The organism is Paenibacillus massiliensis 2301065 = DSM 16942, assembly GCF_000377505.1.
Taxonomy (GTDB): Bacteria; Bacillota; Bacilli; order Paenibacillales; family Paenibacillaceae; genus Paenibacillus; species Paenibacillus massiliensis.
This window is the reverse complement of the sequence record NZ_KB898187.1, coordinates 288,358-346,028: the sequence shown is the minus strand read 5'-3', so window position 1 is coordinate 346,028 and position 57,671 is coordinate 288,358. Positions and strand designations below refer to the sequence as shown.

At 46.6% G+C, this 57,671-nt stretch carries 53 protein-coding genes, 3 pseudogenes and 1 riboswitch (2 of these 57 only partly in view); of the genes and pseudogenes, 40 read left to right on the top strand and 16 right to left on the bottom strand.

Features of this window, described 5'->3' with window-relative positions:
- The 3 genes in view from D328_RS0108080 to D328_RS0108070 are tightly spaced (at most 44 nt apart) and all read left to right on the top strand, a layout consistent with a single transcriptional unit that may run on beyond the window.
- Positions 1-1,413: the 3' portion of a beta-glucoside-specific PTS transporter subunit IIABC gene (locus tag D328_RS0108080; RefSeq protein ID WP_018884477.1), read on the top strand. It extends 465 nt beyond the left edge of the window; only the last 1,413 of its 1,878 coding nucleotides appear in the window; its start codon lies beyond the left edge, outside the window; it ends in the stop codon at positions 1,411-1,413.
- Between the two features lie 19 nt (positions 1,414-1,432).
- Positions 1,433-2,866: a 6-phospho-beta-glucosidase gene (locus tag D328_RS0108075; RefSeq protein ID WP_018884476.1), complete on the top strand. Its 1,434-nt coding sequence runs from the start codon at positions 1,433-1,435 to the stop codon at positions 2,864-2,866.
- A gap of 44 nt (positions 2,867-2,910) precedes the next feature.
- Complete coding sequence (locus D328_RS0108070; RefSeq protein ID WP_205622118.1) at positions 2,911-4,062, top strand: MFS transporter; 1,152 nt, start codon at positions 2,911-2,913, stop codon at positions 4,060-4,062.
- Between the two features lie 47 nt (positions 4,063-4,109).
- Here the strand turns inward: D328_RS0108070 and D328_RS0108065 are convergent, their stop codons facing one another.
- Positions 4,110-4,655: a TetR/AcrR family transcriptional regulator gene (locus D328_RS0108065; protein ID WP_018884474.1), complete on the bottom strand. Its 546-nt coding sequence runs from the start codon at positions 4,653-4,655 to the stop codon at positions 4,110-4,112.
- A gap of 256 nt (positions 4,656-4,911) precedes the next feature.
- On the opposite strand from D328_RS0108065, the gene D328_RS0108060 reads away from it, so the two are divergent.
- From D328_RS0108060 to D328_RS0108035, 6 genes are all read left to right on the top strand, one after another.
- Positions 4,912-5,460 carry an NAD(P)H-dependent oxidoreductase gene (locus tag D328_RS0108060; protein WP_018884473.1) on the top strand — a complete coding sequence of 183 codons (549 nt, stop codon included), beginning with the start codon at positions 4,912-4,914 and terminating at the stop codon, positions 5,458-5,460.
- 94 nt (positions 5,461-5,554) lie between these two features.
- Positions 5,555-6,589 (top strand): zinc-binding dehydrogenase, encoded by a 1,035-nt coding sequence (locus D328_RS0108055; protein WP_018884472.1) that lies wholly within the window; start codon positions 5,555-5,557, stop codon positions 6,587-6,589.
- A gap of 225 nt (positions 6,590-6,814) precedes the next feature.
- Positions 6,815-7,663: a DUF3737 family protein gene (locus D328_RS0108050; RefSeq protein WP_233426166.1), complete on the top strand. Its 849-nt coding sequence runs from the start codon at positions 6,815-6,817 to the stop codon at positions 7,661-7,663.
- The gene (locus D328_RS0108045) at positions 7,660-8,847 is read left to right on the top strand and encodes a MalY/PatB family protein (protein ID WP_026281066.1); all 1,188 of its coding nucleotides are present in this window, start codon (positions 7,660-7,662) and stop codon (positions 8,845-8,847) included. The genes D328_RS0108050 and D328_RS0108045 overlap by 4 nt, the downstream gene beginning before the upstream one ends.
- A gap of 56 nt (positions 8,848-8,903) precedes the next feature.
- Entirely contained in the window at positions 8,904-9,113 is a 210-nt protein-coding gene (locus D328_RS28600) for a DMT family transporter (RefSeq protein WP_018884469.1), read from the top strand.
- A gap of 207 nt (positions 9,114-9,320) precedes the next feature.
- A complete protein-coding gene (locus D328_RS0108035) occupies positions 9,321-10,667 on the top strand; it encodes an FAD-binding oxidoreductase (protein WP_018884468.1) in 1,347 nt (448 codons plus the stop codon).
- Between the two features lie 87 nt (positions 10,668-10,754).
- On the opposite strand, the gene D328_RS0108030 is transcribed toward D328_RS0108035, so the two are convergent.
- Complete coding sequence (locus D328_RS0108030) at positions 10,755-11,798, bottom strand: pectate lyase family protein (RefSeq protein ID WP_018884467.1); 1,044 nt, start codon at positions 11,796-11,798, stop codon at positions 10,755-10,757.
- Between the two features lie 205 nt (positions 11,799-12,003).
- Between D328_RS0108030 and D328_RS28595 the strand changes: the two genes are divergently transcribed.
- Positions 12,004-13,164, top strand: coding sequence for an alpha/beta fold hydrolase (locus D328_RS28595; protein WP_018884466.1), 1,161 nt, complete (start codon positions 12,004-12,006; stop codon positions 13,162-13,164).
- Between the two features lie 63 nt (positions 13,165-13,227).
- Here the strand turns inward: D328_RS28595 and D328_RS0108020 are convergent, their stop codons facing one another.
- Positions 13,228-14,412, bottom strand: coding sequence for an MFS transporter (locus D328_RS0108020; protein ID WP_018884465.1), 1,185 nt, complete (start codon positions 14,410-14,412; stop codon positions 13,228-13,230).
- A gap of 271 nt (positions 14,413-14,683) precedes the next feature.
- On the opposite strand from D328_RS0108020, the gene D328_RS28590 reads away from it, so the two are divergent.
- A complete protein-coding gene (locus D328_RS28590; protein WP_018884464.1) occupies positions 14,684-15,703 on the top strand; it encodes a hypothetical protein in 1,020 nt (339 codons plus the stop codon).
- Between the two features lie 293 nt (positions 15,704-15,996).
- Here D328_RS28590 and D328_RS28585 read toward each other — a convergent pair whose 3' ends face one another.
- Entirely contained in the window at positions 15,997-16,914 is a 918-nt protein-coding gene (locus D328_RS28585; RefSeq protein ID WP_018884463.1) for a DMT family transporter, read from the bottom strand.
- Between the two features lie 347 nt (positions 16,915-17,261).
- On the opposite strand from D328_RS28585, the gene D328_RS0108005 reads away from it, so the two are divergent.
- From D328_RS0108005 to hydG, 11 genes are all read left to right on the top strand, one after another.
- The gene (locus D328_RS0108005) at positions 17,262-18,743 is read left to right on the top strand and encodes a DUF5060 domain-containing protein (protein WP_018884462.1); all 1,482 of its coding nucleotides are present in this window, start codon (positions 17,262-17,264) and stop codon (positions 18,741-18,743) included.
- A 547-nt stretch (positions 18,744-19,290) separates the two neighbouring features.
- A complete protein-coding gene (locus tag D328_RS0108000) occupies positions 19,291-19,641 on the top strand; it encodes a Na-translocating system protein MpsC family protein (RefSeq protein ID WP_018884461.1) in 351 nt (116 codons plus the stop codon).
- A 203-nt stretch (positions 19,642-19,844) separates the two neighbouring features.
- Positions 19,845-21,989: a formate dehydrogenase subunit alpha gene (gene fdhF, locus D328_RS0107995; RefSeq protein WP_018884460.1), complete on the top strand. Its 2,145-nt coding sequence runs from the start codon at positions 19,845-19,847 to the stop codon at positions 21,987-21,989.
- Positions 21,986-22,669: a 4Fe-4S dicluster domain-containing protein gene (locus tag D328_RS30200; protein WP_018884459.1), complete on the top strand. Its 684-nt coding sequence runs from the start codon at positions 21,986-21,988 to the stop codon at positions 22,667-22,669. The genes fdhF and D328_RS30200 overlap by 4 nt, the downstream gene beginning before the upstream one ends.
- 86 nt (positions 22,670-22,755) lie before the next feature.
- Positions 22,756-24,183 (top strand): [FeFe] hydrogenase, group A, encoded by a 1,428-nt coding sequence (locus D328_RS0107985; RefSeq protein WP_018884458.1) that lies wholly within the window; start codon positions 22,756-22,758, stop codon positions 24,181-24,183.
- Positions 24,180-24,761 carry a 4Fe-4S dicluster domain-containing protein gene (locus D328_RS0107980; RefSeq protein ID WP_018884457.1) on the top strand — a complete coding sequence of 194 codons (582 nt, stop codon included), beginning with the start codon at positions 24,180-24,182 and terminating at the stop codon, positions 24,759-24,761. Before D328_RS0107985 ends, D328_RS0107980 begins: the two co-directional genes overlap by 4 nt.
- Positions 24,762-24,796: 35 nt before the next feature.
- A complete protein-coding gene (gene moaA, locus D328_RS28575; protein ID WP_018884456.1) occupies positions 24,797-26,020 on the top strand; it encodes a GTP 3',8-cyclase MoaA in 1,224 nt (407 codons plus the stop codon).
- Positions 26,021-26,041: 21 nt separating this feature from the next.
- Positions 26,042-27,547, top strand: coding sequence for an aspartate ammonia-lyase (locus D328_RS0107970; RefSeq protein WP_018884455.1), 1,506 nt, complete (start codon positions 26,042-26,044; stop codon positions 27,545-27,547).
- A gap of 5 nt (positions 27,548-27,552) precedes the next feature.
- Entirely contained in the window at positions 27,553-28,827 is a 1,275-nt protein-coding gene (gene hydF / locus D328_RS0107965) for a [FeFe] hydrogenase H-cluster maturation GTPase HydF (protein ID WP_026281063.1), read from the top strand.
- A 223-nt stretch (positions 28,828-29,050) separates the two neighbouring features.
- Positions 29,051-30,115, top strand: coding sequence for a [FeFe] hydrogenase H-cluster radical SAM maturase HydE (hydE, locus tag D328_RS0107960; protein WP_051091108.1), 1,065 nt, complete (start codon positions 29,051-29,053; stop codon positions 30,113-30,115).
- 125 nt (positions 30,116-30,240) lie between these two features.
- Positions 30,241-31,656 (top strand): [FeFe] hydrogenase H-cluster radical SAM maturase HydG, encoded by a 1,416-nt coding sequence (gene hydG / locus D328_RS0107955; protein WP_018884452.1) that lies wholly within the window; start codon positions 30,241-30,243, stop codon positions 31,654-31,656.
- A gap of 89 nt (positions 31,657-31,745) precedes the next feature.
- Here hydG and fdhD read toward each other — a convergent pair whose 3' ends face one another.
- Positions 31,746-32,543: a formate dehydrogenase accessory sulfurtransferase FdhD gene (fdhD, locus tag D328_RS0107950; RefSeq protein WP_018884451.1), complete on the bottom strand. Its 798-nt coding sequence runs from the start codon at positions 32,541-32,543 to the stop codon at positions 31,746-31,748.
- A 200-nt stretch (positions 32,544-32,743) separates the two neighbouring features.
- The gene (locus D328_RS0107945) at positions 32,744-34,075 is read right to left on the bottom strand and encodes an APC family permease (protein WP_018884450.1); all 1,332 of its coding nucleotides are present in this window, start codon (positions 34,073-34,075) and stop codon (positions 32,744-32,746) included.
- Between the two features lie 259 nt (positions 34,076-34,334).
- A riboswitch (guanidine-I (ykkC/yxkD leader) is annotated at positions 34,335-34,440 on the top strand.
- 68 nt (positions 34,441-34,508) lie between these two features.
- On the opposite strand from D328_RS0107945, the gene D328_RS0107940 reads away from it, so the two are divergent.
- The 5 genes from D328_RS0107940 to D328_RS0107920 all read left to right on the top strand — a co-directional run bounded on the left by D328_RS0107940 (position 34,509) and on the right by D328_RS0107920 (position 42,019).
- The gene (locus D328_RS0107940) at positions 34,509-35,231 is read left to right on the top strand and encodes an urea amidolyase associated protein UAAP1 (RefSeq protein WP_018884449.1); all 723 of its coding nucleotides are present in this window, start codon (positions 34,509-34,511) and stop codon (positions 35,229-35,231) included.
- A 1-nt stretch (position 35,232) separates the two neighbouring features.
- Positions 35,233-35,901: an urea amidolyase associated protein UAAP2 gene (locus D328_RS0107935; RefSeq protein ID WP_018884448.1), complete on the top strand. Its 669-nt coding sequence runs from the start codon at positions 35,233-35,235 to the stop codon at positions 35,899-35,901.
- On the top strand, positions 35,894-39,517 hold the full coding sequence (uca, locus tag D328_RS0107930; RefSeq protein WP_018884447.1) for an urea carboxylase: 3,624 nt from the start codon (positions 35,894-35,896) through the stop codon (positions 39,515-39,517). The genes D328_RS0107935 and uca overlap by 8 nt, the downstream gene beginning before the upstream one ends.
- Positions 39,514-41,244 carry an allophanate hydrolase gene (locus D328_RS0107925; RefSeq protein ID WP_018884446.1) on the top strand — a complete coding sequence of 577 codons (1,731 nt, stop codon included), beginning with the start codon at positions 39,514-39,516 and terminating at the stop codon, positions 41,242-41,244. The genes uca and D328_RS0107925 overlap by 4 nt, the downstream gene beginning before the upstream one ends.
- A 184-nt stretch (positions 41,245-41,428) precedes the next feature.
- Positions 41,429-42,019, top strand: a complete 591-nt coding sequence (locus tag D328_RS0107920) for a GNAT family N-acetyltransferase (RefSeq protein ID WP_018884445.1) — start codon at positions 41,429-41,431, stop codon at positions 42,017-42,019.
- Between the two features lie 90 nt (positions 42,020-42,109).
- On the opposite strand, the gene D328_RS0107915 is transcribed toward D328_RS0107920, so the two are convergent.
- Positions 42,110-42,727, bottom strand: a complete 618-nt coding sequence (locus tag D328_RS0107915) for a GNAT family N-acetyltransferase (protein ID WP_018884444.1) — start codon at positions 42,725-42,727, stop codon at positions 42,110-42,112.
- 167 nt (positions 42,728-42,894) lie between these two features.
- Between D328_RS0107915 and D328_RS0107910 the strand changes: the two genes are divergently transcribed.
- Positions 42,895-44,199, top strand: a complete 1,305-nt coding sequence (locus D328_RS0107910; RefSeq protein WP_018884443.1) for a helix-turn-helix transcriptional regulator — start codon at positions 42,895-42,897, stop codon at positions 44,197-44,199.
- A gap of 180 nt (positions 44,200-44,379) precedes the next feature.
- On the opposite strand, the gene D328_RS0107905 is transcribed toward D328_RS0107910, so the two are convergent.
- Positions 44,380-44,931 carry a TetR/AcrR family transcriptional regulator gene (locus D328_RS0107905; protein ID WP_025677267.1) on the bottom strand — a complete coding sequence of 184 codons (552 nt, stop codon included), beginning with the start codon at positions 44,929-44,931 and terminating at the stop codon, positions 44,380-44,382.
- Positions 44,932-45,095: 164 nt separating this feature from the next.
- On the opposite strand from D328_RS0107905, the gene D328_RS0107900 reads away from it, so the two are divergent.
- Both D328_RS0107900 and D328_RS0107895 read left to right on the top strand, forming a co-directional pair.
- A complete protein-coding gene (locus D328_RS0107900; RefSeq protein ID WP_018884441.1) occupies positions 45,096-46,049 on the top strand; it encodes a ketopantoate reductase family protein in 954 nt (317 codons plus the stop codon).
- 85 nt (positions 46,050-46,134) lie between these two features.
- Positions 46,135-47,013 (top strand): PhzF family phenazine biosynthesis protein, encoded by an 879-nt coding sequence (locus D328_RS0107895; protein ID WP_018884440.1) that lies wholly within the window; start codon positions 46,135-46,137, stop codon positions 47,011-47,013.
- Between the two features lie 111 nt (positions 47,014-47,124).
- Here the strand turns inward: D328_RS0107895 and D328_RS31495 are convergent.
- Positions 47,125-47,229: pseudogene (locus D328_RS31495) on the bottom strand (GNAT family N-acetyltransferase); the annotation flags it as partial.
- A 26-nt stretch (positions 47,230-47,255) separates the two neighbouring features.
- Entirely contained in the window at positions 47,256-48,038 is a 783-nt protein-coding gene (locus tag D328_RS0107890) for an SDR family NAD(P)-dependent oxidoreductase (protein WP_018884439.1), read from the bottom strand.
- Positions 48,039-48,325: 287 nt separating this feature from the next.
- Between D328_RS0107890 and D328_RS0107885 the strand changes: the two genes are divergently transcribed.
- Entirely contained in the window at positions 48,326-48,655 is a 330-nt protein-coding gene (locus D328_RS0107885; RefSeq protein ID WP_018884438.1) for a hypothetical protein, read from the top strand.
- Positions 48,656-48,825: 170 nt separating this feature from the next.
- On the opposite strand, the gene D328_RS28570 is transcribed toward D328_RS0107885, so the two are convergent.
- On the bottom strand, positions 48,826-49,227 hold the full coding sequence (locus D328_RS28570; RefSeq protein ID WP_051091107.1) for a winged helix-turn-helix transcriptional regulator: 402 nt from the start codon (positions 49,225-49,227) through the stop codon (positions 48,826-48,828).
- A 183-nt stretch (positions 49,228-49,410) separates the two neighbouring features.
- On the opposite strand from D328_RS28570, the gene D328_RS0107875 reads away from it, so the two are divergent.
- Positions 49,411-49,692 carry a hypothetical protein gene (locus tag D328_RS0107875; RefSeq protein WP_018884437.1) on the top strand — a complete coding sequence of 94 codons (282 nt, stop codon included), beginning with the start codon at positions 49,411-49,413 and terminating at the stop codon, positions 49,690-49,692.
- Positions 49,693-49,918: 226 nt separating this feature from the next.
- On the opposite strand, the gene D328_RS0107870 is transcribed toward D328_RS0107875, so the two are convergent.
- From D328_RS0107870 to D328_RS31880, 3 genes are all read right to left on the bottom strand, one after another.
- Positions 49,919-50,449: a TetR/AcrR family transcriptional regulator gene (locus tag D328_RS0107870; RefSeq protein ID WP_267879784.1), complete on the bottom strand. Its 531-nt coding sequence runs from the start codon at positions 50,447-50,449 to the stop codon at positions 49,919-49,921.
- Between the two features lie 35 nt (positions 50,450-50,484).
- Complete coding sequence (locus D328_RS0107865) at positions 50,485-50,703, bottom strand: DUF1348 family protein (protein ID WP_018884435.1); 219 nt, start codon at positions 50,701-50,703, stop codon at positions 50,485-50,487.
- 114 nt (positions 50,704-50,817) lie between these two features.
- Positions 50,818-50,964, bottom strand: coding sequence for a helix-turn-helix domain-containing protein (locus D328_RS31880; RefSeq protein WP_169445789.1), 147 nt, complete (start codon positions 50,962-50,964; stop codon positions 50,818-50,820).
- 18 nt (positions 50,965-50,982) lie between these two features.
- Here D328_RS31880 and D328_RS31875 point away from each other — a divergent pair.
- The 5 genes and pseudogenes from D328_RS31875 to D328_RS0107845 form a co-directional block, all read left to right on the top strand.
- Positions 50,983-51,192 (top strand): annotated as a pseudogene (locus tag D328_RS31875) (heme-binding protein); the annotation flags it as partial.
- A 54-nt stretch (positions 51,193-51,246) separates the two neighbouring features.
- On the top strand, positions 51,247-51,552 hold the full coding sequence (locus D328_RS31490; RefSeq protein ID WP_026281059.1) for a Dabb family protein: 306 nt from the start codon (positions 51,247-51,249) through the stop codon (positions 51,550-51,552).
- 123 nt (positions 51,553-51,675) lie between these two features.
- Positions 51,676-52,557, top strand: coding sequence for a nucleoside hydrolase (locus D328_RS0107855; RefSeq protein ID WP_018884433.1), 882 nt, complete (start codon positions 51,676-51,678; stop codon positions 52,555-52,557).
- 314 nt (positions 52,558-52,871) lie between these two features.
- Positions 52,872-53,573: an SDR family NAD(P)-dependent oxidoreductase gene (locus tag D328_RS0107850; RefSeq protein WP_018884432.1), complete on the top strand. Its 702-nt coding sequence runs from the start codon at positions 52,872-52,874 to the stop codon at positions 53,571-53,573.
- A gap of 197 nt (positions 53,574-53,770) precedes the next feature.
- Positions 53,771-54,217, top strand: coding sequence for a MarR family winged helix-turn-helix transcriptional regulator (locus tag D328_RS0107845; protein WP_407667783.1), 447 nt, complete (start codon positions 53,771-53,773; stop codon positions 54,215-54,217).
- A gap of 148 nt (positions 54,218-54,365) precedes the next feature.
- Here D328_RS0107845 and D328_RS0107840 read toward each other — a convergent pair whose 3' ends face one another.
- Both D328_RS0107840 and D328_RS0107835 read right to left on the bottom strand, forming a co-directional pair.
- Complete coding sequence (locus tag D328_RS0107840; RefSeq protein WP_018884430.1) at positions 54,366-54,647, bottom strand: GNAT family N-acetyltransferase; 282 nt, start codon at positions 54,645-54,647, stop codon at positions 54,366-54,368.
- A 3-nt stretch (positions 54,648-54,650) separates the two neighbouring features.
- Positions 54,651-54,893 carry a (4Fe-4S)-binding protein gene (locus D328_RS0107835; RefSeq protein ID WP_026281056.1) on the bottom strand — a complete coding sequence of 81 codons (243 nt, stop codon included), beginning with the start codon at positions 54,891-54,893 and terminating at the stop codon, positions 54,651-54,653.
- Between the two features lie 177 nt (positions 54,894-55,070).
- Between D328_RS0107835 and D328_RS31485 the strand changes: the two are divergent.
- The 3 genes and pseudogenes from D328_RS31485 to D328_RS0107820 all read left to right on the top strand — a co-directional run.
- A pseudogene (locus D328_RS31485) lies at positions 55,071-55,187 on the top strand (tyrosine recombinase XerS); the annotation flags it as partial.
- Positions 55,188-56,538: 1,351 nt separating this feature from the next.
- Positions 56,539-57,390, top strand: a complete 852-nt coding sequence (locus tag D328_RS0107825) for a hypothetical protein (RefSeq protein ID WP_018884427.1) — start codon at positions 56,539-56,541, stop codon at positions 57,388-57,390.
- A 37-nt stretch (positions 57,391-57,427) separates the two neighbouring features.
- A protein-coding gene (locus D328_RS0107820) for a hypothetical protein (RefSeq protein WP_018884426.1) crosses the window boundary here: on the top strand, positions 57,428-57,671 show its 5' portion. Its footprint extends 3,020 nt past the window's final position; the window shows 244 of its 3,264 coding nt (coding positions 1-244); it begins with the start codon at positions 57,428-57,430; its stop codon lies off the right edge, out of view.

Genomic DNA, 57,671 nt, shown 5'->3' with positions numbered 1-57,671 from the left:
TTTTACTTCTTACCATTTTTGTTAGCCTACTCTGCTGCAAACAAACTAAAGTGTAGCCCTGTATTGGCAATTGTCCTGGCGGGAATCTTCTTGCATCCCAGTTTGATTCAATTAAAGACAGAGGGCAATGATGTCAACGTATTTGGTATCCCCCTGACGCTTGTTACTTATAGTTCATCTGTGGTTCCAATCCTTCTAACGGTATGGGCGCAATCGTATATTGAGCCTTTCTTCAAGCGAATAATACATGATTCCATAAAAATAATTTTTGTGCCGATGTTAACTATCTTGGTTGTTGGAACGATTGGCCTTACCGTACTTGGTCCGTTAGGATCATTTGTCGGAACGTATTTAGCAATGGGCTTTGATTTCTTAGGTTCGCATGGTTCTTGGCTGGTTATATTCATCATCGCGACTTTCTGGCCAATCCTTGTCATGTTTGGACTACATCATAACATTGTGCCTCTTTCATTAACGCAAATCACCACCTTAGGTTATGAAAATATTATAGGTCCGGGTGCTCTGGTATCTAATATAACGCAAGGTGTGGCTGCTTTGGTGGTAGGTTCGAGAACTAAAGATCCATCCATGAAGCAAATCTCGACAACTAGTGGTATTACCGGATTAATGGGTATTACAGAGGCAGCTCTTTATGGAGTAAACTTGCCGAAGAAATATCCGCTAATCGCAGCAATGATTGGTGCTGCTTGTGGCGGACTATATGCAGGTCTAACAGGGGTATCTCGCTATGCAACCGGAGCATCCGGTATACCTGCCATTCCGCTGTATTTAGGTGCTAACTTGGCTAATTTCTATAATATCTTAATTGCATTGCTTATTGCAGCACTTGTAACCGCAGTTCTTACGTACTTGCTTAGCTTTAGATTTGAAAAATCAGCAGTCGTGAGCACGGAAGAAGTAAAAGTAGCGGTAGAGACTGTTCCAATTACAGCAGCAGCATTAACTATAGCAAGTCCATTGAGTGGAAGCACCATTGCACTTAAAGATATACAAGATGTGGCCTTTGCTTCCGGAGCTATGGGTAAAGGAATAGCAGTAGAGCCTAGCGAAGGAAAGGTTATTTCACCCTTTGACGGCACGATCGTATCTCTATTTCCCAAAAAGCATGCGATGGGTCTCCTGTCAGATACAGGTGCTGAGGTTCTTATTCATGTAGGTCTGAACACGGTTAAGCTCAATGGTAAGTATTTTGAATCGCATGTTGTCGAGGGGCAAAGAATTACGAAGGGACAATTGTTGCTTACCTTTGATTTGGAGAAAATCAAAGCAGAAGGCTATGTTACCCAAACTCCAATTATTATTACTAATTCAGATAGCTACAAAGAGTTCACAGAGACAACGCAAACAGTCGTGTCTTTCGAGGATTCATTATTTGAATTGAAAGTCAATTAAAGATAGGGGCGTATGAGATATGGTTCTAAGAAAGGACTTCCTGTGGGGAGGAGCAACCGCTGCGAATCAATGTGAGGGTGGTTATTTGGAAGGGAACAAAGGGCTATCCAATGTCGATGTAATACCATGGGGCGAAGACCGGGTTCCTATTATGCGAGGTAAAAAAGAAGCACTTGAGTGCGACAGCTCACACTACTATCCGAGCCATGAAGCCATTGATTTCTACCACCGGTATAAAGAGGATATTGCTTTGTTCGCAGAAATGGGCTTCAAAACACTACGTTTATCCATAGCCTGGACAAGGATCTTTCCCAATGGGGATGATGAAATACCTAATGAAGCTGGACTGAAATTTTACGACAATGTATTTGATGAATGCTTGAAATATGGCATTGAGCCCTTGGTAACCATTACTCATTTTGATGTACCCATGCATCTGGTAAGAACGATTGGCTCCTGGAGAAGCCGCACAATGGTAGATCATTACACGCGGCTTTGTGAGACCCTTTTTAGTAGATATAAAGACAAAGTGAAATATTGGCTCACGATTAATGAGATCAATATGATCCTGCATCTTCCCTTTGGCAGCGCAGGTCTAGTATTCAAGGAAGGTGAAAATGAAGAAGCGATCAAATATCAAGCTGCTCATCACCAATTACTTGCGAGTGCAAAGGCTACCGAAATTGCACGCAAAATCAATCCAGAAATCCAAATTGGCTGTATGCTAGCTGGGGCGAGCACGTATTCTTATACTCCAGCTCCCGAAGACGTATGGAAAGCCATGACACGAGACAGGGAGCATTATTTCTTCGTTGATGTTCAATCCCGTGGGGAATATCCTAATTATGCTAAAAAGATGTTTGAGCGAATGGGGATTGAGCTGCAATTTGAGCAGGGGGATGAAGAGCTATTAAAGAATAATACAGTTGATTTTGTCTCATTTAGCTATTATGGTTCACGATTGACCAGTGCGGATCCCGAAGTAAATACACAGACCGCGGCTAATTTGTTTCCGACTTTAAAAAATAAATACTTGAAAACAAGCGAGTGGGGGTGGCAAATCGACTCATTGGGTCTCAGAATTACGCTAAATGCACTCTATGATCGCTATCAAAAACCGCTGTTCATTGTAGAAAATGGACTAGGGGCCCACGATACCATTAACGAAATGGGCCACATTGAGGATGATTACAGAATTGAGTACATCCGTGAACATATTCAAGCATTCAAAGCAGCCGTGGAGGAAGATGGTGTAGAGCTTCTCGGATATACGACATGGGGATGCATTGATTTGGTAAGCTCCAGTAGTGGACAGATGAGTAAGCGCTATGGCTTTATCTATGTTGATAAAGATGACAGCGATAATGGCACATTGGAACGCAAAAAAAAGAAATCATTTGACTGGTATAAAAAAGTGATTGAAAGCAATGGAGAAGAACTGTTCTTGTCATAGTGCAAGTATGACTTCCTGAGAGGGGGGAATGAACGATGAACACAATAAATCGTTTATGGACCACGCCATTTGCTCTAATGACTGCTGCAAATCTGGCACTGTTTACTGCATTTTATATGCTCTATCCCACGATGCCAGCATTTATTAAGGAATTGGGTGGCGACGAGTCTCAGGTTGGCATGGTAGTGGGCGCTTTTGCGCTCTCTGCTGTGTTCTTCAGACCGCTTGTAGGTGGGCTGCTAGATCGTTATAGTAGACGTTTGTTTATTACGCTGGGACTCATAGTCTTCGCTGTAACCATGTATATGTATAACTGGGTTGGAGGCATTCTGATGCTTATAGCACTCAGAATCCTTCATGGGCTCAGTTGGGCGTTTTCAACTACCGCAATGATTACTTCTGTGACAGATACAGTATCTCCAGCAAGAAGAGGCGAGGGGTTAGGGTGGTTCAGCACGTCAATGACGCTAGCTATGGCAGTAGGTCCGCTATTCGGGATCTGGATTATCCAAATGCACTCTTACAGCCTATTGTTTCTGTTAGGTCTGGTCCTTTCTTCGGTTGCCTTGATCTTGACCATGGGTGCAAAGATCCCCTTCAACTCACAACCGAGCAAAGGGAAACTACAATTGTACGAAAAGTCAGTGTTACCCATCGCGGTATCGGTCTTCTTTCTCTTCATCGCTTATGGTGGTGTTACCACTTTCCTTCCTTTATTCGCTGATTCACTTCAGGTCAATTCCGGAGTATTCTTTCTAACGTTCGCTGCAGCGCTGGCATTGAGCCGCCCCATTACCGGGAAGCTTTCGGATCGATACGGGGAGCTATTCATACTTGCTCCTTCACTAGTAGTTACGATCAGTGCTTTAATTGTGTTATTTGCTTCCAAAGGAACGGTGGGTATTGTGGTATCTGCGGTCCTATTTGGTATTGGCTTTGGGTCGGCTCAGCCGGCATTCCAATCTGCAACATTACTGGTTGCACGTGCCGACCGTAAGGGAGTCGCCAACGCCACAATTACAACTGCTAACGATCTCGGGATCGGTCTCGGCTCGATTATATTGGGCATGATTTCTCACTATGCCAGTTATCAGGCTTTATTTGCAGTCTGTGCATTGTCCGTGGGGCTATCCTTGATTCTTTATCTAGTATTTGTGAGGCCTATTTTAAGAACTAAGAAATATGCGGAAAAATGATTGTCAGATTAAGTAGGTTACGATATGGAGCAGCTTCTTAGGAACATTCAAAAATTCCTGTCCAAGATTTGTCCGGTTTGTTCGGCGATTACACGAGGGGGCACAGGCATGCCATTCTTGAACCACCATTCTACAGCTCCAACGACAGCAGCTCCAAAAAATTGAAGAATAATCTCTTCATTCAAGCCTTGATTGACTCCCTCGGAGGTATCGACCTCAACGCCATATTCCTGAACGACCAGATCAAGGAAGCGACTGCGGAAGTAGGCTGCGCTCTTCGTATTGAGCATGATCGAAAAGAATAGGTGATTGTTAGCAAAGTAATCAAACCAGACGTAATTTCCTTCTTTAAAAGTCATGTCAGCAGCAGAGTGGCATAGTTCACGGAGATTACTAATATGTTCTTCCACAATCTTATCGAGTAAATCATATTTATCCATGTAGTGAAGATAGATGGTTCCTCGGTTCAGATTGGCTCTGTCAGATATATCTCTTATTGTTATTTCTTCAAAGTTCTTCTCAACCATTAGCTCAAGAATGGCCTTCTTGATCGCCTCTTGAGACTTAACAATTCGTCTGTCTATTTTTGTCATTGATAAGTCAGCTCCTCCGTTAAATAATCGGCAATTCCTTAGAATATGTTCATTAATCCACACATTGAGCGGATTTGATTATTGAAAGGATAGCATTTCTGTTTAGAATTATAAACATAAGTTGATTAAACAATCAATGTTCATTTTTGAGAGCTTAAGAAATGCAACATTCGATAAAAAGGAGACATCGAGATGAGCAAAATTCGCCAGAGTAGTGAACGGCCTCAACACAAAAATGAATTGGAGAGAAGCTGAAATGAAAACACTTGTCCTTGCATTTCACCCTAATTTGGCGGCATCCCGTGTGAATCGGCGTTTGACCGAAGAACTGGAGCAGCAAGGTACAGTTACAGTGCACCGGGTCTATGAAGCTTACCCGGATGAGAACATTGATGTAGCTGCTGAGCAAAAATTACTTGAGCAGCATGACCGTGTCGTTCTTCAATTTCCGTTCTACTGGTATAGTACACCTTCATTATTGAAGAAATGGGAGGACGCAGTCCTCACTTACGGCTGGGCGTATGGAAGTACAGGGAATAAGCTGCATGGCAAAGATTTGTTAATTGCAGTCTCCATAGGCGCTGCCAAAGAAAACTATTCAGCAGATGGCAACTTTAAATACACGATTCATGAACTGCTGAGACCTCTTCAGACCACAAGTAAGATGATCGGCATGCGCTATCTGACTCCATACATTTTGTACGGTGTCATGCAGCACCTGTCGGATGAAGCACTTGAGCAAAGTGCCAAGGACTATGCCACCTATATACAGAACACTGGGGTTGCACAGCTATCCGTCAGATAACAATGAGTTACCAATATATAATACTTTGCTCAGATTGCATGAGCGGACAAACATGAACTGCAATCCATATTAATGTAAAGGTGGAATTTCCATTATGAAAGCCAATATTATGTATGCTGCTGGGGATGTACGTGTAGAAGAAATAGCCGTACCCCAATTGAAGTTTCCTACGGATGCCATCTTGAAGGTGGTTGCTGCGTGTATTTGCGGCAGTGATCTCCATCCATATCACAACATGCATGCCCATGAGCATGGTGAAGGTGAAGCTATGGGCCATGAGGTGATTGGAAGAATCGAAGAGATGGGTGAACAGGTCTCCGACTTCAAGAAGGGCGATCTGGTCATCGTGCCCTTTGCAGTAGGGGACAACACTTGTCCATTCTGCGAGGAAGGCTTAATGACTTCTTGTGTGCACGGGAGCTTCATGACAGGCTGTCAGGCGGAGTATGTTCGAGTGCCTCAGGCACAAGGAAGCATGTTCAAGCTACCTGATCATATTGATGAGAATTCTCCGTTGTTGCCGTCGCTGCTAACTTTGTCTGATGTGTATGGTACAGGCTATCATGCTGCTGTCATGGGCGGAGTCAATGAAAGTACAACAGTAACTGTGATCGGTGATGGAGCTGTCGGTCTGCTTGCCGTTCTCTCTGCGAAGAAGCTTGGCGCGAAGAAAATCATTCTCATGGGTCGTCATAAGAAGCGGACAGATCTTGGCATTGAATTCGGAGCCACGAATGTCATTCCTGAACGTGGAGAAGAAGGCGTCGCGAAAGTCAAGGAACTGACGAACGGTGAAGGAACGCATGTCGTACTGGAATGTGTTGGGCTGATGTCTGCCTATGAAATGAGTCTTGGAGCCGTTCGTGCTGGTGGGGTTATCAGTCGTGTAGGAGTACCTCAATACGAGGATGCTCCGGTTGGTTTTACAAGTCTGTTCGGACGTAATATTACCCTTACAGGTGGTCCAGCGCCGACTCGTGCGTACATGGAAGTATTGTTGCCAGATATTCTGGATGGAAGCCTTGAACCTGGTCGCGTCTTTGACGTAACCGTTGACCTTGACGGCGTTCCTGAGGGATACCGTGCGATGGATAATCGCGAGGCTCTCAAAGTATTGATCAGACCTTAAGTGGCGAAAGGCCACTTGATTGAAGGGCCTGCGTATGCAGGCTCTTTTTATTGACGGGAAGTGAACACCATCGGATCGTATACTGCTACTCATGCTACTCATGTGTCTTATCGCTCAAGGGATTGCTGTCTGGAATACCTACAGCACTAGGCCTTGCTAGAAGGAATGCATTCGGGTGTAAGTCTGTAAGTAATGACCATAGCGAAACGGGGGATTAGATTGTCATTGATTGACCAACAAATATTGACCGGAGAACGTGCCCTATTCAAAAGTAAGGATTTAACCATAACGAATTCCGTATTCACTGACGGTGAGTCCCCATTGAAGGAAAGTAGTAACATCATTCTTGAGCACAGTATTTTCAAGTGGAAGTATCCGCTCTGGTACTGTAATCACGTTACACTAACGAACAGTACGCTGCTGGAGATGGCACGATCGGGTATATGGTATACACATCATATTTCGATCAGTGATAGTGTCATTGAGGCACCGAAGAGCTTTCGGCGTGCAAGTCACATTCGTCTAACTAATGTAGATTTGTCCAATGCTCAGGAGACCCTCTGGCAATGTAAAGATATCTATCTGAACCATGTGACTGCCCGTGGGGATTACTTTGGTATGAACAGCGAGAACATCTTCATTGATGATTTTACGCTAGTGGGAAATTATGCGTTTGATGGCGCAAAGAATGTTGAGCTTCGGAACGCAAGACTCATCTCCAAAGACGCCTTCTGGAACTGTGAGAATGTCACCGTGTATGATTCCGTGATCATAGGAGAATATCTCGGCTGGAACTCCCGACATATCAAGTTTGTCAATTGCAGAATTGAGAGTAACCAGGGCATGTGCTACATGGACCAGTTAACGATTGAGAACGGAACGATTATCAATACAGACCTGGCATTTGAATATTCAGCCATTCAGGTAGAAGCTACAACAGAACTCTTAAGTGTGAAGAATCCATTAGCCGGAAGCATTAAGGCAAAGAATATACGAGAGCTCATTCTCGATGATCCCGAGATTATAGCAGACTCGACACAATATGAACTTACAGATCGGGTGAAGGCTACATGATGTTTGACTTTGATACAATGATAGAGCGATCCGGAACCAACTCCTATAAATGGGATATTGCATCCGGTGAATTACCCATGTGGGTAGCAGACATGGATTTTGAGACATCACCGGACGTGATCGCAGCGATGCAAACAAGATTAGATCATCACATCTTCGGCTATACTTCTGTGCCAGATAGCTATGATGAGGCAGTAGCGCAATGGTGGGCCAATAGACATCAATTCCAGGTACAAAAAGATTGGATCCTGTTCTGTACGGGGGTTGTACCCGCGATCTCCTCCATTGTACGCAAAATGACGAAGATGAACGAAAAAATACTGGTCATGGCTCCTGTATATAATATTTTCTATAATTCCATCCTAAATAACCAACGTGAGCCGATCGTAAGCAATCTACTCTACCAGAATGGTGAGTATGCCATTGACTGGGAGGATCTTGAAGTGAAGCTGTATGACCCTGATACAACACTAATGATCTTCTGTAATCCTCACAATCCGATCGGGAAGGTATGGGACCGAGCAATCTTAGAACGGATCGGGCAGTTATGCATCAAGCACCATGTTCTGATTGTTTCGGATGAGATTCATTGCGACTTAACACATCCTGGCTTCAAGTATGTGCCTTTTGCTGCGGTCTCTGAAGAGATCGCGAACCATTCTATTACCTGCGTCGCTCCAACCAAGACCTTTAATCTGGCTGGAATTCAGACTTCAAGCATCATTATACCGAATCCTGAAATACGGGCTCTGGTTCGGCGGGGAATCAATACGGACGAGGTTGCAGAGCCTAACGTATTTGCCGTGGAAGCGGCCATAGCGGCCTTTACAAAAGGAGAACCTTGGCTTGAAGCGTTATTAAGTTATCTGATGAGCAACAAGCAGCTGCTTGAACAGTTTATCCAACGCGAAATACCGGAACTTCAGGTGATTTCCTCGGAAGCTACGTATTTGGCTTGGATTGATTGTAGCTCCATTACACAGGACACCGAGGATCTATGCGAGTTTATTCGAACAAAAACCGGCTTATATGTGTCAAAGGGTAGTATATTTGGTGGCAATGGTGATCATTTTATACGCGTAAATTATGCTTGTCCTGCCGCAAGGCTGGAAGAAGGGCTGAAGAGGTTGAAGAGAGGAATCCACGCATACCAGGTCAATAAACAGAGGCTATTACGTCCATAAATATGGTTTCCAAAGCAACGAATACGACTAATCAGGTAAGTCAATGGATATGGCGCATGGTGGCCATTATCAACGTATTTCTTGTCAATCAACTGGGTACAGATCTGACCGTGATTCTTGCTTTATTAGGGCAAATTATCGGCAGCCTATTCGTGGAGCAATTCGGTCTGCTGCGGTCTGTAAAAAATCGAATACAACCCATACAGATTGTTGGAATCCTTGTTATGCTGGCTGGTGCAGTACTGATAAGGGGTCAGTTACTGTAAAACTATTAGCTTCAATGTAGGTCTATGTACGCGATTTGCGTGCATAGGCCTTTTTGGGATGTTTGTCTACTCATGTAATTACGTCTAAGACATCTCAGCACCAGCCTATACACATCGCGAGCCTATTACATAGGCTATATGGAGTCAGCCCAGATTGTTCACGAGCAGACATGGATAGTTACTTAATCTAAGGAGCTGAGTAGATCGGTGAGTTCACAAAAGAAGCTAACGGGGCGAGTTATTTTCAAGGGGGACCCTGGATACGAAAGGGCGCGTAAGAACTGGGACCCACATACAGACAGATTCCCCAAAGTATTTGTGTTCGCTCAGGAGACAAAGGATGTAGCGAACGCCATAAGCTGGGCACGTCATAACAATGTTCCGATTCGTCCAAGAAGCGGGAGACACGCATTAGAGACTAATCTTTCACAGGTTAACGGTGGGATCGTCATTGATGTTAGCGAAATGAAGAAAATAAAGCTAAATAAAAAAAGCGGAACGGTTGTTGTGGAAACGGGTAATCGGGTAGGAAGAATCGTAGATGCGCTTGCGAAGCAAGGATTCATGGCCCCATTCGGTGATAGCCCAACGGTCGGCATCGGAGGAATTACGCCTGGCGGAGGCATCGGCCCGCTGCAACGAACCATCGGCCTGATCTGCGATAACCTGCTGGAACTTGAAATGGTTGATGCCAAGGGGCGGGTTATTCGTGCGAACAAAAAACAAAATTCGGATCTTCTGTGGGCTACACGTGGCGGCGGAGGCGGTAACTTCGGTGTGTATACCAAATATAAGTTCAAGGTGCGACGCGCTCCAGCTAAGGCGACTGTATTCCAGATTACCTGGCCATGGGCACAATTCGAGAAGGTCGTGAAGAAATGGCAGGTATGGGCCCCGAACACCAGTACCAAGCTAGGGAGTGAACTAAGCGTTGGTCCCAAAAAAGGCGGAAACGTCAGCATGCTGGGGCTGTATCTCGGATCAAAAAGTGAGGCTCTTCGGCAGTTGGCACCCATTCTTAATGTAGGGACACCAACTCAGAAAACTATTGAGTACCTTCCATACACGCAAGTCACAAAGTTCATGCTGGCTCCGGACCCTGTACTCACACAAAGGTTCAGCAATCAGTTCTCAAGCGGCTTTGGCCGACGTCCATTCCCTGAAAAAGCCTTCAAAGCCATGCGCGAATTCCTCGAAAAGGCGGAGGGAGGTACGCCAGCAGGCTTCTACTTCTTGAATTGGGGTGGAGCTGTCAGCCGGATTGCACCTCAAGCCACGGCATTCTACTGGAGAAAGGCCGATTACTATGTTGAGTGGAACAGCTCGTGGGTGAAGCCATCCCATGCAGCCAAAAATATTGCTTTGACCCGAAGCACGAGAAAGAAACTTGAGCCTTATATTGTAGGTTCTTATATCAACGTACCAGACCAAGGTATTACATGCTCCGGACCAGTCTATTACGGAAAGAACTATGCCAGACTCAGAAAAGTAAAAGCGAAGTACGATCCGCAAAATGTATTCAACAACCCGCAAAGCATTCCGCCAGTCAAATAAAGCTTGATGTTGTGGATGTTGCAGTCCCATAACCATCCACAACATCATTTAGACACCATTTTCAACAGGTCTAATTCTTTTAAATGATTATTTGCCAAAAACAAGTGTTGTATTGGATGAGCCGGCGTATTTGGTCACGAACTCACGCGCATAGCTCGCATCACGCACTTCATAGCTGTAGTTACTGCTAGGTCTCCAATTTGTTTTTGGGGACTTTGGAGCAGTTAGAGCCGGTGTGCTGCCAGTATCCGTGAATTCACCGTTAGCCTTGTCATCGAGTATACCGCCTTTTTCCGCACCAGCTCCGAAATAGTTGTTCTCCGAGTAAATGCGAGCTTTCTCACCAATCGTAATCGCCTGGTTGAAGTTGTTAGCATAGTTGTTTTTGATATGGAAGTATCCGTATCTCATGAGCCCTGGACCACGAACGTACAGGTTCTCAAAATAGTTATTAGACATGGTCACATGAGGCACACCGTTGTAGCTACTGTTGCCGTCATTGGGATGTCCCAGAATAATTCCGTATCTATGATTGGCAAATTTGGAATTGCTGATCGTAATATAGTCAGCTCTATCGCCAATATACAGGAGCTTGTCCAGATCTCCACCGCCAGAGCTGTAATTGTGACCTGAGAACGTCACATGATCAATCCAGTAGTTAGAGCCAGAGGTAATGTACAACTGAATATCATCGTTCGCGTTGATGCTGGCAGAATGCTCGAATTTCAGGTTCTGAAAAATAACATTGCTGGAGGAGGAAGTGGAGCGGAAGTGAATATTCGTAAGCGTATGGTTGTCATATGAGCCGACGATTGTCTTATTTGCGCCAAAATTAACTTTCTGGAGTGAGGACGACGAGATGTTGCGCTCGATGACCAGAATTTTAGGAGTCGTGTCCGCAATGTGCGTTCGCAGATCATTCAGATTATTGATGTAGATGATTTGTCCGTTTTTGCCGCCTGTGACTGCAGATTTGGAGACACCATTTTCATTTTTGGCATTCCCCGCGAATCCGGTGAGCCCCGTCGTGCCCGTGTTCGGAAAGTTGGCTGCACCATAAGTAGGTGAGATGGAAGAGAAGGTTAAGATCAGGAGAGCAGCAGCGACCATCCATTTTGTAAGCCCTTTCATAAATATTCACCATCCTTTGTCATTTATCCTTATTTTTACATAATGATTGTATCGTTCAAATATTGTAGTGTCAACATAAATTATGTAACTAAACCATTATTTATAATATTTAGTGTAGATAATTGTCTATATTTAGAAAACAGAAATAAACATATATATGTTTTGATGTAAGCGTATTATGATCAAAGAGGGAGGGATGGAGCGAATGAATAATGCGATTAGTGAGCGTGATTTTAGTTGCATACGAGATGGGTTAACCATTCGTGGAAGAGAATACTTGCCACAGGGAGATCATCTTCCGGCCGTCATTGTCAGTCATGGATTCGGTGGGAATTCCATGAATCTAGTGGACTATTGCATGGCACTTGCATCATGGGGCTATGCCGCGTTTTGCTTTGACTTTTGTGGGGGCTCTGCCAATGGGGAGGGGAGAAGTGACGGAGAAACGACGGACATGACGATCTTGACAGAATGCGAGGATCTCAAAGTTGTTATGCATGATATTGTAAAGCTGCCTTATATAGATGCCAAGCGATTGACTCTCATGGGCTTCAGCCAGGGTGGATTCGTCTCGGCTCTCGTAGCTGCACAATGCCCGGACGAAGTAGAGTCGCTAATCCTCATCTATCCTGCACTCTGTATTCCGGATCATGCACGCAGCGGTACCCTCGCCAACTCTTCATATCATGTCCATGATGTTCCAGAGCTTATTGATTGTGGGCAGATGCTAATCAGTAAGAAGTTCCATGATGCCGTGGTAGATATGGATCCGTTCGACGAAATTAGGCCCTATCATGGCCCCGTGCTGCTGCTACATGGCACAGCGGATGAAATCGTACATTACAATTACTCCATTAAGGCGAAGGAATGCTATGAACCAGGGCAGTGTCACCTGCAACTGATAAAAAATGCTGGACATCAATTTACGGAAAAGCAGACCTCTGGCGCAATCGTATCCATCCAACAATTTTTACTTGGCAAAAAAGAAGTGCTAACGATCGACATACAGATTACAGGCAGGGAGCTTCGGAGGGAAGAAGGTACTTATAGACAGATCGCAATATTTTTCACAGGCAGCTGTGAAGGCCCATACTTCACAGGTCACATTTTACCCGGAGCTGAGGATGTACAAGAGTACTTTGGGAATGGAGTTGTCAAGCTTCGAGCTGAATATATACTGGAGGGCACGGACTATCCGGGTGAGAAGTGCCGATTACATATTGTGAACCAACGGATAGATGAGGAATGGAAGCCGAAGGTGACTACAGACAGTAAGGCACTCGCATTTCTAAATTATTCCGATTTGACAGCAGTCCTAGAGGGATATTCAGGGGGATTAACGGTACGTATTTTTTCAGCGCTGTAAGGGTGTAGTTGTGCAGATAGTCCGCCTCATTTCAACGCAAACGTCTAATGAGGCGGGTTTCTTTTAGGCTGAATATTGCTTAGCCTTGTGTGTGACCGATCTGTGAGATGAGTGTCTGAGCAAGATCGTTACCAGACCTAATATCACAGAAAGAACGCCCACCCATACAACATATTTCACACCCAGGCCTGATATAAATAAGCCGCCAAACGCAGCCCCAACAGTGGTTCCAATGTTGCACGCGGATATAAACAAACCATTGGCAAAATCGGGAGCTTCAGGTGCCGCAGACGAGATCAAGTATTGATTCATATTGGCCATAATGCCTCCGGCGAGTACTCCCCACACTATAGTAATGAATGCTACAGGTACGGGAAAGCTTCCAATGAGAAATAAAACGGTATAGACTACACCCAGGAGTAGGGGAGAAATAATGATGAAATAGCCAGCATGGCGAGCAAGCAGCCTTCCAGCAACCAGGTTGCCGACCATATTGGCTCCGCCAAATAGGAGTAACGTCAAGCTGATCTCACGTGGAGACATATTCGTCACCATGTTCAGGTACTCTGTCACATAACTGTAGACGCCGAAGACAGACGAATTCATCAACACAACCGCGATGATGGAGATCCACACAATCGGCTTTTTTAACACCGCGAATTGATCACCGTAGGAAAGTCTTTCTTTTACTGGCATGGAAGGCACAAACAACAGCGTTGCCACAAAAACGAAAATATTCACAATAGCGAAAAACGCCATAGCCATCTCATAGGATACTGCACTATCTATGAAGCTTGCGATCGGTACCCCGGCTACCATACCGGCAGAGACACCGACGAATACCTTGGCAACTGCTTTGGGTGCTTCTTCTTTACTCACGGAGGAGGCAGCTGCGGTAAAGGCCAAAGAACAGTAGACAGGGTGCAGAAGGGCCGGGATGATACGGGCAACCAACAACACTGTGAAGCTGGTCGTGAGCATAGCCACCACATTTCCTGCCACAAAGACACCCAACACAAGTAACATGACCTTCCGACGATCGACACCTGACAGGATTAACGGCAGGATCGGGCCAGAGACGGCGATACCCAGAGCAAATACACTTACCAGTAATCCCGCTTGTGTGACGCTCACATTAAAGTGCTCGGCAAGGGAAGGTAATATACCAATAACACCCATCTCGGTATTCAAAATGCCGAATACACCTACAGTCAGTATGAAAATCAACATTCGATTATGCCTTACCAAAAAAACAACCCCTATCATCTTATATACGGCTACAAGTGATGTTTTAACAACATCTGTCCATAATTGTATAGAAGCAGGGATAGAATACAAGGCTTATAAATCGTTCATTTCAGCGATTCTATTGTGTATACAACAGACTCAGGGAAATTGTCGTATATCTTGAAACTTTCATACAAAAAAAACAGGCTAACATGGAGGGAGTTGGTAATTATTGTAGAAGTATTTACCTTACAGAGTGCAAGTCAATTTAAAACCCGTGGGAGGTATGAGCATGGCTTCAATTATCCTGCCATTCTATGAGCCGACATTTTACACATACAATATCTATGGAAGTGTCACTTCTATGCTCTCGAACAACGATCATTACTTGCCCTGGCTGTACAACAATTTCATACAGATTCGCTATGTGGAGGACTGGGATTCCTACTTTTTCGATAACCATCATATCTTGCTGGATAATATTCCATGGATTAATCATCATATAATCCCCCGTGATATTCTGAAGCGAAAATGGGAGAGCCTGACGGATTTTATCATAGAATCTCTTTATGCTGATTATTACCTTTACTTCTACGTAGACCGCTCCTACATATCTGTTTCTAAGCAATATAAGCAAGTAAGTCATTGGCACGAAATATTGGTGTATGGCTATGATGAACAGAAACGAACCTTTCTGATGGCAGATAATTTGGCTGATGGCAAATATATAAAGACGGAGTGTCCAATCGAAGAGATCGAGCAAGGGTATTACAGTATAGTTAGCGATAACGAATTTTTCAAGAATGTCCATCTTCTCAGTATTCGTGAAGAACGGGATCATTCGCTGCAGATTGATCAGATCGCTGAGTCGATTCGCCGCTACCTGAATTCAACGATCACAGTAGATCTAAGCTTCAAGGAGAAGACGCTGTTCGGCATGAAGGCGGTGGAACATTCGATTGAGAAAGTAAAGGACAAGCTTCATTCAACATCATTTGTTCAAATCGATCGCAGAGCCTTTCACTTGTTCTGGGAGCACAAAATAATAATGCTACAACGCTTGCGATATTTGATGGAGCTGTCGATTCTGAAGCCAGACGATGATGTGATCGAACGCTATACCCTGATTGTGCAGCAGCACGAGTCACTAAGAAATCTGGTTTTGAAATTTAATTTTAAAAACGATAGAATGCTGTTCAGCCGGATCGAACAAAAACTGCATACTTACCTTCAGCTTGAGCGCACACTGCTCCATGGCGTGATGAAGGAGCTGGATGATTATGCTGTATCCGCACAGCAAAGAACCTATTGATTCGATAATCATGCTCAAATTGCTGCACATCAGCACCAAAAAGGACTACAGGAACTAATATGAACAAAAGAAATAAAAAATCAAAAGGAATAAAAAAAGCCGCTCTGTGGGTATTAGCGGCTTTTTACACATTAGTCCATACAATATGAAAAAAATCTCGGGGCATATATAATGAATTAGACACATTTATCCATATGCATGATTTCAATTTAACCAGGAATTTATTGTTGATCTAGCCAAGCATTTGTGTGTAATTCACCTTGCTTGTCGCTGACTCGCGAAGTCAGGGCACATCACGTAGGGTGCTTGTCCCCCCTTCCCGAAGGAGAGAGGGCGTATGCGTACCGATGACCTTGCTTTTTCCGCTGCTCCATCCATTGAGAGATAAGTATTCCGCTCACTACTAGTATAGCTCCCGCATATCCCTGTAAGGTTAATCGTTCCCCCACGAAAATAAAGGCAACGACAGCAGCGAATATAGGCTCCAAAGCATACATTAATCCCAACTGCACAGGTGCGATATACTTTAGAGATATCGACTGGGCAATGAAGCAAAAAGCGCTGCAGACCAGGCTGAGAGCCAAAATAGCCAACCAGCCATTGAACGTGACAGGAAAGACCGGTGACTCAAAAAAGAAAGAGAGAATGAGTGCGAAAACGGCTGTGAAGCCCAAGGACAACACGCCTACCGCAATTGAATCGCATTTTTTCACCGCTGCACCAGTGACCAGAATATACAGCGCATTACAAATTCCCCCCGCAATACAAAGTATATCGCCCGGGTGCATGCTTAGCTCGCTATTCAAGGTCAGCATACCGATCCCGGCGATAGCCAGCAGAGCACCAATCAGATGACTTTCCTCCATCCTTTTACGGAAAAGGATTACATTTAGCAAAGGAACAAAAATAACTGTGAGCCCGACTAGAAAGCCGGCATTCGAGGTGCTGGTGGTCTTCAGACCAAACAGGATAAAAGCGCATACCCCAAGTAAAATTCCTCCGAGCAGCGCTCCGTAACCAATGGTTGTTTTGTCGATAACACGCAGGCGCTTGTAAAAAATAGCAGCTGTTACAATAAAGGCAATTCCGAACCGAAGCGCAAGCAGGTTAAATTCTTCGATGGACTCCAACCCTAATTTCATGAACAGGTAGGAAAATCCCCATCCAAGAGTAACGAGCAAAACAAGCAAATTGGCCTTATGTCTATTCAATTTGACACGCATCCTTTAGACAGTGTAGTGAGTGTGAAAATGCCAGCGTGAAAGTTACACTGCCGAATTTCCTAGATCATTATACTCCCATTTTTAATCCGTGCAAATTAAAATTTCAATCAGCCAAACTTGAGAAAATGGAAGGGATATTTGCTTCCAATTTCGACAATAAAAAGGGGATTTTCCGGAAGGATTTTCGAACCACGGCTCGTATTGTAATAGTTGTTGAATGTTCCATTTTGTATTGAAATATACATGTACTAAGTTAACTTAACGGCATATGCGATGCATGTAACAGAGACATTCTCTGGCTTGGATGATCACGATGAGAAAGGTGAGGATTTATCATGGGAAATGCAATGTGTCAGGAAACGGTCGCCCAATGGGAAAGGTTCGAACTTCGGTTGCTAGGCCCAGACAAAGGCAATCCCTACGTGGATGTAGAATGGAGTGTCATTTTTCGCCATGAAGAAAAGGAAATCATGATTACTGGCTTTTATGCGGGAGGTGGTCTGTATATCACCAGGTTCATGCCCGAAGTCATCGGAAAGTGGACATACGTAACGCATAGCAATACGCCTGAGTTGAATGGGGTACACGGGAGCTTCACTTGTGTCACTGCAGCACATATGGTTCATGGTCCAGTCAGGGTGAAGGGTGAGAATCATTTTGCCTATGCGGATGGCACTCCATACTTCCCGTTCGGTACGACAGCGTACGCTTGGATCCATCAGACAGAAGCCATCCGTACGCTAACGCTGCAGACACTTGCGGAGGGCCCTTTTAATAAAATACGAATGTGCTTATTTCCCAAAAATTACTCATTTAATGTCCAGGAGCCGGCGTCATTTCCTTTTGTGGGCTCGCCAGCCATGGGCTTTGATAAAGCACGCTTTAACCCAGTATTCTGGGAGCATGTCGAGCGCTGCATCGAATCATTGCTTGAGCTTCATATCGAAGCGGATGTCATCTTGTTTCATCCGTATGACAAAGGACGGTGGGGCTTCGACCGCATGTCTGCGGAGGAGGATGAACGATATCTCCGTTATGCCATCGCACGACTTGGGGCTTATCGGAACATCTGGTGGTCCATGGCGAATGAATATGATTTCATGAGGGACAAATCAATGCCGGACTGGGAGCGTCTGGTAAGCATTGCATCAGAGGCAGATGCTCACCATCATCTATTGTCCATTCATAACGGGACAGCGATGTACATTCCTGAAAGCGTTGTAATGTATGATCATACTCGCTCTGAGATTACCCACTGCAGCATTCAACACTGGGACGTCACATTGGTCACGGCATGGCGAGAGCGCTATCAGAAGCCAGTTATTGTTGATGAATGTGGTTATGAAGGGAATTTGCAGCAACGGTGGGGCAACCTGAGTGCCGAGGAAATGACGCATCGTGTCTGGGAAAGCTTCACCCGCGGTGGCTATGCGAGTCACGGCGAGACATACCTTCACCCCGATGATGAAATCTGGTGGTCCAAAGGCGGGAGGTTATATGGACGAAGTCAGGAGCAGATACGCTTTCTACGCAACATTGCCGAGGAAATGCCTCTTGATACGCAGCCGATCCCGCTTCGTGACGTGCCTGCACTCGGAGTGGAGGGTTCATATTACTTGCATTACTATGGCCAACATCAGCCGGGCTACCGTGAGCTTGAGCTCCCGGAGGACGTAGATTTTTCGGCTGAATGGATCGACACGCAAGGCTTAAGTATCACAAAGTTACCTTTGAGCTATCGTGGGAAATGCCGCATCCCTTTGCCAAGTAAGCCTTATTATGCGCTTCGCATTCGTGCTGAGGAGAATGAACGTTAAACAAACAAAGATGCTGATTTATCAAGTGAAATCGTTATAAATATGCTAATATAAGGAAGGTTAAAAATAGAGGTGATTCTATGTTCAATCCGAAGATCTTCTTCTATTAGTTGTGCTTAGGGCCGTGGCTTTAAGTGCCAAAATCTAACCCGGCACAATGGGATGAAGATGTTTCCACCGGCAGAAATTCAATCTTGTAAAGAAAATAAGCAGCTTACTCTAAATGTCCAGCGTAAGCTCAAAGATCCAAGAAAAGAGAAGCTTAAAGACTTGCGCAAAGGAATCAAAAGTGTTATTAGCGTAGGCGTTACTTAGCTCTTCAAGGACAACAGGCTGACAGACCGTGTCCGCCCAAGAGGGAGCACTTTTGACTGTGCAATGATGCGAATCGCAGCATGGGTGCGAAGAGGGGATGATTTCTGCTTATGAACGCTAATTTCGGGCCAAATCCGTCCTATTTTGTGAATTGACATTATTTTGCACGGAGCTTAACATATGAATCAGCGATGAAATTCCAAAAAAAGGAATGATTGGATCGTGATTTGGTATGGCTGAAGCTGCTTATGAATATCAGGAACGTATTCGCAGACTGGCTGTCAAAATCGTGAAGCATTATCGGGGCAAAGGACCTGAGCTGGTGAAGGTCAAGCTGGACAGTGAGTCACAGATTACGATAGAGATTAAGGGGATGCTATCGAGTCTATCTGAAATATTACTGAGGGAAGGCGCGGCAGATCTCGTCACAGAATATTGGAAGGTGCTGAGACCTTATCTGGAGCGCGGATTTATGGATGAGGTAATGGTGACGATTGGAAGTGCATTCTCGTATTCCTGGCAGCTACCTGATCTAGAGCAGGAGAGCAGTACAGTCATTATTCAGCTTCATAAGACGGTTTGATTAAAGAGAAAGGGACCAAGCCCTTCGCTTTTTAATAAGCCATTACAGAGGTGCGGCGGAGAGCTGTATCCTTTGTATTGGCTTTTTTTATTGCAATTTTGTCTTATTGCGGCTTATGCAGACAGTAGATTAGTAATTGATTTCTAGCTGTAACCTACGTTTATTGCATGTTATGTGCATAAATTCACAAGGAGGCCAATTTCATGGAAGAAAAGGTTCGCACAATATGTCCTTATTGCGGGAGTGGCTGTCAAATGTATCTACGCGTCAAGGATGGACAGATTGTCGGAGCAGAAGCGGCGGATGGCCGTACAAATGAAGGGAACCTGTGTCTGAAGGGGCATTATGGCTGGGATTTCCTCCACGACCCGCAGCTGCTAACCTCGCGTCTACGTCACCCTATGATACGCAAGGAAGGGAAGCTGACCGAGGTGGGTTGGGAGGAAGCTATTCAGTATACTGCAGCCAGACTGCTAGAGATTAAAGAGAAATACGGCGCGGACTCTATCATGGGGACAGGCTCCGCCAGAGGGCCTGGCAATGAAGCGAACTATGTAATGCAGAAATTCATGAGAGCGGTCATTGGCACGAACAATATTGATCATTGTGCGCGGGTATGTCACGGTCCGTCGGTCGCAGGTCTGACTTATTCTCTCGGGGATGGCGCGATGTCCAATTCGATTCCGGAGATTGAAGATGCGGATATGCTGCTGATCTTCGGCTATAATGCCCCGGCCACTCATCCCATCGTAGCCCGTCGGATCGTGAAGGCAAAGCAGAAAGGAGCCATGCTCGTAGTAGGTGACCCGCGTAAGACCGAATCCGCGCGCATTGCCGATCTCTGGCTTCCGCTCAAGGGCGGCACGAACCTGGCATTGGTTAATGCTTTCGGACATGTGCTTATTGAGGAGAAGCTTTATGATGCAGATTTTGTAGCCCGTTATGTGGATGGGTTCGATGCATATCGCTCTAATGTAGAGAAGTATACGCCGGAGTATGCAGAGGCAATCACCGGGGTACGTGCAGCGGATATTCGTCAGGCGATGCGCAGCTATGCGCGGACAGACAAGGCGATGATTCTATATGGCATGGGCGTATGCCAGTTCGCGCAGGCGGTAGACGTGGTCAAGGGCCTGGCCTCACTTGCACTGCTCACGGGACATTTTGGAAGACCCTCTGTAGGTATTGGACCTGTACGGGGTCAAAATAACGTACAAGGCTCTTGCGATATGGGCGCATTGCCGAATGTATATCCGGGCTATCAGGCAGTCACGGATGAGCAGGTACGACGTAAATTCGAGGAGGCGTGGGGAGTCGACTTGCCGGATAGACCAGGGTATCGGCTGACCGAGGTACCGCATCTCATTTTGAAGGAGCAGAAGCTCAAGGCCTATTACATTTTTGGCGAGGATCCTGTACAAAGCGATCCGAATGCTGCCGAACTGCGAGAAGCATTGGATCAGCTCGAACTAGTCATTGTGCAGGATATATTTATGAACAAGACGGCCCTGCATGCGGATGTAATCCTGCCAGCGACCTCGTGGGGAGAGCATGATGGAGTCTATTCCTCAGCCGACCGAGGCTTCCAGCGCATCCGCAAGGCGATTGAGCCTCCTGCCTCAGTCAAGCCAGATTGGCAGATTATTAGCGAGTTGGCCACGGCGATGGGATACCCGATGAGCTACGGCAGCACCGAGGAGATCTGGGATGAAATGAGGGGGTTATGCCCAAGCTTTGCCGGAGCAAGCTACGCCAAGCTCGACGGACTTGCAGGTGTGCAGTGGCCTTGTCCGTCAGAGGAGCATCCTGGCACTCCTTATCTTTATAAGGGTCATAAGTTCACTACTCCGAACGGCAAAGGTCAGCTATTCGCATGTGAGTGGAGACCGCCGCTCGAGCAACCGGATCAGGAATATCCGCTTGTACTGTCGACGGTGCGCGAGGTAGGCCATTATTCAGTTCGGACGATGACAGGCAATTGCCGCGCGCTTAGTCTGCTGTCCGATGAGCCTGGTCGGGTGCAGATGAGCCGCGAGGATGCCGCTTCACTTGGCATTGAGGATGGTCAGCTGGTACGTATCATCTCACGTCGGGGACAGGTCGTATCCAGGGCCCTGGTAACGGATCGTGTAGCCAAAGGAGCGACGTACATGACGTATCATTTCTGGATTGGGGCATGCAACGAGCTGACCGTAGATGAGCTGGACCCGGTATCCAAGACACCCGAGTTCAAATACTGCGCGGTTCGGATTGAAGCAATCGCGGATCAGTATCAGGCCGAGGAGCAGGTACGCCGTCAATATCAGCTACTCCGTGAGCAGATGCTGGTAGGGGAGAGCAGGGGATGAGTGCTGTAGAGCCCAATGCGCTGGTCATTGCCGAAGCGGATAGATGCATTGGCTGCAAGGCCTGTGAGCTGGCCTGCTTTGCAGTACATCACCGCCATAACGGGGTGCAGGCTGCAGTAGGAACGGTCACCATACCTGTTCTTCCCCGGCTGTATGTCATTCGTGAAGACAGCATCACCATGCCAGTCCAGTGTCGTCATTGTGAGAATGCACCTTGTGCCGAGGTATGCCCGGTGCAAGCCATCCGTCAGACAGAAGGGATCATCGACATTTCAGCTGATGCATGTATTGGCTGTAAAGCCTGCTCACTCGCTTGTCCATTCGGTGCGATCAGTCTGTACAAGGCGTACAGTGCAGGTGTGGAGGTCAGGCAGGAAAAGCTGCGACAGCAAGAGGTGTATGAGCGACAGGAAAAGGGGGATGGGGGCAAGAGTATTTGCACTAAGTCTAAAATGGTTGCCTATAAATGTGACCTGTGCCGGGAAGCTGATCTGAGCAGCTTCGAAGGGCATGAAGAGAAGGAGGAACTGAATGCACCCCCGAATGCGGTTCGCGATCGTGTGCCGGCTTGTGTCGCTGTCTGTCCGGTGAACGCCCTGAAGCTGATCAAGCCAGGGGCATTGCCTTCACACCAGGCAGCTCCTGTACCTGTCTATGGTCGAACGAATCCGAGGCACTAAGAGCTCGTAAGGTATGGGCTTAATAAGCCTATAAGCTTGAGCAAGACGTATATTCCATCAAAAAGAACCTTAAAGGGATGACTGCCATGTCAAATAGTGAGCTTTTCGTTCAAATTGATGCAGAGCTGTGTACAGGCTGCCGACGCTGCGCAACGGTCTGTCCGGTAAATGCCATTGTGGGGGAGTATGGTCAACCACAGGCGATTGATACAGACAGCTGCGTCCTTTGCGGTCAATGTGTGCAGATTTGTACCTCCTATGCAGCTGAAGGCAACGAGGAAAGCAAGTACCTCACTGCCCTGAGGAAACGACGTGGACAACTGCCATCTGTACGTGAGCCGCTCTTCGCAGCCTACTCGACCGGACAGGTACTGAAGGTGAAGCAGGCGCTCAGAAGCGGGCAGCTGCACACGGTCGTGCAGTGCGCTCCGGCAATACGTGTATCGCTTGCGGAAGAATTCGGCTTGCCCTTCGGTACGCTTACTCCCGGGAAGATGGCAGCCGCACTGCGACGTCTGGGGTTTGACCGCATCTATGATACGAATTTTGGTGCAGATGTGACCATTATGGAGGAAGGAACGGAGCTGATCGGACGTGTGATGGCAGGGGAGCGGCTGCCGATGTTCACAACCTGCTGCCCTGCCTGGGTTAAGCATGCGGAGACGGCGGCTCCTGATCTCCTGAAGCATTTGTCCAGCTGCAAGTCTCCGATGCAGATGGTAGGCGCATTAATTAAGACTTTCGGAGCGCAGCTGGATGGAATTGACCCGTCACACATTTATAGTGTCGCGGTAATGCCATGCACATGCAAGTCGTTCGAGTGCAGCCGTGAGGAGATGGAGGTGGACGGACATAGTGAGGTGGACGTGGTCATTACGACCCGAGAGCTGGCCCAGTTGATCAAGGATGCTGGCATTGACTTCGAGCAATTGCCAGATGAGCCTTTTGATGCGCCACTTGGTCTGTACTCCGGTGCCGGTTCCATATTCGGTGTCACCGGAGGCGTGATGGAGGCCGCGATCCGCACCGGGTATGAGCTCATGACTGGGGAGAAGCTGATGGAGCTCCAGTTGGATTTTGTACGCGGTGAGGAAGGGATTCGGACAGCAGAGGTTCAGGTAGGCGAGCTATGCCTGCGAGTAGCAGTAGTAGCCGGTCTTCAGTACGTCCAGCCTGTGCTTGAACAGATCCGGGAGGGAACCTGCCCTTATCACTTCATTGAGGTGATGGCTTGTCCGGCAGGCTGTATCAGCGGGGGCGGTCAGCCGAAGCTGCTACTGGAGACACAGCGCAAGCAGGCATATCTGGCCAGGAAGAACGCAGTCTATCGCCATGATGCTCATCAACAGGTCCGCAAGTCACATGAGAATCCCGCCATTATTGAATTATACGCGCAATTTTTAGGGGAGCCGCTGGGACATGTATCTCATCATTTGCTGCATACTGTGTTCCGATCACGAAAGCCATCGTCCTGTCCTCCCCTACAAGCAGGAAGGAGAGCTGAATCAAGATGAATAGCTTTGTCATTGCTGATCCCGAGCGCTGTATCGGCTGTCGCACATGCGAGGTGGCTTGTGCCACGGCCCATGCGGGGGAGGATATGCTGCTGCGTTCGGAGGAACAGGTCCCCTTTTACCCCAGATTGAGAGTGATGGAGACGAATGAGATTACTGCACCTGTGCAGTGTCGTCACTGTGAGGATGCTCCATGTGCCAATGTCTGCCCCAATGGTTCCATCGTGAACCGGGGCCACAGCATTTATATCCATGAGAGCACTTGTATTGGTTGTAAAACCTGTATGCTGGTCTGCCCGTACGGAGCCATTACGATGATTCCTTCTTATAAGAGCGGCAGGAAGGAATACCAGGCAGGCCTGCGAATGAGCAACGGTGGAGGCTGGATGCCCAAAGAGCGTATGGTTGCAAGTAAATGTGATCTGTGTGAGGACAGCGGGCAGGGGCCAGAGTGTGTCCGGATCTGCCCGACACAGGCGCTGCAGCTAGTTCAGCACAAGGAGCTAGAGCAGGAGATTGCCTCCAAAAGATTGAACACGGCACGCACATTGCGGCAGTTCGGTGGTCTGATCCGGTAGCGGTGTGAATTTTTGCTAAAAGGCAGGTGAAGCACATGCTCAATTCCTTGAAGGATTCCTTTGGCCGTGTACACACTTATGTACGTATCGCTGTGACAGAGCATTGCAATTTGTCCTGCCGCTATTGTAGGCCAGCGCTCAAGGACATGCTTGGCCGTGAACAACCGCTTGCTGCATCAACAAATGTGCTTACGGATGATGACATTGTGTCTGTAGTGTCAGCGATGGCGGAGATGGGAGTCATGAAGGTTCGGCTTACCGGCGGCGAGCCGCTACTGCGACCAGGATTGGCTGCACTGGCTGCCAGGCTGCGCGCCATTGACGGCATTCGGCGTCTTGGGGTGACGACGAATGGCATGCTGCTGGCGGCGCAAGCCCATTCGCTGCAGGAGGCTGGGGTGACGGACATGAATATTAGTCTGGATTCTCTGCGGCCAGCGACATTTGCTGCCATTACTGGGGCTGATGTCTTTGAGCGAGTATGGAAAGGGCTGGAGGCCAGTCTGGCCGCCGGCTTTGAGCGAGTGAAGCTGAACGTTGTGTATATGCACGGAACGAATGACGATGAGGTGGAGGATTTTCTGCGGCTGACTCTGAGCCGACCCATTGCCGTCCGCTTCATCGAATATATGCCCATCGGACGCAGCACGAAAGGCTGGGCAGACAGTTATAAACCACTGACAGGTATATTGGAGCTCTGTGAGAGAGTCGGCTGGAGGTACGAGGCCGTTGCTGAGCCTGGAAGCCAGGCGAGCAGCAAGGCTGAAGGTTGTCTGGAAGCGTTGGGCGGGCCCGCGCATTACTACCGAATCGACGGGGCAGCCGGTTGCTTCGGCCTTATCTCGCCGATCAGCGAGCATTTCTGCGCAGCCTGTAATCGCTTGCGATTGACGGCGGACGGCTGTATCAAGTCCTGCCTCTATTGGAATGAAGAATCTGACATCAGGCCGTATCTTGGAAATCACTTCGAGTTGAAGCTGGCCCTGCAAAGGGCGCTGGACCTCAAGCCGCTTCGTCATGTCATGGGAGCCTCAGCAAGGTCCTGCAGGACCTCAGATCATTCCGCACATTCCATGTACTCTGGCTGTCCAGAACATTCTACCTGCTCTACCTGCTCTACCTGCACAGCGGATGCAGTGAAGGTGGAGCAATCAGCACAATCGGAACAGTACCTGTCGGTACTACCAAGACTGCAGGGTGAGTCGCAGCATGGGGGGCAAAAAGGGACAGCTAGGCAAATGTCGCAGATTGGAGGATGAAGTTAGGAGGATGATGTAAGGATGAAGCAGACTAAGCATCTAGACGCTGTGGAGCATTCGGTCCCCTCGTGCAAGCACAGACAGGCCTTTCGACAGGAGCAGGATGCGCTAGGCTCTTTGCCTATTCCGGCTGGGGCCTATTATGGCGTCCATACCATGCGAGCAAAGATGAATTTTGCAGTCAGCTCGCGTCCAGTGAACCTCAGACTCATACGAGCCGTAGTTCTTGTGAAGAAGGCAGCTGCCCGTGTGAACGGCAGAAGCGGCGAATTGCCTGTCGATAAGGCAAGGGCCATTGAGCTGGCTTGCGATGACATATTGGCTGGTGAACTGGAGGAGCAATTTGTTGTGGATGCTTATCAAGGGGGCGCGGGGACAAGCACGAACATGAATGTGAACGAGGTGGTAGCGAACCGTGCGCTGAAGCATATAGGCGTTCAAATGGGCGAGTATGGCATTGTTCATCCCATAGACGATGTGAATCGCTATCAATCCACGAATGACGTCTATCCGACTGCCCTTCGCTTAGCCTTGATTCCGCTCGTAAGGGAGCTGGCGGAGGCGATGGCGTGTTTACAAGCCACTTTCCAGTTCAAGGAGCAGGAGTATGCAGAGGTACTTCGATTGGGACGCACTCAATTAATGGATGCCTTGCCCATTCTGGCAGGGCAGACCTTCGGGGCTTATGCGAAGGCAGTTGCCAGGGACCGCTGGCGGCTCTATAAGGTAGAGGAGCGGCTGAGGGAAATTCATATCGGAGGCACGGCAGTAGGTACGGGTATGAATGCTCCACTTGCTTATGCATATGCCATGACAGACGAACTGCGAGAGCTGACAGGGCTTGGCCTGTGCAGATGCGATTATCCGATGGATCCGACACAAAATATGGACATCCTCGTAGAAGTGTCGGGTCTGCTAAAGGCTGCGGCCGTGAATCTTCTCAAAATCTCTAATGACTGCCGACTGCTGTCGTCTGGACCAGCTGGTGGAATAGGTGAATATGTCCTTCCCCCAGTACAGGCAGGCTCCTCACTCATGCCAGGCAAGGTAAATCCGGTGATGGCTGAAATGCTCGGATGCGTAGCGATGCGCGTAATCGCAAACGATACGGCAGTGACGCTGGCCGCGTCACACGGTCAATTGGAGCTGAATGCGTTCATTCCGCTGTTGGCGGAGGCGTTGCTGGAATCGCTAGAGCTGCTCATCCACGCCGTTCCCTTGTTCCAGGAGCGTTGTATTGCAGGCTTGACACTGGATGAAGAGCGCTGCCGAGAGCATCTGGAGCGTTCTGGTGTACTGGCGGCAGCCACAGTGGCGTACCTCGGCTATGATGCAGCCGCGGACTTGCGCAGGGTAGCTGCCTCGTCAGGTCGACCCTTGGAGCAACTGCTGCTGGAGCAAGGGCTAATGACACCCGAGCAGATCCGTCAGGTGCTGAGCCCCTACGCTGTGACGAGCCCTGGCATTCCTGGGCATTCAAGAGAGAATAACGAACCGAACTGCGGGACAGAGGAGGGAACGATGTGACTCGCTTGAGCATGAATCACACGCCGCGTGGCCAACGACCGCACATTGCCGTGTTCGGGCGTTGTAATGCGGGGAAATCAAGCCTAATTAATGCGATCTGTGGGCACACGGCAGCCATCGTATCTCCGGTAAGCGGCACGACGACGGACCCGGTCTATCAAGCTATGGAGCTGCTCCCGGCCGGTCCGGTCGTGTTCATTGATACCGCCGGACTGGATGATCACAGTGTGCTCGGCAATGAACGTTCACGCGCCGCACTAAGCATATTGCAGAAGACGGATATGGCGCTGTTGGTCATTGATCCAGATTATGGTGTCGATATGCTGGAGCAAGATCTTATGGACAGATTGAAGGCAGCGGTCCCCCACATCATGCTTGTCATAAACAAAGTAGATCGCATAGATGGTGGGCCAACGGAAACACAACAGTACTGCGATAGCATCGTGCGGGAGCTGGGGGCAAGCTCCGAGTTGGAGCTGCACGCGGTGAGCAGTCTCACGCATAGCGGCATTGTTAAGCTGAAGCAGGCGATGGCTGTCAGACTGGCAGCTCAGGAGGAGGGGCGTTTTCGTCTTGTAGGCGATCTGTTGCAGCCAGGAGAGCTGGCGGTGCTAGTCGTTCCGATTGACAAGGCTGCACCGAAGGGAAGGCTGATATTGCCGCAGCAGCAGGTGATTCGTGACATTTTAGAATGTGATGCCACGGCTGTAATGACCAAGGAGCATGAGCTCGCACATACACTGGCTTCATTGGGTCGCAGGCCCAGTCTCGTCATTACGGATTCTCAGGTATTCATGAAGGCCGCTGCGGATACGCCCTTGGACGTGCCGCTCACATCGTTCTCGATCCTGTTCGCCAGAGCCAAGGGGCATCTGCCGCAGCTCGTCAAGGGAGTACGCTCGGTAAGCGCCCTGAAGGAAGGGGATCGGGTCCTGGTTGCTGAGGCTTGCACTCACCACCGTCAATGCGATGACATCGGTACGGTGAAGATCCCTCGCTGGCTGCGGGAGCGGTGCGGCAAGAAGCTGTGTATTGAGCACGCCTCAGGCGGCGAATTACCCCCGTCACTGGACTCCTTTTCTCTCATTATCCACTGTGGTGCATGCATGCTGAATCGCCAGGCTATGCTGCATCGTCTGGCTGTGGCAGCAGCTGCCGGGGTACCCATCGTGAATTACGGGATGTTCATCGCCTATGTGCAGGGAGTGTTCCCGCGAGCGATTGATATGTTCCCTGAGGCGCGGTTGGCCTGGGATGAGCCTGTGTTCAATCCTCAATAATTACACTGGATACGATACTAGAAGTCCCGGTGGAAAGGAAGATCAGACATAGCAGCGATCGTAAGGATTCTTTTGTTTGGAGCTTTGTTTTGGAGCTTAGTTTGGGCTTTGCTCGGAGCAAAGTTACGCATTATAGTTCTTCGGGATCGTTTGCGTACACACCTTGATCGAAGGATGCAATATGCTGCTGTAGAAATGGAGGGAGGGTCCAACGAATAACCTCATAAGCAAGCTTGGCAGTCAAGGTACAGCGAGTAGACTCGAGCTGATTTCGCTGATCGACTCTCTTGATGAGTCTGTGCATCAGCATTTACGGCGTACGGCACACAGTGTACGTGTATCTATGTATGGCAGTAGCGTATATGTGCGTGGGCTGATCGAATTCTCGAATATTTGCAAGCAAAACTGCATGTATTGTGGACTGCGTTCAGGCAATAAGCAGCTGAGCCGTTACCGTCTATCGCTTCAGGAAATCATAAAATGCTGCGATGAGGGCTATAGTCTCGGTTACCGAACCTTCGTCCTGCAAAGTGGTGAGGATGCTTGGTATACAACCGACAGACTAGCCGAGTTGATACGCTGCATCAAGCACTCCTATCCAGATACAGCCGTCACGCTCTCCATCGGAGAGAGAAGCGATGAATGCTATGCACGGTTGTATGAGGCAGGAGCTGATCGATTCTTACTGCGCCATGAGACGGCATCACGTGCGTTATACGATGCTCTGCACCCGACAATGCAATTCGAGCAACGGCGAGAGCGGCTGCATGCTCTTCAAAGCATCGGCTATCAGATCGGGGCAGGCTTCATGGTCGGCCTGCCGGGACAGACTTCAGTCGACCTGGCGGAGGACCTGCTGTATGTACAGGAGCTGCAGCCGGATATGATTGGGATTGGTCCTTTTTTGCCGCATGAAGCAACACCGCTCAGGGATCAGCCCCCAGGTACAGTGGAGCGTACCCTTGATATGATTGCACTGGCCCGACTGCTGGTTCCGCAGGCATTGATTCCAGCTACGACGGCGATGGGCACGGCCCACCCGCAAGGACGGGAGCTGGCACTGCTGGCAGGTGCCAATGTTGTCATGCCGAATCTGTCACCGATATCCGTGCGTGATAAATACATGCTCTATAACAACAAAATCTGCACGGGAGACGAATCAGCACAATGCCGCTTCTGTCTGGAGCGGCGCATTGAAGCAGTTGGACTCTATATGGATATGGGACGCGGTGATAGTCTGAAATACCTGGACCGAAGTAGACAGCCTAGCGCTCCACTCATTCCATAAAAGAACAAGATGATGACGAAGGGCACAACACAAATTAGCACAGTACACGCGATGTAACAACGTGCACTTGACGGAAGACCACTCCAAGTATTACACATCCATTTTATAGAAAGAAGTGAATTGCTGTGAGCAAGCTGAATGAGCATCGCCCGGCAGATTTTATTCAGGATGAGGACATAATTGCCGCCCTTCGCTATGGCGCCGAGGCGGTGCAGGACCGTGCATTGGTGGAGGATATACTGGACAGGGCTAGCGCATGCAAGGGGCTCAGCTCTATGGAAGCAGCTGTGCTACTGCATGTGGAGGATGCGGAGACACTGGAACGGCTGTTCCTGGTGTCTAGACAGATTAAGGAACGAATTTACGGCAACCGAATCGTACTCTTTGCTCCGCTGTATATAAGCAATCACTGTGTCAACAATTGTGTCTATTGCGGCTATAAGCATTCTAATTCAGACTTGGAGCGCTGTCGTCTGAGTGCTGACAATATCGCGGAGGAAGTCCGGGTATTGCAAGCCCTTGGTCACAAACGGCTTGTGCTGGAGGCCGGCGAGGATGAGCGCTACTGCTCTATAGACTATGTGCTCGATTGCATACGTACCATCTATGAGACGAGGCTGGATAACGGTCAAATCCGTCGCATCAACATCAACATTGCTGCCACGACGGAGGAGAATTATCGCCGTTTGGCTGCAGCAGGGATCGGGACGTATATCCTTTTCCAGGAGACCTACCATCGGCCCAGCTATCGCCATTATCATCCCAATGGTCCGAAGCGGGATTATGATTGGCATACGACTGCCATGGATCGAGCAATGCGCGCGGGTATAGATGATGTCGGTATCGGTGTTCTGTACGGTCTGTATGATCACAAATACGATACGATCGCCATGCTGAAGCATGCGGAGCATCTGGAGGAGGCATTCGGCTGCGGCCCTCATACGATCTCCGTTCCTCGCCTGCGTCCGGCTGAAAATGTTAATCTGGATAACTATCCATATCTCGTCAATGATCATGAATTTGCCAAGATCGTGGCTGTTCTGCGTTTGTCCGTCCCTTATACAGGTATGATTTTGTCAACACGCGAAGACACTGGCTTCCGTGATCGGATTATTCAGCTAGGCATTTCACAGATTAGCGCTGGCTCTGCCACAGGCGTAGGGGGCTACAGCGTCAACAAAGACAAGGAACAGGTATCGCAGTTCACACTTGGCGACCACCGATCACCACTCGAGATCGTCAAGGCGCTATGCAGGGATGGTTACGTTCCTAGCTACTGCACAGCCTGCTACCGCGAGGGCCGTACTGGGGACCGTTTCATGCAATTGGCCAAGTCTGGACAGATCCATAATGTATGTCAGCCCAATTCGCTGATGACGCTGCTGGAATATTTGCTCGATTACGCGGATGAGGAGATGAAGGAGCTGGGAGAGCAGATTATTCGCGACAATCTTGAGAGTATTCCTAAGGAAGGAGTAAGAAAGGCTACCATGAGGCAACTGGAGCGAATCCGAAGCGGTGAGCGGGATTTGCGATTCTAGTGAGTTTTATATGAAAAGTAAATAGAAAGGAGGCCCCAACAAGTCGCGATTATGCGTTGTTAGGGGCCTTTTAGGTTTTCAATTGACTGCTAATCAGCTATAATTCGCTCGGGATGACTGTATACATTGCAGACATCTGCTCGGATGAAGCCGACTGCGGTTATACCCAGTTCATCAGCCAGATCGATCGCAAGACTGGTCGGAGCGGATTTGGACAGGACGATTTCCGCTCCGAGCTTAGAGGCCTTCAACAATATTTCTGAAGAGATTCTTCCACTGAGTACGATTGTGTTGTGCTCGGGGGGAATTCCTTGTCGCAGATAGTGTCCCAGTATCTTGTCCAGTGCATTATGACGCCCAATATCACTGCGGGTCAGAAGTACGTCCTTATGGCTGCACAATGCTGCAGTATGAACGCCTCCGGTGTGCTGGAACAGCTCGGTTCCCGACATTACCGTATTCATCAAGCGGAAGCAATCAGCATAGCTCAATTCAATAGGTTCGCCATGGGTATGCTTGGCTGTGCGTGCATCATTGACGTACACGAAGCTGTGACGCCCCGAGCCGCAGCAGGAGGTGACGTACCGCTTGGCGAACAGCTGCCGATGCAGGGGATTCCAGCGTTTCGTCGTGACATGCACGAAGCCTTCTTCCTCCTGGGTCCAAATATGCTGGATATCCTGCATATGGCGTATAATTCCCTCGGAGGCGAGATAGCCGATAACCATATCCTCGATGAACTCTGGCGTACAGACGAGAGTTACGAATTCCTCACCATTGATCTTAATCGTTACTGGATGCTCCATAGCGACGCTGTCCTCTACATGACTTAGAAGTCCCTGGCAAAATCGGATGATGTGCCGTGCTTGCTCAGGCTGCGTATTCATTATGCTCCTCCTTCGAACTAGACGAGAATGTGTATTAATAGATCTGATTGTAAATAATTAGCAGATTCCATGAGTTAAATACACCACTTTGCCGTCGCTCTGTCAATGAGGGATGTTATAGAGGCATAATGTAAAAAAACCAACCAGCAAACTAGTCTCATTTGCGTGGTTGGCTCGTGTTACTTGATCGCATATTCCGCTCACATCGCCTCTTCAATCTCAGGCAATGAGTTGTGGATTGAAGCAGATCTCATTCGGTGATTCATGTACAGAAGCAGGCCTAGCACAATCCATCCGGTGCCAAGAAGAAGAGAGGAAGCCCCCAGTTGAGTGATGAGATATAGAATGAACATGGCTCCCAACAAGGGGAAAATCATTCGAACAATCCAATCCTGCAAACTACGCCTTTTCTGACGAATGATATAATGGCCGATGACAGAGAGATTTACGAATAGAAAGGCCGTTAGTGCACCAAAGCTGACAAACATGATAGCCGTCTCCAGACTGATGAATAAGGCCGCGAGGGAAATAACACTGACGAGCACAATATTGAACACAGGCGTGCGGAATTTGGGGTGAATAGCACTGAACTTCCGAGGTAACAAGGAGGATCTGCCCATGACAAACAGCAGCCTGGAGACAGTTGTCATAGAAGACATGCCTTGCGCAAGCACGGAGAAAATAACGACAAAGGTGAACATGGAGGCAAGGGTTCCGCCGCCTATAACCTGCATTAACTCAAATCCAGCCGAGTCCATATGCGCAAACGTAAAGGAAGGGTACATCTGTTGAATTAAATAGGCCGTTGCGAAATACATAATACCAGCGATACTAACGATGATCAGAATAGCACGGGGTATCGTTTTTTCCGGTTGTCTCGTTTCTTCTGCCATCGTCGTGATGGAATCGAAGCCAAGGAAAGAAAAACAGACGAGAGAAGCACCAGCCAGTATGGCTGAGAAGGGAACGCCTTCTACGGAATGAAGAGGATTAAGTCCCATAGTCACCCCTTGTGTCACGGCTTTGTATACAAGAAAGGCACAAAAACCTGCTATAAAAATGATTTGCATCAGCACAAATATCTTGTTGACGTTTGCGGACGTTTTGATGCCGATCACATTGATGATCATCACAATAAGGGTAAGGAGCACAATCCAGACGGGAGAAGGAATGGAAGGAAATTGGGCATGAAGATTAATGCCAAACATCAGTACAGCTACAATACAGGAGAACAGATAATCGAGCAGAATCACCCAACCGACCAGAAAGCCGATAAATGGGTTCATTGCCTGGCTTACATAGGTGTATGCCGAACCGGACACCGGAAAAGCCTTGGCCATTTGTCCATAGCTGCCTGCAGTAAACAGAATAGCTACAAAAGCAAGAACGTATGCAGCCAGCAGCATCCCCTGAGAACCCTCATGAAGGACACCAAAGCTCGTGAAAAATATCATGGGAGACATCCAAGCTAGTCCCATGGTCACCACATGGCTCAAGGAGAGATTTCTTTTTAGTGTTAGTTTTTGTGACATATTAAAACCTCCTTCGAAATCAAAAATGATATGCTGTTTTTCCGTGTCATGATATTTCACATTTTTACAGGCGTTTTAGCAAAAATCAAGCTATTTTTTGAGCATATACGTACGTTCTGTCATTTTCTATAGTAGTTTTTTCGTCATTTTGAGAAAAACATGCCATGAGTTTAAGCGAAAGTGATGTTTTTTAAGATTATTTTCAAAAAACTATTGTGATTTGTGATATTGAGTGTTAGTATTCATAACATGAATTTCATAAAATGTTTTCTAGGGTTCCGAACCATACTTTGGTTGACTGGTCCGAGAGAAAACGCATTGGGTGCATTACCTAATGTACACGGCGGGAAAAAAGCCCGGGAGAATCAATCAAAGAGCAATCTTTGATGTTTCTCTCGGGCTTTTTTATATTTTTCTACAGGAGGAATGAACAATGACAGCATTATTCACGATGACTATGCAGCCTGGTAGCAAATGGTCTGCCCATGTAGGAAGAGGAAAAGCGATCACATTAACAGCAACAGGAGATCGTGCCAATATATCCGCATTGTTATTCCATGCACAAGATCCGGCAGAACGCTACAATATGCCTGATACCCTGAAAGCCCAACACACCGCTTATTTGACGACAGGTAACGTACTGATGAGTGATCAAGGGAGGGTGCTGGCTTCCATTACGGAGGATACGGTAGGCTGGCATGATCCTTTATCCGGATATACCACTCGTGAGACGACGGATCAAAAATATGGAATCACCGCATATCAGGACCAGCGCAACGACTGGTTGAGAAGCGGGGAAGAGAACTTTAAGGTCGAGCTGTTCCAGCATCAACTGTCGCCTCGTGACATCGCGGTTCCGGTTAACTTTTTCTCAAAGGTCGTGTGCGAACTGGATGGAACAATGAAGTATACGTTGCAGCAAACAGCAGCACGATCGGTCACGATCCGCACGGAAATGGATATCTTGCTGGTGCTATCAAATACACCCCATCCGCTTGATCCTTCAGCACACTACCCAAATACCTCGATTATCGTATCGGTGACAGATGCCGAGCCCGTTTCTGAAGAGGACCCCTGTGTGCTTCACTGTGGAGAGAACCAACGAGCTTTTGAAAATACATGGAATGCTTATACTTTGCTGAAGGGGGCCAACTAACATGAATACTCCTCAACTTGTAGAGAGTCAATTGCTGACGGAAAAAGCCATATATGAGCACGTGATCCCAGCTGGTGATGGCTGGCTACATGATCTTCGGCCTGGCCAAGTTCTTCGCATCGTTGATATGGAAGGCAATCAGGCCGTCGACACGCTGTTCTATTCTACTGAAGATCCGACTGACCATTACAGCGCAATTCGCACAATTACCCGTCAGGGAAATCTGTATTTGAGGACAGGTTCGACTCTGCTCGCTGAATCGGGCCAAGAGCTGCTGCGGATTACGGCTGATACCTGCGGAAGGCATGACACGATCGGCGGTGCCTGCTCGGCACAGAGTAATACCGTCCGCTACGCCCATGATAAGCTCTCGATGCACAACTGTCGTGATACCTTCATGCTAATGCTCTCACAGCGAGATGAATATACCAAGCGAGATCTCGCCCCTAACGTCAACTTTTTCATGAATGTGCCCGTCACACCAGAAGGCAAGCTAACCTTTGCAGATGGAATATCCGCACCAGGTCGTTACGTTGAATTAATTGCGCTGGCTCCGGTGACCGTTCTGATTAGCAACTGTCCACAGTTGAACAATCCATGTAATGCTTATAACCCCACTCCAGCCAAAGTGCTTATCTGGGATGCAGAAGGAGGTAACGCCGATGTTTAAAAAAGTACTGATCGCCAATCGCGGTGCCATTGCCGTACGCATCATTCGGACTCTTCGTCAGATGGGCATTTCCAGCGTAGCCATCTACACAAAAGCAGACCGCGACAGCCTCCATGTCGAGCTTGCAGACGAAGCCGTGCTGATCGGAGAGGGTCCGGCAAGAGAGAGTTACGTGAATACTGAATTGGTCCTCCAGACTGCCATGGGGGCAGGGGCTGATGCCATACATCCCGGTTATGGATTTTTGAGCGAGAACGCAGCCTTTGCCAGAGCGTGCGCGGAGCAGGACATTACATTTATTGGTCCTTCACCCGAGCACATTGAGCTATTTGGCTTGAAGCATACGGCACGAGCCATGGCAGCAGAAGCTGACGTACCTTTGCTACCTGGCACAGGCCTGATGCATTCTTTGGGTGAAGCAATTCAACAGGCTGCAAGCATTGGTTATCCTGTGATGCTGAAATCGACGGCTGGTGGTGGTGGAATTGGCATGCGGGTCTGTGAGCACGAGGAGGTGCTGAGGGAAGCTTTTGAATCGGTATCCCGTCTGGCCACAGCTAATTTTAATGACGGCGGCGTATTCCTCGAAAAGTACATTGCACGTGCACGCCATGTCGAGGTTCAAATTTTCGGCACGGGTAACGGTGAAGCCGTGGCTTTGGGGGAACGAGACTGCTCTGTACAACGGCGCAATCAGAAAATCATTGAGGAGACCCCGGCTCCATGCTTACCGGATGCAGTGCGACAGGAGATGCTTGAATGTGCCAGACGACTGGCGATTTCCGCAGGCTACCGCAATGCTGGAACGGTGGAGTTCCTGTATGATCCCGATGGGCAGCAATTTTACTTCCTGGAGGTAAATACAAGACTTCAGGTAGAGCATGGGGTGACAGAAGAGGTACTAGGCATCGATTTGGTGGAATGGATGGTCAAGGAAGCCGCGAATGAGACCGACTCATTGAACATCTCAGCTCCTTCACCAACAGGGCATAGTCTCCAGGTACGCTTGTACGCCGAGGATTGCATGAATGATTTTCGGCCGAGCGATGGACGCATTGATGCGATTCACTGGCCTGAACAGGTGAGAATTGAGAGCTGGATTCAACCTGGATTGAATGTGACTACACTGTATGATCCGATGCTGGCAAAAATCATTGTGCACGCCAATACGCGCAGCGAAGCTATAGCCAAAATGAAGGAAGCGCTCCTTCAGCTCCGGGTGTATGGCGTAACGACTAATCAGTCATATATAGAAGCATTTTTACACACCGATTCCTTCGAGAATGGGGAAGTGCATACCCGCATGCTTTCTGACTTTAAACCACTGGAGTGTGCCATTGAAGTGTTGGACGGCGGTATTCAGACAACAGTACAGGACTGTCCTGGAAGAATCGGCTACTGGGATATCGGTGTGCCGCCATCCGGTCCGATGGATCAGCTTGCTTTTCGTATCGGCAACAGGTTGCTTTATAATGACGCACAAGCCTCTGGTCTTGAAATGACACTTCGCGGGGGATCATATCGCTTCAGAGACGAAATAACCTTCTGCCTGACAGGAGCTGATATGAAGGCTGAACTGGATGGCGTCATTGTTGAACCCTACACGCCGACAGTTGCCTCTCCAGGAGCAGTGCTTACCCTTGGTGAAGCAAAAAAGGGCATGCGGACATATTTACTCGTGGCCGGGGGGCTGGATATGCCACTCACGCTTGGTAGTGCAGCAACCTTTACATTGGGTGGATTCGGTGGACATCGTGGCAGTGCATTGCGAACAGGTGCCATTCTGCGAGTGAATAAAGCAAAAGGAAATGGTAAGGTCGCGCTTGCTCCTCTCACAGCCGATCGCAGACCGAAGTACAACAATGAGTGGACGATTGGCGTGATACCCGGACCACACTGTACGGATGAATACGTGCTTCCGGCTTATCTGGACCAGTTGACCGAGACTACATGGGAGGTACATTTCAACAGCTCCAGAACAGGCGTCAGATTGATTGGTCCTGCTCCGCTGTGGGCGAGAACCGACGGCGGCGATGCAGGGCTGCATCCTTCTAATATTCATGACAACGCTTATGCTGTCGGTGCATTGGATTTGACGGGCGACATGCCAATCCTGCTAGGACCAGATGGTCCGAGTCTTGGAGGGTTCGTCTGCCCGGTAACCACGGCGACCGCTGAATTATGGAAGCTCGGACAACTAAGCCCTGGCGACATGGTCCGCTTCAGACTTGTAACTGTTGAGGAAGCCGAGCAATTACGAGCGGCACAAGAGCTTTATCTAAAGGAGCTTGACGTGCAGCCAATGCTGCCCGCTCTCCCCGCAACATCTACTGGTGAGTATATGCCGATTCTAGCCCAAGCGGTAGAAGGTAGACGCTTCCCTATCACTATACGCTGCTCTGGTGATGAGAACATTCTGGTCGAGTACGGGGAGCGCGAGTTGAACCTGTTATACCGATTCCAGGCTTACGTGCTCATGGAAGCGATCAAAGAAAAGGGGAACATACCTTATATCGAGCTGACGCCAGGTATTCGTTCTCTGCAGATCCATCTGGACGCGACCCGTATGACGGTAAAAGAAGCGGCTAACCTGATCATGGAGATGGACCTACAGCTTCCAGAGCTGGAGACGATTGAAGTGCCTTCACGGATCGTCAAATTACCACTGTCATGGGATGACCCGGCAACCCAGCTCGCCATTGAGCGATACCAGCAAAATGTTAGACCCGATGCGCCATGGTGTCCTAGCAATCTGGAGTTTATTCGGCGTATGAATGGGCTTGGGTCGCTGGAAGAGGTTGCAGAAATCGTGTTTAACGCCTCCTATCTCGTCATGGGGCTTGGAGATGTGTACCTTGGTGCGCCAGTGGCTGTACCCCTGGACCCGCGACATCGACTTGTAACCACCAAGTATAATCCGGCGCGGACGTGGACTCCGGAAAATGCCGTCGGCATTGGCGGCGCGTATCTCTGCGTATATGGCATGGAGGGCCCAGGCGGATATCAGTTCGTCGGACGCACGGTACAAATGTGGAATTCGTTCAGAGAAACAGGCAATTTCGAGGCAGGCAAGCCATGGCTGCTACAGTTCTTTGATCAGCTTCAATTTTATCCAGTGTCAGAAGCAGAGCTTCTCAACATGCGTGAGGAATTCCCGCGGGGAGGTTTTACTTTGGAGGTCGAAGAGACCACATTCCATTTGGGCACGTATCTGGAATGGCTGGGAACCATCGAACAGGAATCTGGCAGTTTCCGGCAGCAGCAGCAGAGCGCATTCCAGGCGGAACGGAATTACTGGAAGGAGCTCGGAATCGCGGAATATGTATCTGAGCCTGAAGTAGCGGCAACCTTGGAAGAAGTGGAGATGCCTGAAGGGAGCCTGGGCATGAGCAGCTCGATGTCGGGTAGCGTATGGAGAGTATTAGTGGAGCCAGGCCAGGAGGTTCGAAAAGGTGACACTATTATAATAGAAGAAAGTATGAAAATGGAGTTCCCGCAGCTCGCTCCAACAGATGGAATGATCGCTTCCATTTATGTCTCACCGGGGGATCAGATCAAGTCAGGAGACTGGATTGCTGCGATCATCCCAACGACCAAGGAGGAGGTTAAGCTATGACGGTGAACGCTATCCCGAGAACCATGTCGGTCCATGCACTCCGTAACGGCTATCTTCGAGGCAGCTTCACACCTGCAGAAGTGGTGGAGAGCATCATCCAGCGCGCAAGCGACACTGAGGATTACCATGTCTGGATCACGCCGCCATCCCTGGAGCTCATTGCTCCGTATCTGGAGAACCTTCAACACATGTCTATTACTGATTATCCGCTATGGGGCATTCCTTTTGCTATCAAAGACAACATCGCCGTTCAAGGCTGGCCTCTCACGGCAGGATGCCCTGAATTCGCAACGGTCTCCGAGCAACATGCCGTAGTCGTGGAAAGGCTCATTGCTGCTGGTGCCATTCCTGTCGGTAAAACCAATCTTGATCAATTCGCCACAGGGCTGGTCGGTACGAGAAGCCCTTATGGGGAGACACATAACGCCTTACGTCCCGAACTGATCAGCGGAGGTTCAAGCTCTGGTTCGGCGGTAGCGGTAGCACTTGGTCAAGCGGCCTTCTCACTTGGCACGGATACAGCCGGTTCGGGCCGGATTCCGGCAGCGTTGCATGGCCTCGTTGGCTATAAGCCTGCTGTAGGCGCATGGCCATCCACGGGCCTAGTACCTGCATGCCGTAGCATTGACTGCATCACCGTATTTGCTTATGAGCTGGAAGACGCTGTTTCCGTGGACCGGATCGTGCGAGGACCACATGCTGAAGATGCTTTCTCAAGATCGCGCCCTGTGGGTCCATCTCGCGCACCTGCCAAGTGGTTGCTACCCAAGGGAGAGCTAACATTCTATGGTCCATTTGCAAAAGAGTACGAGGCGGCTTGGCACACGGTCAAACACACATTACTGCAGTCAGGTTTATATGTTGAGGAGGTTGATATCTCTCTACTGCAAGAAGCCGCAACACTTCTGTACGAAGGACCACTTGTAGCTGAACGATGGGCTGACCTGGAATCATTCGTCGAGTTGCATCCTGGCGCACTGTTACCTGTAACGGAGAATATCCTTCGAACAGGCAGCAAGGAGATGCATACAGCTGCTGCATTATTTCGTGCACAGCACCGATTGGCTGAAATTCAGCGCAGCACAAAAGAATTGCTGCAAGAGGCCATTTTGGTGATGCCTACTTGTGGGGGAACATGGACGAGAGAACAGGTCCAGAAGGACCCCATTCATACGAATAGTCAGATGGGACTATACACGAATCATTGCAATTTGCTCGATTTGAGTGCGATCGCGATTCCCGCAGGGGAGGTAGCGGAGAACACGCCTTTTGGAATAACTCTCTTCACATTACCTGATCAGGAAGCCTCCATGGTTGAAGCAGCTAAAATGGCCCAGCAGTACCAAGATCACATCCTGGTCGCTGTCTGTGGCCTGCATATGAGAGGCATGTTACTGGAAGCTCAGATGACGGGCCTGGGAGCTACTTTTGTGGAGGAAGCCCGCACAGCTCCCGCATATCGCCTATACCAACTGAATACGAATCCAGCAAAGCCAGGTCTGGTTCATGCATTGGAAGATGGTGCAGCTATTGATCTGGAGCTATGGAGCATGCCCGTTACCTCCTTTGGTGTATTTACAGCAGCCATTCCAGCTCCGCTAGGGATGGGTAAGATTTTGCTGCAAGACGGGAGGGTGGTGTCGGGCTTCATTTGTGAGGCCTCAGCTATAGAGACTGCGGTGGATATTACACATCTTGGCGGGTGGAGAAAGGCTGTATCCATTTGAAAGGGTACTTTATACACGTATTCTTCATTCCCATTAAAAGTCGCTATTATGGCGGCTTTTTTCACTTTAGGGGAACAGGCCAGCACCTTGGTTAAATCAGGTTAACGTAGTAAAATAACTCAGGATATCGTTTCACGCATCGTTGTGAATGAACCAAGTAACTATAAAACAGAGGAGACCGAGCATGAGTGATCCATTTGCATTTGATTTATTTCCATTAATCCAGACCGAACGATTCATTCTCCGGGCACCCGAGGACAAGGACAGTCAGGATCTATTGGCATTATATTCGGATGAAGCCGTGGTGCAGTATATGCCGTTTACTCCCTTCGAATCTGAAGAGGATGCTAGGGGAGAGATGAGCTGGTATGCGAAGATTTTCAAAGAACATACGGGTCTGCGCTGGATGATTGAAGACCGTGAGTCCTGTCGTGTAATTGGAACGTGTGGGTTTCTGAATTATGAAAATGTACATAACCGTGCAGAGGTCGGATACGATCTGCATTCCGACTACTGGGGCCGCGGCGTTATGGCGGAAGTGGCTCGTGCTGTACTGCATTTTGGATTCATGCGCATGCAGTTGAACAAGATCGAAGCAAAGGTTGAACCGGAGAATGAGGCATCCATTCGTCTGCTGCACAAGCTTGGTTTTCAACAGGAAGGTGTACTTCGTCAGCATGAGTTTGAGAAAGGCAGGTACATTGATCTTGCGGTGTTCGCACAATTAAAAAGTGAAATGTCGAAGTACATATGCGCATCGCATTCCATTTTCTGATTTTGGGAGCTCTTTATATTCTTAATTGTTAGAAAGGAAGAAAGCAGCTGATTAACATGATCAGCTGCTTTTGTTCAAGTAACGTGCAGATTAGGTCGTGGTAGTGAACTCTAAACATTTTTGCATAAATATCACCTTTTTGAAACCAGCTTTTACAGTAAATGAGCTGGACTTAAGTTCTTTTTTGATAATATAACCGAAACGTTCATATAATTTTTGTGCTGACGGATTAGTATCAACAACCTCTAGATTTATTTTAGTGATTTGCATATCTTTTGCGAGTTGCTCTATCTTGTTTAATAGCAACTTCCCTATTCCATTGCCACGAGCTTTTACAGACACAGCAATAGGGTCAATATGCAATATATTTTCTTTGTATAAATGGAACCTTAAATAAAACGTGTAAAATAAAAATCGCCAAATCGCTATGAATGGAGGGTAAACATTCCGAAAAGCGGTATAATTCGCAGGTGTAAAGGCTTTTTTTCCTATATTGTATCCTAGAAATCCAATTACTTCTTCATTTCTTATGGCATATATACCTTGTTCAAATTGAATAGATTGAGATAATAGCTCAACTGCCTGCTCTCTAGTTTTTGCATAAAACCATAGATGTTTTACTTTCAATGGAAAAGCTTCGTAAAATAAATTTGCAACTTGTTCTTGTTGTTGTGGATTAAGCTTCGATGTGATTTCAATTTGATTCAATGATTTCTCCCCCAATTCTTGATTTTAAATTTCATTGTTGTTCTGTATTTCATTTTCCTCAAATGAAGACGAGTGAACAATTCACATTTCTTTGAGTTGTTGGTACATTTCTTAGACTCATTTATTTGCTGCTTATTAATATTTGAATTGAGAGGAGGAAATAAAAGATGAGTAGCAGACGTTTTTTGGCCCAAAATACTCCCTTAAAAGCGCAGCTTCTAAGAGTCAAAGATGAACCGTTTCGGTGGGATAATTCCATTGAAGTCGTGATTGTATTGGAAGGTAGCATTCATGTTGCAATTGCAGACGAAGGCAGGAAATTAGGGGTCGGTGCAATAGAAATTTTCAATATCAATCAAGTTCACCGTCTATTTCAGACTAATGAAAATAATTTAGTACTCCAAATAAATATAGATGCTGAATTCGCAAAAGAGTATTGCCCGGATATATCAAAAATCTGGTTTGCGCATGAATTTAGCCCTGGCACCTATCTAGGGTTAGGACGAATAAAAGAAATGAATGAAACAATTTGCACGTTAATATCGCCAATTGTAAACAAGAGTGAGATCCGCTTCTTAGCTCTAATGAACATAACAGAACAACTGTTGGATCTACTCACTACAAATTTTAATGTCAAAAGAATTTTCGAAGGAAACCCAACCAAGCTGCAACGGATGGAGAAACTATATGAATATTTATTTAATAGCAGGGTCTACACCAACAAGGCATCTTTAAATGATATTGCTAAAATTACAGAGGAGTATTTAAATTTAGATTATTTATCATCACAATTTAAATTGTTAATAGGAGATACGCTGCAAAATTTACTTCATTACTTAAGAATTGAGCACGCTATAAAACTATTATTAACTACAGACAAAAGTCTAGTTGAAATATCAATCGAGAGTGGTTTTTCTTCTCCTAGATATTTTTATCAAAAATTCAATAAAATTTTCCCAGAGGGACCGAAAGAATTTCGCAAAGAAAATAAGAAAAAGCATGAGATGCGAGAATACTGCAGGGAAATAATCGATCCAGCATTTGTTCTTCCAAGGCATCCTGGGTTATTTTACAGTCACGAAACCATTGGCAGTGAACAAAACAAATGGATTAACCTCGATATATTTGGACCCTATGATCAAAATTCAACTTCTCCGTATTTGATAAAAATACCTGAATTAGTCAAAAACAACTCACATAAGTATCTTAAGATGATTCTTCAGGTTAATAATATAAGTCCATACAAAGTTTTTGGATTTGATGAAATATCCGATCCTCTAAACAGTGATATTAAAATTCTGACATTGATTATAAAAATATTAAGCGAAAACGATATTCATCCTGTATTTATTGTGAAAGCGAGTAGTGAAGCTATTTCAGAACAGATAGTAACCATACAGCAGCTCATTCAAAAATATTCCCTTACTTATGGGTCAGAGCAATTGAAGGGATGGAGAATTGAAATTCGATGAGGCAGACGAAAGCAGTCTTTAACTCTATTTCCTTAACAAGGATTTAGAGATAACATATGAATCTAGTTGATATCAAACAGGCTAATTGCCGAAATGGACAAGGACTGGCTTCGATTACCGATTTCGATGCATAGCTAAATGTTGAGTTCAAAACCAAAGATGTCTGGCTCAGATAAGGGTTCACCATAGCTGCAGTCTGGCCTCCAGAATCTTGGTCATCTGTTCGACCATTTCTTCTGGGGTATATGGCATGGATTGGACGATCCACCACTCAATCAACCCCGTGATAGAAACGGATAAGAATTGTGCCAGCACATCTCTTTGGATATCGGTACGCAGTTCCATATGGTTCACCACCACGGTTATATTCGTTTCTATCATCTGTGTCATGCGGTGTCTGAAAGCCGGAATGCCTTTGTTAGTGATCAAAACGCTATAGATTGCTGCATGCTCCTTCAGATACGTGAACGTACGAATCAGCAGATCCTGGGACAGTAAAGTGTCTGCCTCTTCATCCGGTACGCAGCTGTCAGCAAGCATCATCAGATACGTCTCCACACTCTGTTCCAGGAGGTCATATTTGTCTGTAAAATGCAAATAGACCGTTCCGCGGTTGACATTGGCCCGATCCGCAATCCCCTGAATGGTAATCCTCTCAAAATCCTGCTCCCCCAGCAGCCCTATGAACGCTTGCATAATCATTTGTCTTGATCGCATAATACGTCGATCCATAATCTTCCCCTCTTTCTTGAACACATCCAGCATCCGTTGTTCATTTCTCAACAAAAGCGAATGTTATTAGCCATTGCGCTTGCATCCATTCGAATGATACCTTGATTGTAGTACACAGATGTTAGATATTCAACAACTGTTAATTGTAGGAGGAGAGGATGTAATTGAATATACTCGTGTACGGTGCAGGTGTGCAAGGAAGCTATCTGGCGCATGTCCTCATACGGGGTGGGCATGACGTGACCGTGTTGGCAAGAAGAAAACGAGCAGAGGAACTAGAACAGTCTGGACTGGTCATCCGACATTACCTTCAGCGCAAGACAACCGTCGATCCGGTTCGTGTGATTCGAACACTGGAGCCAGGTGACGCGTATGACCTGATCTTCGTCACCATGAAATTTTCAGATTTCGAGGCTGTGCTGCCGATCCTCGCAGACAACGATAGCCGTCATATCGTACTAGTCGGCAACAATATGGATACTTATGCTATGCAGGACTATCTGAGCAAATCTGGGCGCTCTCCCAAGCAGGTCGCATTTGGATTCCAGACTACCGGGGGTACACGTGCGAACGGGCAAGCCATTTGCATACGTGCCGGCCACGGGCAGATGGTCATCGGGGGATTAAACGGGGCTATTCCCTTCGACTCCCTGCTGGAGCAGGCATTCATGCGAACCAAGTACAAGCTCAACCATCATCATCAGATCGATGCCTGGCTGAAAAATCACATGGTGTTGGTCGTGCCTATGAACATGGTCATTCTGTTCCATCGCTTCCAGATGAAACAGATTGTCCGGGACGACAAGCGAATGCGTCAGTTGGTGGCCGCGATGGGGGAGGGCTTCCGCGTACTGGTTTCATTAGGGTATCCGCTGACCCCAGTGGCGCAAGCATCTTGGATTACGCGCCATCCACGCTTAACCCGCTGGGCCATGAAGCTTTTCTTCGCGCTCCCGGTGAGCCGATTGATTGATGGGACGGCAGTAGAGCTCAAGGCACTGATTGAGGCATTTACTGAGGAGAGAGCCAAGTCGGATGTGCCTACCCCGAGCTGGGATGCGTTGGAGGCGGAGTTGCTTATCCAATTTCAACATGAAAGAAAAAAAGAATACCCATGAGTTCATATTTCTGTGGAGCATGGTATATTGATACGTGCAATAATACATGTGGTTTTATTGGATTGAAGAAGGGGAAGAGCGGAATATGAATGTGGAAGTGTATACGTTACATGCGTTTGTGAAAGGTGAGCGTGGCGGTAATCCTGCAGGCGTAGTCTTGGACGATAGCCTTTCACTGGATGCTGCTGAAATGCAGCTCATAGCGAAGGAATTGGGCTACTCCGAGACAGCCTTTGTGGAGAAATCCATGATAGCGAATTACAAAATCCGCTATTTCACCCCCGTCAACGAGGTTGATCTGTGTGGGCACGCCACGATTGCTGCATTTGGACTCATGCATTCGCTGGGCCTGGCTAAAGCAGGAGCCTCCTATACGATTGAAACCAAAGCAGGAATTTTGGAGGTGGATATTAGCTCTGAAGGTCTTGTTTACTTAGCACAGGCTTTACCACAATTTCATGAAAAGATAGCCTGTGAGGAAATCGCACCATCCTTGGGGATAGAGCCTGAGGTTCTGAGAAGCGAGTTGCCCATCCAGATTGTCTCGACGGGGCTGCGGGACATTTTAATCCCGATCCGCACCAGGAAGCTCTTGAATGAGGTTCAGCCAAATTTTGACGCCATAACCGCCATTAGCGAAAAATATGATGTGGTTGGATATCATCTGTTCACGATAGATACGCCAGACCATGCTGTGGCAGAATGTAGAAATTTTGCTCCACTTTATGATATTCCTGAGGAGAGCGCGACAGGAACATCCAACGGTGCCTTGCTCAGCTATTTGTTCCGCCATGGTCAGCGATCTATGGGGGAGGTGGAGCAGGTCACCTTCAGGCAGGGGTATTCGATGGATTGCCCTTCCGAAATCAAAGCAGGATTGCTCCTGGGCGATCGCGGTGAAATCAAACAGGTCCGGGTTGGCGGTGCAGTAGCTGGTATGGAACGAAGACATATCATGATTTAAACGGACCAGCACACCTGTTGATTGGAAAGGATGAGAACTTGCAATCATAGAACCAGATTGAAGGAATGTGGCTCAAGCAGCCTGCTGGCAGGCTGCTTATGTGTGTTACGATCAACGATGTCTAGTTAACCATACTGACTGGAGGACCGCATACTGATACTCATCTACCCAATTTCCTTTTGACATGTAATTTTGCAACAGATGTCCTTCGCGTTTAAAATATATAACTACATCATCGTTTTTTATAATACGGGGGATGTACCACCGTCTATGTTCACGGCAGTTCCTGTTACATAGGAGGCTGCTCCTGACACAAGAAAAGCAATCACTTTTGCCGCCTCGTCTGTCTGACCAATTCGCTGGAGTGGGATGCCATGACTCGGGTCGGAAGCGAACTCCTCCCAGCTTTGTTCTGGTGCTGATGCCTTCCACTTCCGCTCAATCTGATCGCTACGAATGAGACCGATACACACGGCATTAACCCGAATATTGTCCTTGGCGAGGTCCTTGCTCATGGCCTTCGTGAGGGCAAGTCCTGCGGCACGGCTGACTGATGTTGGCAAAGACGACGCAGATGGTGCCTTACCTGCCGTCGCCGTCACATTAAGGATGGAACCACCGCCTCTTTGACGCATATGAGGAACGGCCGCCTTAGAACTATGTACTGCTCCGAACAATTTCAAATCCAAATCTGAAGTCCAGCTTTCGGTGCTGACCTCTTCAAAGCGATTAGCTGCTGCGGTTCCAGCATTGTTAACCAAAATATCTAGTCCACCGAAATGTTCTACAGTCTGCTCCACCGCACGTCGTACCTCTGCTTCTATTGAAATATCTGCAGTGATGACTAGCGCATCTGCCCCTGTAGTCTCCTTAATACACTGCGCCGCGACTTGAAGAGGAGCTTCGTTGCGGGCTACAATTGCCACCATTGCGCCTTCCGCTGCTAGAATAATTGCTGTCTCTAATCCGATCCCTTTGCTGCCACCTGTAATTAGTGCTATTTTATCTTTCAATCCTAAATCCATTCATTTCTCCCCCTAAATGTCTAGACTAATTGGAATTACGATTTTCGTTAGAGGACAACCTAATTTTTACATTATAGCACAGATAGAACTATACTTATCTTCATTATCTTCCGATGGAAAGAACCATTTCTTCCGGCGTATACGCATGGATTGGATGCCCCACCACTAATTAACCATCAGATACGTCTTCACGCTCTGCTGGAAGAGGTCATATTTTGTCTGCTCCTCATTTGACTGGAAATTTACGTATCCGTTAGAATAGTCATAGCGAGTAGGTGGAATCCGAGGTGATAAGCGTGAGTATATTAAGATATAGTTATCCGACGATGTTAAAAAGAAGCAAAAGCTTGTCTTATCAACAGCAAGTTCATTCCATGACAACGGTACTAATGAATTTTTTAGTGGAGCACAAGTTAATTGTTATAGAACCTTTCCAAGAAGATGGTTCGCTCAGGGACGATTTGGTACTACGAAGCTCTGATTTAACTGATTTAGGAAATGAATTCTTCAAAGAGGTGTTCCCTAAATGGTCTGCATATATTGATCGTGGCGGAGATATTCAAAAAACAACCATTCTGTTAAAGGGATTAAACAAGCTACAGAGCAATTGCGGGTGAATTGTCGAGGGACAAGTACATATTCTCATTGAAGTCGCTATGGTAGCGGCTTTTTTTATGTTTTCGGTATAAATTCATATTCCGAGTAGACTCACGAACTTGTACCGATTTCTGCAATGGACAGGAACAGCGCGATGACAGATTAGAGGTGTACATACACAAAATTCACATTAGATTTCATCAGTAGTACTACTGATTTTAGTATTATTTATATTTTGTATTTCTCCATGCTTCTCTCCAAACTTCTCCATCATCTCTAAAATAGGTAAGAAGTCGCGTCCTTTCTCAGACAGGGAATATTCTACTCGTGGCGGAACCTCAGGAAATACTTCCCTTACAATAAAACCGTTCTCCTCTAATTCTCTTAACTGTTTGGTCAAAGATCCCTGAGAAATACTACTGAGAAATGATTTAATCTCATGGAACCGTCGTTTTTGATTCTTCAAAAACCATATAATAAGAAATTTCCAGCGTCCTGAAAGCACGTTCTGTGTGTAAGCCATCCCAAAAATCATAGGATGATGTTCCTTAAACTTCCGTGAAATCCATCCTTGCATATTCGCGTCATACATTCTGTCCTTCCTTAAACATCTATTAGTACTAAACATGCGACTATGTCCATTATTATTGCCTTCTTCTAAAACATAGAGGTCTCCATTATTATAAAAGACATTGATTGCTTCCTCATAGCGACTGTAGAAAATCCGGCTAGTGCTGCTGCAAAGAAAGCCATCATCGGAGTAAAAAGTGAAGAAATGATTGAGCTCGCGGGAGCACACGAAAGAACTATTCCAACACCAGCTGGAATAATGGCTTATCGCTTAATCCAGGAAGGGAAGGCTGAAGAGGCGATTCCTTACCATAAAAACGGGTATAAAGAGGCTCTTCTTTTGGGGAACTTAGATCATGGCACTATTAGTGTTTCTCCATCAGCAGGGGGAATCAAAGAGATTAGCTCGTGTGAACAAGTAATACAAGAAATCGCAAGCTACATGGTGACCTCTGAACATGATGCATCTGTTCTTCATAAGAATTGACGGTGTAAGGGGGTATTTGTCAGTAAAATGCAAATAGACCGTTCCACGGTAGAGGTCGGCTTGATACGTAATCCCTTGAATGGTGGCCTCTCGAAATCCTGCTCCCCCAGTTGGTGGCGGCAATGGGGGAGGGATTCGGCTTACTGGATTTATTGGGATACCTGCTGACACGAAGAACAAGCGGTAGCACAATCACTGTTGGCAGCCAGTCGTCGGCTGCTTTTGTTCAAATCTCCTCTATAAATATCGTTACTCGCTCGGTGATTCCTGCTAATGTACGTTCAAAAACGGTCGGATCATGGAGTGCTCGACTAAGTATTAATCCCCCCTGAATACTGCCAACCGTATCTTCGGAGATTTTGATAGCAGCCTCCATAGATGCTCCTATTCGAACAATTGCGGCACATAAGGCATCGACCCATCTTTTAAAATACTGCCGAATGATGGAAGCGAATCGGTCTCGTGTCTCGTCAAGAGCAAAAGCACCAACAAGACATATTCGTTGACCTGACTGAAAATAAGCATTGACCTCTCGCCACATGTTCTGGATAGCTTCACGGGGCTCGTCCCGTTCAAGCGGCTCAAATATGTGGCCTGTGAACCATTGATCAATGTGCGCGAGAATCTCAGCGGCCATTTCATCTTTCCCCCCAGGAAAGAAATGATACAGGCTTCCTTTTGAAAGACGTGTGCGGGCTGTAATTTTACTCATGGATGCACCCTCGTAACCAAGCTCGCGAAATACCTCAGCAACCATAGGAATAACATCGGCCCTTTCGAATACAGTACGAGTCATAGGCCCAGATCGGTAAGACCAGGATGATCATCCCGACGCCGACCGAGCGGCCAATGAATTTTACGTTCGTCTTCGCTAATCGGCATATCATTGATCGAAGCGAGCCTACGCTTCATCAGACTACCGGCAGCAACCTCACAATTCTCATTCCCATACGCCATCTGGATTTTATGAATTGCGGATTCGCGGGTAAATGGGGGAGTGATTGTACTCAATAAAATCTCCTCGCCTTCCGTTTCATTTGGTATAGTATAAAACGATCGGTTTAGAAGTGCAAGCTAAACTGGATATATATAATAAGCACAAGTAGGCTCCTAACCTGGTTGTGCTTATTGAATATAATCTCTTATTCCATATTTATCGCGAAATTGCTTAGGTGTAAGTTGAGTGATTAATTTGAAGTGTTTGCCGAAATGACTTTGGGAGCAAAATCCGAGGTTGGTCGCAATCTCACTATATGAATATTTAGAATACATTAATAAATTGCAGTAGATATGTCCAAAGGGAGGCAGCAAATTTTCCATGCAGCCTTAGAAGGAAAGACCCCGGATCACGCCGAATGGCTAAGAAGGAAGACAAATACGGTGTATCGCTTTCATAGCAGCACTTTAAAGCTTCATTTCAGTTTGAAAGAGCATAATAAGACGTTAACCGAGGTTTTTCAAGTAGATTCATATGATTATGTGGATGATGGAGGCGGATTTCCAATTCACGTATTGCCCATCACTACAATATTAATGACTAAAGGAGCGATATCAATGGGAAAAGAGCAAATCATCCATTCTGTTGTATTTTCACTTCAACACGAGAAGGGCTCAGCTGAAGAAGCACAGTTCCTGCATGATGGTAAAACCATGTTAAGTAGCATACCTACGGTGAACAATTTCCAGGTGTTTCGTGAAATCAGTCCCAAGAATCATTTTGATTTTGGATTTTCTATGGTATTTAACAGTAAAGAAGATTATGAAATGTATAACGTACATCCTATGCACATTGAATTTGTATCCGAGCGGTGGGAGAAGGAAGTTACACAGTTTATGGAAATTGACTATGGAGTCCTTTAATCGTAAGACACCCATGGTCTAGGGCCAGTTACATGTTCCCACGGAAAGTCGCTATTTAGCGGCTTTTTGCTTTCAATGCTATGGGACAGATCGGGCTAATTGCTAATACAGGAGGATCCATACATGAAGAAAATACTGCTTGATACCGATATTGGCGGCGATATTGACGATGCCCTTTGTCTGGCCTATTTATTAAAAGAGCCGCAGTGTAACTTAGTTGGCATTACAACGGTGTGTGGAGAACCGGAGAAGCGGGCGGCCATTGCCAGTGCCATCTGTAAAACCGTTAAAAGGGATATTCCGATTGTTGCGGGGTTGGATACAACGTTGCAGCCTGTTCCTGTATATCCGACCCCGGACGGTGCGACAGCATTGCCAAACTGGGAACATGATGTCTATGAAAAATCGGATGCGCCTGCATTTATGTATGAGTTGATCAGGGCTAATCCACATGAGATTGTGTTACTCGGTATTGGAAACATGACCAATATTGCAACGCTGTTTAACACATATCCGGACGCCCCGTACCTGTTAAATGGACTCTATATGATGAATGGATATTTTGGTCAAGAGGAGTTGCCGGAAGCCTACTACAATTGGAACTCATGGGCTGACCCGCTCGCATCCCACATTGTTTTTGCTTCCAAAGTAGCGATCAACCGGGCCATTACGCTTGAAATCACAGACAAATTAACCATAGAGGCAGCCAAGGCGGGAGAGCTATTACTTGCGAATTCCGATTTGATGAAAGCCGTATTTAGTTTTGGCAATTCGTGGCTTGAAAGTTCGAATAAGTTGACATTACATGACCCATTGGCGGCGGTTTGTATTTTTCATCCTGATGTTTGTCAATTTGAAAAAGGTTTTGTTCGCGTTGAAACCCGTGAGGAAGCCTTTATGGGAGGCACTTCATTTCAACCGGCTCAACATGGAAACGTGGAAATTTCACGAGAAGTAGATAAGGAACGTTTCTATCAAATCTTGTCATCCACATTAAACAGTTAAAACCGTGACGGCGGCTGGGCTGGGGTGAGGATAAAAAAATGGATTACTAGAAAAGAGCCTTCTCAAGGAATTATGATAGACTCTATAGGTAAAATAATATTTAAAGCAATCATCTAAATAAGGAGGCAGCCGATCTACATGATTGGTTGCCTTTATTCATGTACTGACCAGCTTACTTACTTTATAAAAAAAGCTTGCCATAAAAGATGATTTATCATAAACTGTTGATTAATCAACGTTGATATATCAACGTTATTGAAGAAAACTTACGGAGCAGTGAATTTAAGATTGCCCGTAGCAAAGGAGAAACATAGATGACAAAGACAGCATTAGTAACGGGTGCGAATAAAGGGATTGGATATGAGATCGCAAAAAAGTTGTTAGAAGCAGGATATCGTGTTTTAGTTGGGGCACGTGATCAGGAGCGAGGAGATACGGCAGTAGCTTCACTTCGAGCTTTTGGTGATGCACATTTGCTATTGTTAGACGTAGCTGATTTACACAGTATTGAGAATGCAGTAGCAACGATTACGCAGAATTACACAGATTTATCGCTACTGGTGAACAATGCCGGTATTCCAGGCGATATGCATAAGGTTGGATGGGAATTTACTGTAGAGGAACTTCAAGCCACTCATGAAGTTAACTTCATCGGTCCTTTTGCACTCTCAAAAGGCTTGCTCCCGCTACTGATTGCCAATAAGGGCATTATTCAAAATATCAGTATACCTATTGAGCCGTTACCATACTTCAATGCATTTGCCTATACAACATCCAAAGCTCCTTTGAATATCATGACCAAGTCTTGGGGAATGAGTTTTGAGAAGGAGAATATTCCTGTGGAGATTTTCACAGTGATGCCTGGAGCAGTTACAACAGATTTGAACGGAAATATGACAGGAGATTTTGTAAAGACACCTGCTCAAGCAGCGGAATTAATCGTTAATTTTGTTTTGGATGATGAGAACCACAATGGACAAGTGATTAACTATGACGGTACGCTGTCCGTGTACTAAGTAATATTTTTGGAAGCCCTCTTTCTACTTGAGAGAGGGCTTTTAGGCTTGGAATGAGAAGGAAGGTCGCCCCAGCGAAATAAAAACATGTTTTTGCAGTGGTGTAGGACAGCGTACTTGTAAAAAAAGAAAATAAATTGTATATTGTCTAATACATTGCAAGTAGATTGCAGTCCAATATTAATACGAAAGATGTGATGGTTTTGAGCAAAGATTGGTCACAGGAGTCGAAGTTGTTATACGAAATGTACCGTGTAAACAACGCCATAAATACTACATTTGATGCATACATCAGCATCAGCCAATCTCGCTTTGAAATACTCGCATTAATATATCAAGAGATTGAAATAAGTCAAGGTGACTTACAAAAGAAAGTGACGCTTGATAAGGCAGCTGTCGCCAGACATCTCAAACAGCTCGAGGACAATAAGATCGTATCGCGAAGAAAAAAAGATGGAGATAATCGTATCATTTTAGTCCAATTAACGGATGAAGGAAGAAAATTGATTGAATCCTCACAAAAGGAAAAAGAGTATTTTGCCAAGGAGCTATTAACTGAAATTAATGATGCGGAGCTAACTGTGCTTAGAAAAATATTAGCGCAATTAAACAAAAATGTTGAACAACTGAAGGAAAAAGTTTGATAGATCGTATACAGTAACTTTCTTATTGAATATAACTAGAGCCAGGGTCGCTATTTTTGAGCAGAAACTTAAAAAGAGCCAGAAGGGGACGATGAAGTCTCGTACTCTCAGGCTCTTTTTTCTTATTACTACCCTAATTAGATTGTTGTTATTTATTGAGAACATCCGCGTATTCGGGAATACGATCGAAACGTCCCTTGGCGAACGGGCATAAGGGTAAAATCTTAATACCGTTTTCCCGTGCGTATTCCACCATGGCTTTGAGAAGCTTATCACCAAGTCCTTGTCCCCGGTAAGCATTTTCGACCAATGTGTGATCAATAATGTAAAGCTCCGGACTTGAGATTACATAGGTCATCACCGCAGCAATGTCGCCGTTATCTTGAATAAGAAATCGTTTGTTAGCCGTTTCATGTTCTACGCTATGCATGCTTCATTCCTCTTTCCTTGTTGAATATTCATCGTCCAGGCGTCTATACGTCAGCGCTCCACTTGGACATGTGTCAATGTGCTGGGCAATGGCCTCTGACGTATCGCCATCGGGATTAACCCAAGGACGCTTGCTCAAATCGAAAACACCAGGAAGACCCTTTACGCAAATACCGGAATGAATGCATACCTCAGAATTAAACATCACTTCGATCTCTTTACCGTAGTATACTTTCTGTTTACTCATAATTCCTTCACAACTTTCACATTTGAGTTTGTTTAAAGAGACCCAGATCCATGAATTAGACATCGTATTAGCATTCGTCTCAAGGATGATCTGCCTTGGCTCTCGATGTCCGAATTATAAAGAGGAATCGCTAATAAGTCAACGCGACGAATCTCCCAAGTTTTGTCCGAGCTCCGTAATGATGTCCCAAAATTAAAAAATCAATTAGGGCATTCTTCAATACAAACTACAATGATTTATACGCACTTAACAGATGATCAAATGAGGAACGCTGTAAACAACATGGATAAATAATGTGGAGAGCGTGACATAAAGTTGCCTACCAGGCTAGAAAAATGATGAAGAAATACAGATCAAGTTCCAAATTTGCTTGTTAATTAAAGAAATCAGGGAAATATTTCGATCAAGTAGGGAACTTTGTGTCATTTTAGTAGGGAACTTTATGTCAATGTACAAAAGTGTAGATTGACACAAAACTCCCCTTCTGAGAATCCTTATTCTATAAGGGTTCTTTTTAATTATAGTGGTAAAATGGTGTCATTGTTTAGTGACACCATTTTACCACTATAATTGGATATTGACACGAGAATATCCCTGTGAATGGAGAATAATTTCTTGCATCTATATGAAGTAATGTCCTCTTGTAATTTAATCCTCAATTGATACTAAAATTAATCCAGCATTCGATAAAAACAGTGTTTTTTCGTCAAAGGAAAACATTGGTTTGTGACGAAATCCTATAAATGAAAGTTAAAAAGTATTGGGGTGTATTCGGGTGTATTCGCCTATTAAGGAAATAAACAATGAAATGGGTCGGAACAGATTTTTCGCTTTTAGCCGAAGATTAAAAAGAGAAATTAGACTCTACAGCCCACTACAATATGACAACTGGGTAATGGTTGAAACGGATCTTAGCGTAGAATATTACTGCGAGAGGCCAAAAAAAATCGTTGTATCAGTTGCCGGTGAGATTATCGAAACTGTATTTGATATGTGGATTAAAACTGGGAAGGAAGAAATATTCATTTTTTTAAGAAACGCTTGTGAGATTAATATCAATGATCAAAAATGTAGATTGACACAAAAGTACCCTTTTAAGAAATCCTTATTTTATAAGGGTTCTTTTTGTTTATGAGGGGAGAATTGTGTCATTTTTTTACGACACAATTCTCCCCTTTTACCTGGAGATTGACACAAATGTCCCCTTGTATTCGGCGGTTTGGCGTTAGTCCATACCGTAGGCGGGATTTTATGGCTAGATCAAGCTGGTTTTACGCGAGTATCGTGTTAGCTTCTGAAGAGACCGAAGGAGCTATGAATAGGTCGGAGTCAATTTGATAAAAACTACAATCTTTTTATAGTGTTAGTCATAATTAACAGAATACTAACGAGCAGGAAATACAACCTCAAGATAAAACTTATGATTCTCCGAGCTTTCTCATTCAAATATTTGTTAATTATCAAATATATGCAGCGAGACAAAAAGGTTCCGATGAATGAATCCGATGAATCGGGCCAATTGAAAAACGTTTCTTAGTCCCTGTTAGATTATTAGAAACTATTAGCTTGTACACGTACCAAATGGGCTCTTTTAGCATATAAATAAGATCGAAACAATGCGTAAAGTGCGAAAGAGAGGTCCCCTATGAATAAAGAACTTACGAATCCAAGACAAATTCCTCCGTGTAAAGATCCTCTAATCTGCCACACCGTAATAGGTAAAGGCGATCATGAAATAGAGGCTATCGTATATCTGTATTCTTTGGGAGGTTACGAGATCGATTTAATCAAAGTTCAGTTTCGCAAGAAATCCTCGTTTATGATTGTGCAGGGAACGTCCGAAACCCGCGTTTTGTTGGATCAAGATAAATTGGAACAGGACGCATGTTTCGTTTCCGGATTACGGGATTGCCCTCAGACTTTCCGGGTGCGTATCAGTTATGTTCCTGATGTGGGGAAGACCAACGGCAAAGTGTTTGTACAGGGGATTTTGACCGACCATTTCGGGAGATCTCCTCAATCGTTGACATATTTAATCGCAGAATGGATAGGATTTACACCTGATTGTCCAAATACAGCAGGTATTCCAAAAAATATAGGACGCACGCATGAATGCGGGCCGCTCAAAATTTCAGTCGATATTCATCAAAACGTGCCGGGAGGTTTTTTAAATGTTGCCGAAGTCTTCTTCTCGGATTTGTCCACTAATACTTGGATGGTGAGGGACTACAAGCAAGGTTCCAGAAATGAAGATCCTTTGATCCTGTACAATCAAAATATTGAAGAAAATGATGTCCTTCTGTGCCCGGTAAACGGAATCCACTCCAAAAGCACGGTCCAGCAAGTCTGGATAAAAAGTATTGACTTGTTTATCCCTCAATTTCATGTTTGCGGCAAACTATGCATAGACGGAATGTTTATGATTAATAATATCTGGCATAACATCCAGCCACGGATATTAGCAAGCTGGACTCATGAAGGCAATGAATGCCCATAGAACAACAAGAAGTTTACACATACAGGGGTGACATTCCATGAAATCCGCTCTACATTACTTGCCCACGGATCAGACTTACAGCTTCTATGCTGCCGCAGAAATGGATACGGTAGGATGGCGGGGATTCCGGCCAAGAGGAACACTTCAATCGAATTCCTTGTCTTTAGGCGACGCCTGGAATAACAAGGGCATCTTCGTGTTTGCTGTTTCGAAGCCGGATTATGCTGATCTGAACGAGGCTATAAAGCTGTTGGGAGATCAACATGACCAAACCTGGCTGA

Coding starts and splice junctions, on each gene's coding strand:
- D328_RS0108075 (WP_018884476.1), top strand. CDS start 1,433: ATGGTTCTAAGAAAGGACTTCCTGTGGGGAGGAGCAACCGCTGCGAAT.
- D328_RS0108065 (WP_018884474.1), bottom strand. CDS start 4,655: ATGACAAAAATAGACAGACGAATTGTTAAGTCTCAAGAGGCGATCAAG.
- D328_RS0108060 (WP_018884473.1), top strand. CDS start 4,912: ATGAAAACACTTGTCCTTGCATTTCACCCTAATTTGGCGGCATCCCGT.
- D328_RS0108055 (WP_018884472.1), top strand. CDS start 5,555: ATGAAAGCCAATATTATGTATGCTGCTGGGGATGTACGTGTAGAAGAA.
- D328_RS0108045 (WP_026281066.1), top strand. CDS start 7,660: ATGATGTTTGACTTTGATACAATGATAGAGCGATCCGGAACCAACTCC.
- D328_RS28600 (WP_018884469.1), top strand. CDS start 8,904: ATGGTGGCCATTATCAACGTATTTCTTGTCAATCAACTGGGTACAGAT.
- D328_RS0108030 (WP_018884467.1), bottom strand. CDS start 11,798: ATGAAAGGGCTTACAAAATGGATGGTCGCTGCTGCTCTCCTGATCTTA.
- D328_RS28595 (WP_018884466.1), top strand. CDS start 12,004: ATGAATAATGCGATTAGTGAGCGTGATTTTAGTTGCATACGAGATGGG.
- D328_RS28590 (WP_018884464.1), top strand. CDS start 14,684: ATGGCTTCAATTATCCTGCCATTCTATGAGCCGACATTTTACACATAC.
- D328_RS0108005 (WP_018884462.1), top strand. CDS start 17,262: ATGGGAAATGCAATGTGTCAGGAAACGGTCGCCCAATGGGAAAGGTTC.
- D328_RS0108000 (WP_018884461.1), top strand. CDS start 19,291: ATGGCTGAAGCTGCTTATGAATATCAGGAACGTATTCGCAGACTGGCT.
- fdhF (WP_018884460.1), top strand. CDS start 19,845: ATGGAAGAAAAGGTTCGCACAATATGTCCTTATTGCGGGAGTGGCTGT.
- D328_RS30200 (WP_018884459.1), top strand. CDS start 21,986: ATGAGTGCTGTAGAGCCCAATGCGCTGGTCATTGCCGAAGCGGATAGA.
- D328_RS0107985 (WP_018884458.1), top strand. CDS start 22,756: ATGTCAAATAGTGAGCTTTTCGTTCAAATTGATGCAGAGCTGTGTACA.
- D328_RS0107980 (WP_018884457.1), top strand. CDS start 24,180: ATGAATAGCTTTGTCATTGCTGATCCCGAGCGCTGTATCGGCTGTCGC.
- moaA (WP_018884456.1), top strand. CDS start 24,797: ATGCTCAATTCCTTGAAGGATTCCTTTGGCCGTGTACACACTTATGTA.
- D328_RS0107970 (WP_018884455.1), top strand. CDS start 26,042: ATGAAGCAGACTAAGCATCTAGACGCTGTGGAGCATTCGGTCCCCTCG.
- fdhD (WP_018884451.1), bottom strand. CDS start 32,543: ATGAATACGCAGCCTGAGCAAGCACGGCACATCATCCGATTTTGCCAG.
- D328_RS0107945 (WP_018884450.1), bottom strand. CDS start 34,075: ATGTCACAAAAACTAACACTAAAAAGAAATCTCTCCTTGAGCCATGTG.
- D328_RS0107940 (WP_018884449.1), top strand. CDS start 34,509: ATGACAGCATTATTCACGATGACTATGCAGCCTGGTAGCAAATGGTCT.
- D328_RS0107935 (WP_018884448.1), top strand. CDS start 35,233: ATGAATACTCCTCAACTTGTAGAGAGTCAATTGCTGACGGAAAAAGCC.
- uca (WP_018884447.1), top strand. CDS start 35,894: ATGTTTAAAAAAGTACTGATCGCCAATCGCGGTGCCATTGCCGTACGC.
- D328_RS0107925 (WP_018884446.1), top strand. CDS start 39,514: ATGACGGTGAACGCTATCCCGAGAACCATGTCGGTCCATGCACTCCGT.
- D328_RS0107920 (WP_018884445.1), top strand. CDS start 41,429: ATGAGTGATCCATTTGCATTTGATTTATTTCCATTAATCCAGACCGAA.
- D328_RS0107910 (WP_018884443.1), top strand. CDS start 42,895: ATGAGTAGCAGACGTTTTTTGGCCCAAAATACTCCCTTAAAAGCGCAG.
- D328_RS0107905 (WP_025677267.1), bottom strand. CDS start 44,931: ATGGATCGACGTATTATGCGATCAAGACAAATGATTATGCAAGCGTTC.
- D328_RS0107895 (WP_018884440.1), top strand. CDS start 46,135: ATGAATGTGGAAGTGTATACGTTACATGCGTTTGTGAAAGGTGAGCGT.
- D328_RS0107890 (WP_018884439.1), bottom strand. CDS start 48,038: ATGGATTTAGGATTGAAAGATAAAATAGCACTAATTACAGGTGGCAGC.
- D328_RS28570 (WP_051091107.1), bottom strand. CDS start 49,227: ATGTATGACGCGAATATGCAAGGATGGATTTCACGGAAGTTTAAGGAA.
- D328_RS0107875 (WP_018884437.1), top strand. CDS start 49,411: ATGATTGAGCTCGCGGGAGCACACGAAAGAACTATTCCAACACCAGCT.
- D328_RS0107870 (WP_267879784.1), bottom strand. CDS start 50,449: ATGGTTGCTGAGGTATTTCGCGAGCTTGGTTACGAGGGTGCATCCATG.
- D328_RS31880 (WP_169445789.1), bottom strand. CDS start 50,964: ATGTATTCTAAATATTCATATAGTGAGATTGCGACCAACCTCGGATTT.
- D328_RS31490 (WP_026281059.1), top strand. CDS start 51,247: ATGGGAAAAGAGCAAATCATCCATTCTGTTGTATTTTCACTTCAACAC.
- D328_RS0107855 (WP_018884433.1), top strand. CDS start 51,676: ATGAAGAAAATACTGCTTGATACCGATATTGGCGGCGATATTGACGAT.
- D328_RS0107850 (WP_018884432.1), top strand. CDS start 52,872: ATGACAAAGACAGCATTAGTAACGGGTGCGAATAAAGGGATTGGATAT.
- D328_RS0107845 (WP_407667783.1), top strand. CDS start 53,771: ATGGTTTTGAGCAAAGATTGGTCACAGGAGTCGAAGTTGTTATACGAA.
- D328_RS0107840 (WP_018884430.1), bottom strand. CDS start 54,647: ATGCATAGCGTAGAACATGAAACGGCTAACAAACGATTTCTTATTCAA.
- D328_RS0107835 (WP_026281056.1), bottom strand. CDS start 54,893: ATGAGTAAACAGAAAGTATACTACGGTAAAGAGATCGAAGTGATGTTT.
- D328_RS0107825 (WP_018884427.1), top strand. CDS start 56,539: ATGAATAAAGAACTTACGAATCCAAGACAAATTCCTCCGTGTAAAGAT.